We start from the raw sequence: 49,081 nt of genomic DNA, 5'->3' as shown, positions 1-49,081 counted from the left end.
GCGGCGGGCTCGGTCGCCAGATGCCGCCGCCTTCCCCCGTCGCTCTGGTCGCTGCGCTCCCGGCGCTCCTCCTCCAGACGACGGCGCTCCCTCGCGTGTTCATGGCCTCACGTCCGTGAGGCGGGCTCGGTCGCCAGATGCCGCCGCCTTCCCCCGTCGCTCTGGTCGCTGCGCTCCCGGCGCTCCTCCTCCAGACGACGGCGCTCCCTCGCGTTCGCTCTATGTCTATTTCGTCCCCCTAAGTGGGTAGATCATGCGTCTTGTGAGCTGTGCGCCCGGCGTACGCGCCTGACCAGGATGAATATGACGCTCAGGGACGCGATGGCGCCGACGGCCGCCGCGACGCCGACCGCCGCGTAGACCGTCAGGCGCCGGTCGTCCCTGACGACGACCTCGATCGGGCCGGCCCGCCCACCGGCCAGTGGCTTGGCGGGATCCTGGACCTCGGGGCCGATGGCGGTCTCGGTGTGCCCGGCCAGCCGGCTCGCCTCGGTCAGGGCCCGGGCGGCGTTCACGACGCCGAAGCCGGTGGCCATGTCGTAGCCGCCCGGCGGGCGGTCAGTGGCGCCGGCGGTGAGCGCCTGGGCGAGGAGCGGAGGCGACATGTCCGGATATTTCGCCTTAATAAGGGCGGCGACGCCGGACACCAGCGCGGTCGCCTGCGACGTGCCCCTGCCGACCCAGTACTCATCCCCGGGGCCCGCGCCCATGATGTCGACGCCGGGCGCGGCCACCTGGACGGAGGAGTTCCAGTTGGAGAACGTGGCCCGCCGCAGCCGCCGGTCCGTCGCCCCCACGGAGACGACCCCGGGGAACGCGGCTGGATAGGAATAGGGCGCGAAGTCGCCGTCGATCTTCCGGTCGCCGTCGTTGCCCGCGGCGGCCACGAGCACGACGCCCTTGGAGATCGCGTAGCGGATGGCCGCCCGCTCCTCCCTGGTCGCCAGCTCCTTGGAGATCGACATGTTGATCACGTCTGCCCCCTCGTCCACGGCGTACTTGATGCCTCTGGCCACCACGTTCTCGAAGCGCTCGGCGGAGTTGAACTCCCGGAAACCCGGCTCCTCGTCCTCAAGGATGACCCTTACTGACAGTACGTCCGCTTCGGGCGCGACGCCGATGATCCCGCGTTTTCCCTCTGGCCCGTGCCCGTGCCCGGCTATCAACGAGGCCATGTACGTGCCGTGCAACCTGCTCGGAGTCACGCCGGGCGGATTCGCACCCGCGGTGAAATCCTTGCCCACCCGTACCGAGCCCGCCAGGTCGCGATGGTACGGGTCGACGCCGGAGTCGAGCACCGCCACCGTGACCCCGGCACCCTTGCTGACCCGCCACGCCTGCGTGAGCTGCAGTGTCTTGATCACTTGCCGCTGCCCGCCGCGCACGTCGTCGGCCCGCGCGGGCGCGGCCGCGAACAGCAGCGCCCCGGCCGTCGCGACCGCCATCACGCGTCTCAGCACGCTTGCTGGAGTGCCCTGAGTCAGCACTGCCATTCCTCTGCGGCGCAATCGGGCATCTTCGGCGTGCTCAGGCCCGTCAGGACGTGCTCGGAGATCTCGGTGGCGAAGGCGAAAATGCTGGGTCGCGGCTCCCCCACCGCGTCCCCCGGCCGGCCGTCGACCTCACCGGCCGTGGTCAGCACGAGGTACGGCCCGGCCTGGCGTACCGACCCGGTCTGGCGGACGGCGGGGCTGAAGCGGTAGGCGATCGTGTCACGGAAGGCCAGCGGCCGCAGCCCGGGCGCGGGCTTGCCGCCGTCGGCGAACGCGGACTTGGCGCGCGCGGCACGCAGCTCGTCGGGCAGGGCAGCCACGCCGATGGTGACGAGCACGCCGCGCAGCGCGTCGATGTAGGTGGCCCGCAGCAGGCCCCGGCAACCTGCCTTGCGCAGGGCTTTGGCCGCCTTGGCGTCCACCGAGTCGCAGGAGGTCTGCGGCGAGATGCCGATTCTGCTGGCACGTTCCTGACCGCCCTGTTCGGCGGAGTACGGCAATGTGGCGGGGAAGATACGTCCCGCGGCCCAGGTGCGCCAGCGCTCGGCGACCTCCCGTTCGGCCGCCACCTTCAGCTCGGCGGCGCTCGGGCCGCGGGTGAGCTCCGTGCCCGCCGCGCTCCCGGCCACCCCGGCGGCCACCGCGCAGATCAGTGTCAGCGCGGAGGCCACCACCAGGGTCGGCCAGGGGCGGGCGGAGTTCACGCCATCGACCTTAACCGGGGTGTCCCGGTGAAAACCCCTTAATAGCTGGGCAAGCTGGGGTCGACGGTCTTGACCCAGCTCAGCACGCCGCCGCCGACGTGGACGGCGTCGGAGAACCCGGCGTTCTTGATGACGGCCAGGGCCTCCGCCGAGCGCGCGCCCGACTTGCAGTGCAGCACGATGCGCTTGTCCTGCGGCAACCTCTCCAGGGCCGAGCCGTTGAGGAACTCGCCCTTGGGGATCAGCGTGGCGCCGGGGATGGAGACGATCTCGTACTCGTTCGGCTCGCGGACGTCGACGAGGAAGATGTCGTCGCCGCGGTCCTGCATCTCCTTGAGCTCCGCCGCGGTGATCGTGGAGCCGCTGGCGGCCTCGGCGGCCTCGTCGGAGATCGCGCCGCAGAACGCCTCGTAGTCCTCGAGCAGCTCGGTGACCGTCGGGTTCTTGCCGCACAGGACGCACTCGGGGTCCTTGCGGACCTTGACGTCGCGGTACTTCATCTCCAGGGCGTCATAGATCATCAGCCGTCCGACCAGCGGGTCGCCGATGCCGGTCAGCAGCTTGATGGCCTCATTGACCTGGATGGAGCCGATCGACGCGCACAGCACGCCGAGCACACCGCCCTCGGCGCACGACGGCACCATGCCGGGAGGCGGGGGCTCCGGGTAGAGGCAGCGGTAGCACGGGCCGTGCTCGGCCCAGAAGACGCTCGCCTGGCCGTCGAAGCGGTAGATCGAGCCCCAGACGTACGGCTTGCCGAGCAGCACCGCGGCGTCGTTCACCATGTAACGCGTGGCGAAGTTGTCGGTGCCGTCGACGATGAGGTCGTAGCCGGAGAAGATCTCCATGACGTTCTCGGTGGTCAGCGCCGCGTTGTGGATCACGACGTTGACGTACGGGTTGATCTCGCGGACCGACGCCGCGGCGCTCTCGGCCTTGAGCCTGCCCACGTCGGACTGACCGTGGATGATCTGACGCTGCAGGTTGGACTCATCGACCACGTCGAAGTCGATGACGCCGAGGGTGCCGACGCCCGCCGCCGCGAGGTACATCAGCGCGGGCGAGCCCAGGCCCCCGGCGCCCACACACAGCACCTTGGCATTCTTCAGCCGCTTCTGCCCCGCCATGCCCACATCGGGAATGATCAGGTGGCGCGAGTAGCGGCGCACTTCGTCGACGGTCAGCTCTGTGGCCGGCTCGACCAGCGGTGGCAACGACACTTTCTACGCTCCCGTTTCAGGGGTCTTATCTCACTGTGAAACCTAGCGGGGCAGTGGGGCATTCCCCAATCGAGTCTCACCGATCAGACGGCGTGCCTCGACCGCCACGACCTGCGGGATCTCCATCTGCGCCACGTGACCGGCCGTGGGCAGCAACACGAGGCGGGCATTCCTGAACGTCCGCAACGCCTTCGCCGCCATGGCCGGGCGGACGAGGCGGTCGTGCCGGCCGTGCACGATCAGCGTCGGTGCCTGGACCTTGGCCGCCTGGCGCCAGAGGTTGTCCTCGCCGCGGCGGAAATACTCCGCCACGATGCCCCGGGCCGAGGCGACCATGGCCTCACCGGCGTACGGGAGGTCGTCGCGCCTGCGGAGCTCCTCGATGGCGTCGCGCAGGCGTACCGGGTGGACGCCGTTCACGTTGGCCCACACCATGGACAGGGAGGCGTTGACGCGCTGCTCGGCCGGGACCCAGCGCAGCCTGCTCGCCACCCAGTCGCCCAGCATGGGGACCGCGGCGGCGGCCACGCGGACGGGGCCGTACCTGGGGAGCAGGTCGGGCAGGGCAGGCGAGACGAGCATGAGCGAGCGGACCAGGTCGGGGCGCGTGGCGGCGACCCTGACAGAGATCGCGCCGCCCAGCGAGTTGCCGAACAAGTGGGCCGGGCCCGTGTGCTCCAGCAGGCCGATCACGGCTCTGGCGTGTCCGGCGACGGTGTAGTCGCCGTCGGCGGGCGCGGGAGAGAAACCGGCTCCCGGCAGGTCGATGGCGTGGCCCGTGACCGTGTCCTTGAGCTCGTCCATGAGGTCGGTCCAGTTCGTGGCCGACCCGGCCAGACCGTGAACGAACACCGCCTGCTCGGCGGGCCCTTCAGGGGTGGACCTGACGTGCACCTCGCCCAGGACGCGTCCTGGCCAGTGCGGGATTGGCTCTGCTGCCATGCCTCCTCCTTGTCGTTCACTCCCACGATATCCAAGCCACAACACCGTATAGCACCATATGGACCCATATCGGACATTTCTGACTTATTGTGACTTATCGGTACATCGAATGCATCGCACCTCCCCGACGGGGATCACGTGACGACGAGTCGGCCCCGTCCAGCTTCACGAGGAAAGCGGACAAATCGCCACAATTCAAATTCATAATGCTTAACAAGAGCAATGAGCGCGTTAGTGTATAGCAAAATCCCCCAATGTCCGTTTGTGACACCTTCGTCCCGGACATCAAAAGGGCGGATGACCATTTAGTCGTCATCCGCGACATCTCCGATCGTCATCGGAAGTGTCGAGAACCAGGGCAATCGATCCTTTTTTTGGGGGGGAACTCAATGCCCACGTTCAAGACCATGCTCGCAGGGCTGGCGATCACCACCGCAGCGACCGGTGGAGCCGTCGGCCTGGGCGCAATGACCACCACCTCGGCCGCCGGCGCGACGACCGCCTCCGCCACCACCGCGTCCGGCTTCCTCGCCCACTGCCGCAAGCACTGCGGCTGGGGCTGGGGCGGAGGAGGCGGCGGCTGGGGCTGGGGTCGCCACCGCAACCACCACAAGACGAAGGTGAAGATCCACATCCACAACAACAACCAGCAGAGCCAGAACCAGGCCCACAAGCAGAGCCAGGACCAGGATCAGGACCAGGACCAGAGCAAGTTCCCGTTCAACGTCCTCGACGACTGACGGCTCCAGGTAGTCCCCCTGGAGCGATCGGCAGGAGGGTCCTGAGCCACCGGAAGACAGCCATGCGAACGCATCCCGGTTGACAGCTCCAGGCAGACATCTACCGGATCACACGATATGCGCCCTCGGCAATTCGCCGCCGAGGGCGCATTCACATGTCCCCAGACTCGTGCAGTCGACAGCGACCACGACACCAAAAGGACAAATCACCTCAATTCAATTCATAAATGTTTAATAAGAGCAAGGAGGGCGCTAGCGTAGAGTAAAACATCACGAAGCCCGTTTGGTTCGATATTGGCGCCGGGAAGTAAAACGACACGGATGACGCATTAGCCAGCCATCCAGAACATTTTCCGATGGATTGGAAAATGTCAAGAACAGGGCAACCGAACCTTTGGGGGGATTCCAATGCCCAAGTTCAGGAGTGTCATCGCCGGCCTCGCTCTCAGCGCCGCCACGACCGGCGCCATCGTCAGCCTGGGCGCAATGACCACCGCCTCGACCGCCGGCGCCGCAGCCGCCTCCGCCACCACCGCGTCTGCGTCCGGCTACTTCGCCCGCTGCTCGGGCAAGCGCTGCGGATGGGGCGGGTGGGGCAAACACGGCCGCCACCGGCTGAAAATCCACATCCATATCCACAACACGAACCAGCAGAGCCAGGATCAGAAAGCCGACCAGGACGAAGACCAGGATCAGGACCAGCTCCAGTCCCGCACGGCGCTCGGCGCCCCTTAAGGGCGCGCCGAGCAGTCCAGGCGGGGGCCTGTGACCGCATCCTGAGCGACGTGAGAAACCCGGCCGAGTGCCTGTGTCCCGCAGCGACATCATCCCGCTCCGGCGAAGCGATGAGCGACACGGATTCACAGGCACTCTGCTTCACAACATGACCAGGGAGAGGGAAGGCGGCCCCACAGCCCCCCTCCAGTACTGCAGGGCCAGCTCTTCCCTCGAGAACCACCCTCACATACCACGCCGCTGAGCTGGAAGGATCGGTTATTCCTAGGAAAACTCTTCCCGGGAAATTTCTCCGTACCGATGACATGATCGGTTGGTATGGACAGCATTGAAGTCGCCTCCGCCAGGGGACCGCTGGCCGATTTCCTCACCGCCCGCCGCGCCGCCGTCACCGCGGCCGAGCATGGCCTGCCCGAGCCGCCCTACCCCAGACGTGTCCCGGGCCTGCGTCGGGAAGAGGTGGCCCAGCTGGCCGGGATCAGCACCGACTACTACACCCGCCTGGAGCAGGGCCGGGTGCGCACCGCCTCCAGATCGGTCCTGAACGCCATCGGCCGCGCGCTACTCCTGAACGACGATCAGCAACGGCACCTGTTCCAGCTGGCCTACCCCGAGGCGCTGGAGCAGCCCGGCGACGCCGACCAGCACGTCACGCCGCAGACGGCCCGGCTGCTGGCCAACCTCGTCGACACCCCTGCGCTGGTGCTCGGGCGCTACCTGGACATCCTGGCTTGGAACCGGCTCTGCGCCGCTCTGATGGGCGATCTGGCCGCCATGAATCCGGCTCACCGCAACTACGTGCGCATGATCTTCCTCGACGACCACGTCCGGTCCATGCAGGTCGATTGGCGTGCCCGCGCGCAAGAGATTGTCTCCACCTTGCGCATGGCCGCCGGAGCCTACCCCGACGTGCCCCGCCTGCAAGAACTCGTGGGCGAACTGTCCGTACGGGATGAGGACTTCCGCACCTGGTGGGCCGACCACCTGGTGACCCTGCAAACCTCCGGCCGCAGCCGCCTCCGCCATCCCGTCGTCGGAGAGTTCAGCCTCGACTGGCAGGCCTTGACCAGCTTCGAGGATCAGGAGCAAGCCATCGTGCTGCTCACCGCCCCACACGGCAGTCCCGATCACGACGCGATCAAACGGCTGGACGCCTGGGCCCGGAAGCAAGGACTCCAACCCCACCATCCCGAGGAGCCGCACATCCAGCCGTGAGCCGGCCGTTCAGTGTGAGGACGCCAGGCGTTGCCGTCGCACGGCCTGCTCCCACCCCGCCGCCCAGGGGTGAGCACCCGCAAAGTCGCGATCTTCCGCTACAACGAATGACTGGACGACGGCCCGGCCCGACCGCAGCAACCCCTGCTGCTGCATCACCCTGCACACCATGGACAGACAACTCTAACGATGGGCCGAAACCGGGCTCATCCCCAAGATCGGCTCCGGCCTTACACCGCCGCAACAGACTCCCCAACCCCTTGCCAAGGCCCCGAGAACCCTGACTATCCGGCCTTGAAGGCCCGCCGGGTCTTTGGCCGCGTGGTAGTCGAGGGCAAGGCCCAGCACCTGGCAGATCGGCTCGATGCCGAACCGGTCGCGATGAGCGTCAATGAAGGCGGCCATCCGGGCGGTCGGGGTCGAGTTCCCGGCGAAAGGCAGCCGCCGAATTCAGGACCTCATTGGCCCGGCGCAGCTCACGCGGCTCCCGCTCCAACTCGGCGATTCGTGAGCATCGGCAGTGGAGGTGCCGGGCCGGTGGCCGTCGTCGATCTCGGCCCGGCGGAGCCGGCCGCGCAGCGCCTCGTGCTGCACGCCGAGCCGCTGCGCGACCCGAGCGATCACACCGGGCGCGGTCCCGGGCTGCTCGCGAATCTCAAAGAGGATCCGCACCGCACGCCTCACGCAGTTCCTGCTGGTACTTCTTCGGGGCTGCACTGCGTGTGATTCTCCCTTCAGCCCGCACGATCATGCCGGCTTCAGGTCCTCCACAAGGCTGGAGCAGTTCAGCCGCCGGACGTAATGGTCACGGTCGGCCTCACGGTAACGGTCACGGTCGGCTCGGGCACGAAAATCTTCTCTGCCTTCTCGTGGTCCTTGGCATGGAGCTGGTCCTGATCCTGATCCTGATCCTGATCCTGCTTCTCGGCCTGGTTCTGGTGCTGCCTGTTGTTGTTGTGGATCCAGACACGGACCTTGTGCTTGTGGCGGTCGTGGCCGCAACCCCAACCGCCGCAGTTTCCGGCGGTGTAGCCGCTGCTCTCCGCGGCGTTGGCGCTCATGGAGGCGCCCAGCGCGACAACCGCGCCGGTCATGGCGGTGCTGGCTACGACAGCCGCGATGGCAGTCTTGAACTTGGGCATTGAAGTTCCCCCCAAAGGTTCGGTTGCCCCTGTTCTTGATATTTTCCGAACTGCATGGAAAATATTACGGATGGCGGCTAATGCACCATCCGCGCATTTTTATTTCCAGAGAGAGCGCCGGGTAAACGAACTTCGTGACGTTTTGCTCTACCCTAACGCTCCCATTGCTCTTATTAAGGATTTATGGAATGGATTGACATGATTTGTCCGCATTGCCCCTGATATAGCGAACCGATCCCCGTCGGGACGCATAAATGCGCTCTCGGCACTTTCGCCGCCGAGAGCGCATGTTGTTGGATCGCGCGATTCCTTCGATGTAGCGGCCTCGCCGGACGTCGGTTCGGTGGCGTTGTCGGCGGTGCGACCAGTGGCAGATGCGGCGCTCGTCCAGGGGCGGGCGGGGAGCTTCGCCACCAGGTCGAGGCCGGACAGGGGGCGTGCCCACCTGTGGTCACCCGCAAGGCGGCTGCCACCAGCGGCCACCGGGTACTCGCCGGCCGAGCGGCCGGCCATCGTGGTAATGGTCGTGACGATGCTGGAGTCCGACGACTCGCTGGCCGCCGCCGTACAGGCGGGCGCGCGTGGATATCTCCTCAAAGGGGCGGCCGGGCCGAGGTCCTGCAGGCGCTGGAGATCTGCCAGGACGGCGGCGCGTGCTTCGGCCCGAACGCCGTCCGAGCACTCGCCGGGCTCGTCTGGACCGAGACCCGGCGTACCGTCGCCGACCCGGTGCTGCCCGAGCTCACCGAGCGCGAGGTGGAGGTCCTCGACCTGATGGCGCGCGGGCTGCCCGACGCCGCCATCTCCTCCCGGCTCTACAAGACGGTCCGTGACTACGTCAGCGCCGTGTACGGCGAGCTCGGCGTCGGCGGGCCCGCACCGCGGCGGTGGCCGTCGGCGCCGGGGGCGGCGGAAGGGTCCCGTCAGGGCAGCGACGACAACATCAGGTTCGTACGCCAGGCACGGACTTTTGGAGGTCTCATCGGACCTCGTCGAGCCGGTCATGGGACGGGGCGATCACTATCCCGCTTCTGGTGGCCAACTGACATCGGCCCTCCATTGCCGACGCCGCGCGGAGCGATGTCTTGTCGCGGTCGTCGCGGGCGTTCTTCGCCAGGAACCGTGCCCGGGCGAGAAGTTGTGTGGCCAGCGCCAGCAGCGGGGGCGTCATCAGGTAGAAGGCCACCCACAGACCGTACAGCAGGTAGACGAACTGCCCGGTGGTGAGTTCCTGGGCATGAATGAGCGGGACCCATAGGGCACTGAACTCGGGTGTGTAGTAACACAGCGGGGCTTCGAAGAAGGGGCCAGTCGGCTCCAGGCAGACATCGCGGGCGGGGGCGTCGCCGAAGACGGCTCCGTTCAAGCCGACCCAGAGGGAGAGGCCGAGCGCCAGCACTGTGATCGTGTTCGCCAGGATCGACGTGTCCTGCCGGTGCAGGCGGACCGCAAGTACCAGGCATGCGGGCAACGAGGCGAACAGAAGGTAGCGGGGCCCGTAGAAGGTGGAGCCGCTCCACGACCAGTAGGTGGAGTAGAGCAGGATCAAACCCACCACGAACGTGATCCACATCCTGTAAAGCGCGTTCAGATCTACGCCGGCACGGCCGGGAAATGCCGCAAGCCTGCGACGTACGGGCAGGAAGAGCCCGGGTGCGAAGAACAGCAGGCCCTTACCGAACGACAGCGTCAGTGACAGGAGCCCGAAGAAGATCGGATAGCTGAGTCCTGGATGACCCGAAAACGGCATGATCGTTTCAGGCCCTCTGTCGTCGCCGTAGCCGGTCTCAAAAGGGCTGCCCCTTCGGACCCACGATTCGAGCAGGACGACCGCCGCGGCCGCGAAAAAGGCCAGCGCCAATCGGAGTCGCCGCATGGCCCAGATGCGTTCGGCGGTCAACAGCATCATGGCGGGCAGGGTGGCTGGGGTGTTGGCGACACCGAGCACGATCGCCGTCCATCCGCGGCGTTTGGCGATCAGGCAGACGGTGCCGGTGCCTACCATGACCGCCGTGAACACTTCGCCCCAGTAGAAAAGCAAGTGATTGGAGAACATCGAGGCGAAGGTCAGCAGCAGGAGGAATCGGCGAAGCAGGCTGCGCGGCACGTGATTGCGGAGCATCCAGTAGAAGATGAACAGCCCTGCCGCGAAAACCAGCGTATTGTACTTTTCGCACCACCATTCGGGTGACTGATACACCATGCCCAGCAGCCAGAGTGGGGTAGAGAACAAGGAGCCGATCAGCGAATACTTCTCCTCGCTGAGGTGCCCCGCGACCAGTAGCTCCCAGAGGTGCACGTAGCGGACCCCACCGTCACCCCAGAGCAGCTGATGGGGCAGCAGGAAGGTCATCCCGGCAAGGCCGCCGACGATCAGGCCGATCTCGAGCCGGGCGATCGCACGGGATTCGGGTCCGTCTGAATCGACGGAATGACCTGTTGTACTCGACATCCCGGCTCCTTTCATCCCCGTGGCCAGCAGGACCACACAGGATGCGACTGCTGACCACAAATCGAGGATGAATGACCGAAGCCGGTCACTTGCGGCGCAGTACGCAAAGTGTCGTCCAGTACTTCACCTGATCGGTAATAGGGAAGCTCAGGACAAATCGGGTTCAGGCCGCGCCGACGATCTGCTGGATACGTGACGACACCCCGAGGTAGGGCGGGGGCGTTGTCGGCGGACAGCCGGGGAAGCCAGGTGGAGTCCCGCTGGCGAGCGCCGGCGTGTGTCTGGCTCTACTTCGCCGGGTGGTCGGATGTCGAATCTGGCAAGCCAGCCCCTCGCGGAACTTTCGAAAAGGAACGACGTCCATGGCCAACGACCAGGACAAGGGCACGGTCATCCCTGCGACTGCGGGTCTGGACAGGCGCGGCGGCAAACCCCATCCTTCGCGGCCCACCGCCGCGTGATCGAAGCGTCCTGCTGCGAGGCATACATCCTGTGCTTCGACAACGGCCGATACGGCGAGGACTACTTCGTCTGCGCCGCGCCGGTGACGGGACGTTCGAGGAGACCGCCCGCCGCGCCATGGTCTCAGCCCAGGAGCGCCTCGGTCATACGGCAGGCGGCTCATCCACCGTCACCGCCCTCTCCCCGCCAGGCACGGGCACGGTCAATGTGATGGTGACCGGCCCCTTTGGCATCAGCACGCAGAACGTCCCCTTCACGTACGTGAACGCGCCGGCTCCGATCATCGCCACTCTGTCGCCGAACACGGGTCAGCAGGTAGGCGGAACCATCGTCACGATCGACGGATCCGGATTCAGCGACGCACCCCGGTGCGGTTCGGAGCACTGACGTCCACCTTCACCGTGATCTCCAACAACCGCTCACCGCCCCGGCCTCAGGCACGAGCCCCGTCCTCGCCACCCAGTCAAAGAGCGATAAGTACAGCTGCGCAGGAATACAAGGGATCGTGGGATCCAACAACGTGCGGTCTAGACGCGTTCGCCGTCGAGAGCGCAATCGCGCGCCTCGACCGCGATCAGCTCGCCACATCGAGGGCAATACGGACAAACTATGCCAATCTATTTCGTAAGTGCTTAATAAGAGCAATGATAGCGTTAGAGTAGAGCAAAGCACCACGAAGCCCGTTTACCCGACACTCACCCTGGAAACAAAAAAAGCACGGATGGCGCATTATCTGCTATCCACGATATTTTCCACGCAGTCCGGAAAATATTGAGAACAGGGGCAACCGAAACCTTTGGGGGGATCTTCAATGCCCAAGTTCAAGACTGCCATCGCGGCTCTGGCCGCCAGCACCGCCATGACGGGCGCCGTTGCCGCGCTGACCGCCTCCTCGTCCGCCAACGCCACTCCGAGCGGCAGCTACATCGCCGGACACTGCGGGGGCTGGAACTGTGGCCATGGCTGGGGTCACAGCAAGCATCGCCACAAGAACAAGGTCCGCATCTGGATCCACAACAACAACAACCAGCACCAGAACCAGGCCGAGAAGCAGGACCAGGACCAGGACCAGGATCAGGACCAGTTCGATCACGAGCAGGACGAGCACAAGGACGTCGTCAAGCTCCTGGAGGAGCCGGACGGCAACGGGGGCTCCGACTCCGTGGCTCCCTAATCACTAGGGGCGCGCTTGCTGGAGCACGCTGAACGGTCGAGCGGCGATCATACGACCTCATCCCGCTCGTCGTGAACCACGCCAGAGTGCCTGTGTCCCGCAGAGGCGTCACCCGCTTCACCGGAGCAACAAGCCGACGCGGAACCCAGGCACTCTGCTTCACTGGCGCCTATCGAGAGACGCTCGAGGGCGTTTCTCCACAGGACCGACGTCACCCAACATGCCCTCTCGACATTTCACTACCGAGGGTGCATTTATTCGCTTCCAGACCTTCGGTTCGCCGCCTATTTGCAGGCGATACGGACAAATCCTCTTATTTCGCGAAACGCTCAAGGATGGCGCCGGAATCGTCAGAGAAGTGCAAAACACCACGAAGCCCGTTTACGCCGTACTCCGCCCGGAAATAAAAACGCACGGATGGCGCATTAGCCACCATCCGCAATATTTTCCAGCTAGTCCGGAAAATATTGAGAACAGGGGCACCGTACCTTTGGGGGGATCTTCAATGCCCAAGTTCAAGACTGCCGTCGCGGCTCTCGCCGCCAGCACCGTCATGACCGGCGCCGTTGCCGCGCTCACCGCCTCCTCGTCCGCCAGCGCCACGCCGAGCGGCAGCTTCATCGCCGGACACTGCGGAGGCTGGAACTGTGGCAACGGCCACGGCAAGAGCCGCCACAAGAACAAGATCAAGGTCTGGCTCCACAACAACAACCACCAGCACCAGAACCAGGCCGAGAAGCAGGACCAGGACCAGGATCAGGACCAGGACCAGTTCGATCACGAGCAGGACGGGAAGGACGACGTCAAGGTCGTGAGGGACGGCAAGGACGATCTGGGAATCGACCCGGCCGTGCTGGCCTGCCTGCGCCTCCCGCCTGGGCAGATCAGGGTCTGCATTGACGACCTGATCCCGCCGATCACGTGATCCGTTGAGGTCCGGAAGCGCCATCGTCGGCACACCCATCGTGCGCTCGCCCACGACGCCGAGCCTGCGGGCTGGTCGCCAGGATGTGCGGGCCGGACGAGGAGCGCATTAGCGGCTCCACCATGGCGGCGCTCTCGTCCAGCAGATGCTCGCGGTTGCTCTGCTGGTCTCCATGAAGCGCTCCGCAGGAGCGCGCTGAACGGTCGAGCGGGCGGTTATGCGACCTCATCCCGCTCGTCGTGAACCGCACCCGGAGTGCCTGTGTCCCGTGGAGGCGTTCACTCGCTTCACCGAAGCGATGAGCCGACGCGGAACACAGGCACTCCGTTCACTGGCACCACCCAGAGAGGTGCCCGGCGACGTTTCTCCGTAGGATCCACGTCACCCAGAATGCGCTCTCGACATTTCACCGCTGAGGGCGCATTCATTCGTTTCCCGGTTCTTCACTTCACCACACACCGGGGGGCAATACGGATAAATCCCCAAATATCACTAACGCTCAAGGAAGGCGACGAAAGCGTCGAACTAGAGCAAAATGCCACGAAGCCCGTTTAGTCCAACTCGCCCTGGAAATAAAAATCCATGGATGGCGCATTAGTCACCATCCACAATATTTTCCACGCAGTCCGGAAGATATTGAGAACAGGGGCAACCGAAACCTTTGGGGGGAACTTCAATGCCCAAGTTCAAGACCATCGCGGCTCTCGCCGTCGTCACCGCCACGGCCGGCGCCATTGCCGCGCTGACCACCTCCTCGACCGCCAACGCCGCCACGGCCGGCGCGGTCACCTCGATGGCCAACGGCTTCGTGACGGGCCACGGCGGGAACCACCATGACCGCCACAAGAACAAGGTCCGTATCTGGATCCACAACAACAACCAGCAGAGCCAGAGGCAGCACACTAAGCAGGACCAGGACCAGGACCAGGATCAGGACCAGAGCAAGTCGCCGCTCGGCAACTTCTTCAACGATGAGGAAGAGGACGACGAGAAGTGATCCAGCATCGCTCCGCAGCAGCGTGCTGAACGCTTGAAAGACGGCTCATGCCACCGGATCCCGATAGGCGTGAACCGCGGCCGAGGTACCTGTGTCCCGCACAGGCGTCACCCGCCCGGCGAGGCGATGGGCCCACACGGAACACAGATACCTCGGCTTCACCAAGCGCCCGCCAGGTCAGGCACTGGGAAATCCAGCGCGACGCGATACGCGATGTGAAGAGACCGAGATCAGCCGCTGCAATGGACATCACATTACTGTCCGCCCAAAAGGTCGCAGCACGTAAGCGAATACTCACGAGAAATATGCAGAACCAGCCAATACATGAGCGCAATCAATCAGGGCGGACATCTTCCCGGTATCGTCGATATCGAGAACCGCCCGCCCTGATAATGACCTCATGGAGTGATAGCCTCCCACGGATCACAGTTGGTCAGGTCCCCGGTGGGCGGGAACGGCACTGCCGTGTCGGTTGGGATTCCCACAACATCCAGGACCTCCTGGACAGTGCAACGCGTCTCGTAGAGACCGGCAGCGGTCCGCGCTCTGATCAGCAGGTCCTGTACACCAGCGCCACCGAGGAGCCCCTCACTCGCGATACTGATGTTGGTTACGTAGCCACCCTGGCTGTTCTCTATCCTCCTGAGGCTTACCCATCGCTGCCCAGCTGCAGCGCGAGGATCGTAGACCCGCGGGTGGCCGCGGTCTGCCGTCACGAGGAAGACGTAGCCCTCGAGGATGCCGGGGGCGGTCGTGAGAGGCACGAACGCCGAGTCGAGCCCCGGCCCATCCAGCCGGTTTACCTGCTTGTGGGCAGTGCCCGCCGTCGATTCCGTGGCAGCGTGCGCGGACGCCGTTGCACCTGACATTCCCACGGCCCCACAGGCCATCGTCGCCGCGACGACCCACGTCAGCAGGCGACCGCTGACGCCCGCGTGTGAGGCCGAGCCGCTCATACGAGAAACCAATTGATTTCCCTCCATTGCGAGAATTGGTTTTCGGGACACCGCGTTGCCGTGCGATGCGCTGCGAAGATACCCGGCCCAATAAACGTGAACGCATGGACAAACGTGTAATGATGGCAAAACAAGCGGAATGGCGACACAAAAGATATCCCCTTAGTATCCATCTTTCCCGATTTGACAGCCCAAGCTCCTCCACATCTAGACACACAGATTCATATCACTCCAGCAGAGGGCTTCAAAGGCTGGAATTATGGCGGATTGGTGTCGAGCTCGTCTTGGCGATGAAGCTGCTGATCAACTGGGCACGGCAGTGCATTTCCCTCAGCTGGACGAGCTCGTTCAGCGTCTTCTCGACGAGGTTGGACCACTCCGCCCAGTGGCGGCGTGGATCGATCGCGACAGCGCCGCCAGCCATAGCCGATCCACCCGGCTCGTAACGCAACCCGCGCAACCTGTGCCACAACACCGCATTCTCGTGCCTGAGCACCAGCAACTCGGCGTCCGTGGACTTCTCACGACCGAGTTCGCCAAGGGCTTTGCCACTGGGGACCCCGCCCAGCCCATCCTCTCTGCCATGGCATGCGGCTGACATGCAGCATTGCCCGAGAAGCGCGCAAGCTCCTCATATTGCTGTGACTTAGCCGCATATGAGGCCTTCATGGGGTTTGGCTCTTCTTGACCAATGATTGACGCCATATGGTCGCATGCCGGACCGCATGTCATGTTAACGTCTTAGGGTTAGTGATCGACGCGAGGCGGGGCGATATGTCGTTCGCCATACAGCATTGGAATTTCAGGATATGAAGACACGACATTTGCGTGCCGGCCTGGTAGGAGCAATCGTGTTGGGGGCCGGGGTGATTTCCGTGCGGCCGGCCCACGCAGCCACCTGCGGCGAAGACGCTCCCTGCGTCACTTCGGTAACGTTTGACGTGACCACGAGCGTCCTGGAAATCACCGTGCCCGGCCCTCCTAACAGTTCGAGTCCGGACCTTACGACCGATGCGACACCAGATGGATACGCCTACGGAAACCTCGGGGCGGTTACCGTCACTGACGCACGCGCGGCAGCTGACGCCTCCTGGACGGTGACTGTCACCGGTACCGACTTCACCACCGGCACAGCACCATTCGAGGCTTTCGAGACCGTTCCCGTCGCCGACGTGTACTACTGCTCGGGCGACGCCACCGCCACCACCGGAAACGGAACCTTCACGCCGGGCCAGACGGGTTGCGCCCCGCCGCCCCCCGTGACCGGAGCATCGTTGAGCGCCGCGCGCACCGCCTTCACGCACACCGGGGGCACCGGCAACAACAGCGCGACCTGGAATCCGCTCCTCACTGTGGATACAGGCCTGGAAGACATCGGCGGCCAATACACCGGCACCGTCACTCACACGGTGACGTAGCCGTATGTCGCTGCGGTCACGGCTGTTCATGACGATCGGCGTGCTCGCTCTCACGCTCAACGGCGTTGCAGGCGCTCCCGTGTTCGCCGACGGCGACTCGGATGGTTCGCGCGCGGGCAGGGAGCGCGGCGGCATCGGCATCAGGCTGCTCGAAGCAACATTGGGCCGGAAAGCCGATCCGCGCGCCCATATCTACATCGTCGACCATGTCAGTCCCGGCACCCGTTTTTCGCGAAGACTCGAAATCAGGAACACCTCACGTGAGCCGCAGCACGTCAGGATCTCCACCGGTGCGGCGGAGATCCGCGACGGCACATTCGTGCCCTCGGTGAATCCGCATGCCAATGAGCTGAGCTCGTGGATTTCCGTCGACCGTCCGTCGATCGTCGTGCCGCCGAACAGCAGCGTGCCGTTCAAGGCGACGATCCGCGTCCCCGAATCCGCCACCAAGGGAGAACGGTACGGTGCCATCTGGGCCGAGGTGTCCTCCGGGACGCCCGGTGCCGGAGAGCCCGTCCGGCTGGTCCACCGGATCGGGGTCAGGGTGTATCTCGACATCGGTCCGGGTGGCGATCCCCCGTCCGACTTCGTCATCGAACAGTTGACGCCCGGCCGTACCGATGACGGCAAGCCCGTGGTCAAGGCATCGGTTCGCAACACCGGCGAACGCGCTCTCGACCTGAGCGGAAAGCTGCGGCTGTCCGAAGGGCCCGGTGGCCTCAACGCCGGACCGTTCCCCGCGCAGACGGGGACGACGGTCGCCATCAACGGCAGCGCGCCCGTCATGGTCGTGCTCGATGCCCGGCTGCCCGACGGCCCTTGGCAGGTCGAGCTCACGTTGCAGAGCGGCCTGATCCTGCGCACCGTCACGGGCACGCTCACCTTCCCTGCGAAAAGCGCGAGCTGGGGCTTGCCGGCGCTGCTGGACTCTCCCGTGTCGCTGATATTCATCACCGCATCGGCGATCGCCGTCGGGACCGGTGTGATCCTGCTCGTCGTCGTCATGCGTCAGGTACGCCGCCGCCGGCTCCACGCTCGCAAGGCTTCAGCTACCCCGTGACCGGACATCAGCCGCCCTGACATCGCTGTACGAAGCCGCAAAAGGCCGGCAGCCGCGCCCCATATCCATGCGGAACGCGGCTGCCGGCCGGATACGTCAAGGAATAACTCGGGCGAGCTGATCGACATAGTTCTCGGTCAGCCAGAGATTGTCGTCGGATCCGACGGTGATCTGGATGGGCCCCGGGATGTTGGTCGGGAGCGCATACTCATTGATCGTTCCCGATGTGGTGATACTGGCGACGTTTCCTGCCTCCTGCTCGACGAACCAGATGTCCGTGCCGTCCGGTCCGAGGGTCATGCCCCAGGGGAAGCCGTTGGGATCGGTCACCGGGTATTCGGTGAAGGAGCCCGAGGTCGTGGTCGTCCCGACCCTTCCGGCTGCGTCGGTGTACCACAGATTGTCATCCGGGCCCGTAATGATCCAGATAGGCAGCGCGTCCGAGGAGGCAGTCGGGAATTCCGTGATCACTCCGGACGTGGTGATCCGTCCGATGCGGTCGTCCGCCAGCGGTTGGGTGAACCACAGGGCGCCGTCCGGCCCGGTGGTGATGGACAACGGATACGCACCGGCGGTGGGCAGGGTGTATTCGGTGATGGTGCCGGATGTGGTGATCCGCCCGATCTTGTTGGCGTCCGACTCGACGAACCACAGGGCGCCGTCCGGCCCCGCGGTGATGCCCCACGGGAAGGCGTCGGCGGTGGGCAGGGTGTATTCGGTGATGGTGCCGGAAGTGGTGATCCGCCCGATCTTGTTGCCGGCCGATTCGGTGAACCACAGCGCGCCATCCGGACCGGTGGTGATGTGCCCCGGTTCGGATCCTGAGGTGGGCAGCGTGTACTCGGTGAAGACACCGTTCGTGGTCATGCGCCCGATCTTGTTGGCGTAGTTCTCGGCGAACCACAGGGCGCCGTCCGGCCCGCTGGTGATGCCCACGGGTGATGCCGGATTGGTGGGGATGGGCACTTCGGCGAAGCTCGGTGTCTGCCGGGCCTGCGCTGTCCGCAGGGCCGCCGTACGCTCGCGCCGGTCCGCGTGCGGGTCGCGACAGCGGAGGTCGCGGTGGCCCGGCATCCGCTTGAGTATGAGGCACATCTTCACCCATGGGCGCAGGTGGCCCGGGGGCGGTTTCGGGGCCGCGGAGGCTGACGTGGGTACGCCTGCCGTCAGGACCAAGGCCATGACCGCAGGCACAACGCCGAGAAGCCGTGAGCTGTGACGCATGGAATCCTTCCAGGACGAATAAGAGAATGCGGGCGGGCTGACGGACGTGAGTGCGCGGATATCGGGCCGCTGTATCGGCTGGCTGATTCACGGATCACCGATGGCCCCGTTACCGCCACGAACACGCTGAAAGCCCGGCTCGGGGCGGAATGATTTCTCCGGCCCGGCCATGGGTCGAATATCTCGCAATGCCGACGATCATGGTGGAGCGTCTATGTTCGTGGCTGGTCATGAGTCCGCCAATTTCGCGGCCGGGCAGAGGCGAACCGGGCGCGGTGAGGCGAGGCTCGTATCGGCTTCGCGAGGGCCCCGATGTTTCAGGTGACCGAATGCACGATGGTCCCGCTGTAGGTGCCCTGAGCGGTGGAGGCCGGGATGGTGATGACGAATGTCGGTCGCCAGCTGGTGGTCTGGGAGCCGATCACTGCCCTACGGCCGCTGAACGCGGTCACCGATCCCGACAGGGGCACTCGGTCCGCGGCGGTGAGTTGTCCCGGAGCTCGGCTGCCACCGCCCGCCTGGCTGGTGATGGGGCCTGACCAGTAGGAGATGTTGCTTCTCGCGATGGTCTCGGCTGGGGACCCGCCGCCCGTGGTGAAGTTCGTGGCCGACACGGTCGCGACCCACGTCGGCCTGATCGTCCGGGCGTCTATCACGGTCACTGTGCCGAGTTGGGCGTTGATCGAGCCGCCTGGGTCAGCACTGCCGAGATTGGCCGAGTTGGGCGTGATGATCTCCAAAGGGAATTGGCGCAGGGCCGTCGTCGCGTGCACCGCGGTCCCGAAATCAGCGGCCCACGCCGTCGGAGGGACGACGATCCTGAGAGCCAGGACGATCGAACCCAGCAGCGTGAAGGCCGTACGCACGCCCATCCCCTCATTCCGAGACACCGCTGGCAGCCTAGATCCCTCTAGAGGCCGGCCCAGTCGGTATTTCGCCGGTGGGTGGCAAACTCCACGTCAAGGAAAGCCCGGAACGGTCCGATAACGCCTCATATGCACAAGGAGAAGCCGATGGCCAAGACCAGGCGATAGCCATGACCAATTGGTGGAGGCGGGTGCGGCGCCGCATCTCGGCCGCGAACGTTGGCCGCTGATGCCCCCGGTCACCATCACTTAGGCGACGTCGGGCCGGGTCATCAGCGGCGACCGCAGATGCAACTCCAGTCTGGGGCCAGTCAGGGGCACGGTGCTCCACGTCGCCACCGCTGTCCCCGCGTCGGCGTCGAGCACCAGCCGGACCCGGTGCGGGGTGGTGATGACGTAGAGGTCGGCGACGAACGTGTCGCCCTGCCAGGCGCCGGCGGCGACGACCGGGCGGCCGAGCGGCGAGCTTTCCCGCCATTCGCCGTGGCCGACGGCGACCTTGAGGGACGACCCGAGTTGCAGGTGCCATCCGCCGTCCACCGGCTCGACGGCCACTGTGGTTCCGTCGGGCAGAGCCGAATCCTCGGCGGAGGCGTCGATCCTCGCCGCACCAGAACGGGAAGGGGCAGCCGAACCCGGTATCGGCGCGAGTGACAGCCGCCGCAGCCGATCGGCGAGGATCTCGTCGTCCCGGGCGCTTCCCGCGTCATCCAGGCCGGGCAGCAGGCAGTCCCAGATGACGCTGGGCAGTTCGTGTGTCTGCTCGACGGCGGCGGTCACGACGACCACGAGATCGTGGGACGGGACGACCACGCATTGCTGGCCGAAAGCGCCGTTGCCGTGGTAACCGTGACGCGACATCCAGAACTGGTAGCCGTACCCGCACAGAAAGTCGGGGTTAGGCGATTCGTCCTCGAGTTGCCGGGTCTCGATGTGCCGTCTGGTCGCGAGCTCCACCCATTCGCGCGGGACGAGCCGGCGGTCGCCCCAGACGCCTCCGCGCAGCAGCAACTCTCCGAAGGCGGCGACGGCCTCGGTCGTGAGGTGCAGCCCGTGGAATCCGAAGGCGGCACCGCTCGCCACCCGATCCCATTCGGCGTGGTCGACGCCCATCGGCTGGAACAGGCGGTCGTCGAGCAGCTCCGGCAGGCTGCGGCCGGTGACCCGTTCCACCATCCGGGCCAGGACGAAAGTGGTCGCATTGTCGTAGGTGTGCCGGGTTCCCGCAGGCTCGGAGAACGGTACGCGCAGGAAGCCCTTCACCAGGTCGTCCGGTTCCAGCTGCCAGGCCTCGGCGAGGCTGTCCGTGCTGTGCCCGGCCGTCATGGACAGCAGGTGGTGCACGGTGATGCGGCGTCCCTGCTCGGAGATGTCGGCCGGAACGTGGTCGGGTAACACGTCCACCACCCGGTCGTCCAGCGAGAGCCGCCCGTCGGCGATCGCGAGCCCCACCGCGACCGAGGTGAACGACTTGGTCAGCGAATAGAGCAGATGCGGGCGCCCGGCCGAGTACGGCGCCCACCAGCCTTCGGCCACGACGTGACCGTGGCGTACGACCATGATGGAGTGGAGCTCGATGGATTGTGCTTCGAGCCGGTCCAGCAACGCGGCGATCGAACGGGACGAGACCCCCGAAGCCGCCGGTGTCGAGCGCGGTAGCAAGGCCGGCTGAGAACGCATGCGGGCACCGTAACAAGGTGGACTGCCCGATTCCACGGAATTTCCTGCGCGACGAGACGACCGCCGTCGAGGCGGGCTATGAGCCTGAGGTGACGCCAGTGCGCTGCTCAGATCTCCTCGAATGGTGACGCTGAGCTTGGGGAATGCGTGGTACAGATGCGATCCGACGGTCCGGGGCGCCAGGAACGGTTTCCCGGCGATCTGGCGGTTGAACAAGCCTTCGGCGGCCAGACGGGCCACTCTGCGCTCTCCCAGGTCGTCGGCGAAACAGCCGCGAACTGTTGTCCCGGCCGACTACGGGGCAGCCATGACGATGGAGGGCCAGGTCTCCGGGTTGTGGCCGGGCTCGTCGGCGCAGAACCGGGAGGAAGACTGTCCTTCGCCCCGGGTGGTATGGATGGGGAGGATTCGCTGGTGGATGCGCCTGTGAAGTACGACATGACGGCGACGAACCTGGTGTTCCGCCGCAGCGAGGACACCGGTGATTGGGTCACCGGTGTGGCATATCACGTCCGACTCGGTGGGTTCCTCCCGGCGGGTGGGCACTGGGAGGACGGGGAATCGCTGGCTGAGACGGCGCTGCGGGAGACCGTGGAAGAACTCGGCTGCCGCACGTTGATCATCCCTGGGCCGTCGTCGATGCTCGCCCCGGCCGGCTACCCGCACCCCGTCTGCCCTGTCCCCTGGTGGATCATCGACTGCAGGGCCTCCGCCGACAGCCACACTCCCGGGCCCCACCGGGAAGGATCAAATCCGGCACGACCTCCAGGAACTCAGCAGCCTCTGCTATCTCCGGCTCGATCCCCGAACTGGCGAAGAGAACATCGACCAGGACGTCCACGGCGTCAACAGTGCATTTGAGTCGAACCGTGGCCAACCGCCCGTTGTCGTGCTCGGCTGAGGCGAAGAAGGTGTAACCCTCCCCCAGCAGGCGACGTACCAGCTCTTCTGCTCCGACGTCATTCGCAACCGCAACGGCATATCAATATCGCGAGTAAATCGCGGCGTGGCCCGCGCAGAGATCGCGAGCCCCCCTGCAAGCGCCCACAGGTGACCATGCCGACTCAGATCTCCTGCTGCCTGACGCAGCACGGATTCAAGGCGATTCATGAGAACCTGCGCGACTGTCGGCCGGGAGCATCGCCTAGAGAAGCGCCGGGACGGTCAAGCAGCCACCGCTGGATAGCGTCGTCGATTTCCTTGTCGGTGGCCGTGGGACGAATCCGACGCAGGCGAGCACGTTGCATGCGCTCGCCGAACTCAAACATCTCCAGCGCGAGACTAAGACGCTGGCCAGCCGTCTCCTCTCCACGGACCCACTCTATGGTCTACAGCCCGCCTCTGACACCAGAGAGGCCCCATATCACCGACAAGGCTTTCGATCTTCTTTTCAGCTGATAGGCGCCGTGCCTCCAGCGAAATCCCTACATCTCATGAGAGCTTCGACTGCAGTGGAGGAGACGTCGGGGGGCTCCTCCTGACCTGCCGGAGAACGATCTCAGTGAGACACGATCATGACGGGCAGCGGGTCAGCCGCCGGCGGTTGATCACCAACATCGGCATCAGCTCGCTCGGCCTCGGCGGTCTCCTGGCCGCCCGCAGCGCCGGCGCCACGGCGGTCACGGACCTTGAGGACCTGTTCGCCGAGGCCCGCACCTGCACGCTCACGCCTGCCGCGACCAAAGGACCCTTCTACTTCGACGCAGACCAGATCCGCAGCGACATCCGCGACAACAAGCCGGGTGTACTCCTGCGCCTGGCCATCAAGGTGCAAGACAGCGCTACGTGCCGGCCGCTGCCAGGCGCGGTGGTGGACATCTGGCAGTGCGACGCCTCCGGGCTTTACTCGGGAGGCGAGCGGGAATCCATGATCCAGCACGTCGAGACGCGCGAGATCACCCACGACAGGCCCTGGCCCGACATGACGCCCACCGACGGCAAGCGTTACCTGCGCGGCGCGCAGGTAACGGACGGCGACGGCGTTGTGGAGTTCACGACGATATGGCCGGGATGGTATCCGGGGCGCACGGTGCACATCCATGCCATGGTGCACCTCGGCGGCTCGCGCGTGCTGACCACGCAGCTCCTGTTCGAGGAGGAGCTCAACTGGAAGGTTCTGTCCCAGCCGCCGTACGCCCAGCACAGGGGGCGGGACACGTACAACACCCATGATCCGTATTTCGATGCCGGGCTGCTGCTGACACTCGTCGAAGACGGCGACGGCTACTGGGGGGCCATCGTCCTGTCCGTCGACTCCGACAGGGACGACGGCTCGGCCCGCCGTACGACCTGAAACGGGCGCGCCGGGCCTCGAACGCGCGGCTGCCGCCTGACGTTGTGTACCGAACCGGCGAATGACCGCTCACCGGCGAGGAACTGGATCGCACCGACCTAAATTGCTACGAAAAGAAGCATTATCATTACAGAGAGGAAGTATGGTGCGTCAATTCAGGCCAATACTCGCCGCTGCCGCCATCGGGGCCACGACGCTGTTCGCCGCTCCTGCGCTCGCGGAGACGACCACTGTCCAGCACAAGGACGTGGCAGTCTCCAACGACGACATCTGGCACCCCTGGTACGTCCTCCACTGGGCGCTGCGCCAATGGGATGCCTGGGACAGTGACGACGACACGGACCCGTTTCCGGACCCGGAGCCCGGCTCGGACCCGGAGCCCGACCCACTACCGGAGCCCGACCCGGACCCGGAGCCGGACCCGGACCCGGAGCCGGCCACACTCCCGGACGTCGCCCCTGACGTCGCCCCGGACGTCGCTCCGAACGAGGTCCCGGCCGACACCAGGGGCGATATGACGGGAATGGCACCGTGAACGACTGACTCGCATCCGACACTCACTACCAATGCCAGGCGCCGCACCGCCTGGCATTTATCTATTGCTGAGCAGACTTCCCCATAGATGCTCCAAGAGGGCGCCTCTCCCCAACCTTCGTGGAGTTTCATGCTTTGTCGCCCCCGCCCTCCTGGCGATGAGCTGCACACCTCCTCACCACCACCCTGATACCCAGGCGACGGTCGTGGACGTCACGTTCGGCCCGGTCTCGACCGGCGACCACCGCCACGCCAAGGTCAGCTCGCACTCGTGGATCGCGTACCTGGCCCGCGAGCACCTCGCGGCGGACGTCGCCATGGCCGCCCTGCTCGGCACTGCCGGCTCCCTTGTCTGCCGCGTGATCCGCTGACCGGACGCGTACATCGTCGGCCGCCCGGCCCGGACGAGCCCTGAGCCCGGCAGCTTGACGGCTACTGATTGCCGGGTACGAGCCGACGTGGGAACACAGGTACTTCGCTTCGTTGGCGCCCAGCCTCGGGAGATGCGCATAAGTACGTTTCTCCATAGCATCTGTCAACTCATATGTGCTCTCGATCTTGCAAGGCAGCGGGAACATGAGATTGCTCTCGAGAGCCCTCGCTTCGCCCGCACGTCGGGGAACAAAACGGACGAAGCTGTCCATTTCAATTATAAACCTCTGAGAAGCGGCTATAAAAGCGCTAGAGTAGAGCAAATTACCACAAAGCCTGTTTACCTGACACTCGCTCCGGTAACGAGTCGCATGGATGGCGCCTTAGCCATCATCTGCGATGTTTTCCAACCAGTCCGGAAAATATCGAGAACTGGAGCAACCGAATCCTCGGGGGAATTTCAATGCCCACGTTCAAGAGTGTCACCGCGGGCCTCGCGCTCGGCACCGCCATGAGCGGCGCCATCGTCGGCATGGGCACGCTGACCACCACCGCCGACGCCACCACGGCCGCCACAGTCACCGCTGTCATGGGCCACGGCGGGGACAACTACAACCGCCACAAGAACAAGATCCGCATCAGGATCTACAACAACAACCAGCAGAGTCAGCGGCAGCACGCGAAGCAGGACCAAGACCAGGACCAGGACCAGTGCCAGGACCAGTTCGAGGTTCCGAACCAGGTTGTGGACGAGGTCGCGAACCTGGTCCCGGGCCAGTTCGCGAACGTGGTCCCGAACCAGGTCCCGCAGGACCAGGTGGTGGACCAGAACCAGGAGGGCATCACGCAAATCAACAACGCCCTGCAGATCTGTGAGCAGACCCTAAGAAGGGGTAAGGCCAGCGGAGAAGAGGAGTGATCCCGCTACGCCCTACAGCAGCGTCCTGAACGGCCGAAAGGCGGGCCGTACCGCCGCATACCATCGGTGCGAACCGTGTCGGGCGTCCGCGTCCACAGCGGCATCACCCGCTCCGGCAAGGCGATGAACCGGACATGGAACACAGGCACCCGGCTTCACCGAAGCTACATACTATGCGCCCTCGGCGGTCTCTTGCCGAGGGCGTATCCACGCGGGCTTCACTGTAGGCCGGGGAACAAATCAGACTAAGTCACCCAATTTCAATGGCAAACTCCTGAAAAGCGGCGGCAAAAGCGTTAGAGTAGAACAAATTGCCACCAAAGCCTGTTTATGTGACACTCGCTCCGGTAACGAGTCGCATAGATGGCGCATTTAGCCATCATCTGCGACGTCTTCCAACCAGTCCGGAAAATATCGAGAACTGGACCAACCCAACCTTTGGGGGAATTTCAATGCCCACGTTCAAGAGTGTCACTACGGGCCTCGCGCTCGGCACCGCCATGAGCGGCGCCATCGTCGGCATGGGCACGCTGGCCACCACCTCTACCGCCAACGCCAACGCCACCACGGCTGCCACGGTGCAGAGTCAGCGGCAGCTCGAACAGCAGGACCAGGATCAGCACGAGTGCCAATTCCAGAGCCGTTCCTCGTTCCAGAGCCAGAACCAGGTCCCGCCGTTCGCGACCCAGGAACTGGAGCACGAACGGTCCAACATCTGTGCGGAAACCGGGACCGAGGACGAAGAGAAGACCGAAGACGAGGAGGAGGAGTGATCCTGCCGCGTTCTACAGCAGCGTGCTGAACGGTCGAAAGGCGGGCCGTGCCGCCGCATCCCGATCGGTGCGAACCGCGGCCGGGCGCCTGTGTCCACAGCGACATCATCCGCTCCGGCAAGGCGACTAACCGGACATGGAACACAGGCACCCGGCTTCACCGGAGCCACATGCTGTGATCTCGGCAGCCTCTTGCCGAGGGCGTGCCCACGCGGTCTTCGCCGCACACCGGGGAACAAATTCAGCAAAGTCGCCCATTTCAATTATAAACCTCTGATAAGCGGCGATAAAAGCGTTAGAGTAGAGCAAATTACCACCAAAGCCTGTTTGCGTGACACTCGCTCCGGTAACGAGTCGCATGGATGGTGCATTTAGCCATCATCTGCGATGTTTTCCAACCAGTCCGGAAAATATCGAGAACTGGAGCAACCGAATCCTCGGGGGAAATTCCATGCCCAAGTTCAAGAGTGTCACCGCGGGCCTCGCGCTCGGCACTGCCATGAGCGGCGCCATCGTCGGCATGGGCACGCTGACCACCACCGCCGACGCCACCACGGCCGCCACGGTCACCGCCATCATGGGCCACGGCGGGGACAACTACAACCGCCACAAGAACAAGATCCGCATAAGGATCTACAACAACAACGACCAGAGTCAGCGGCAGTTCGAGAAGCAGGACCAGGACCAGGACCAGGATCAGTGCCAGGACCGTTCCTCGTCTCAGCTCTCGTCCCGGATCCCGTTCCAGGTCGCGGACGAGGTCGCGGGCCAGTTCGCGAACGTGGCCCCGAACGAGGTCCAGCCCCAGGTCCAGCCCCAGGTCCAGGCCGATTTCGTGATCCAGGAAGTGGAGCACGAACCGTCCAATAACTGTGCGATCGCCGGGTCCGCAGCCAGCCAAGAAGACGAGGCCGCAGAAGCCGAGAGCGGAGACGCCGGCAGCGGAGAGGAGTGACCCTGCTACGTCCTGCAGTAGCGTGCTGAACGGTCGAAAGACGGGGTCGTGCCGCGCATCCCGATCCGTGCGAACCACGGCCGGGCGCCCGAGTCCACAGCGACATCATCCGCTCCGGCAAGGCGATGAACCGGACATGGAACACAGGCACCCGGCTCTACCGGAGCCACATGCCGTGCGCCCTCGGCGGTCTCTTGCCGAGGGCGTATCCACACAGTCTTCGCTTTGCCGAGGCAGGCCGGTGACGCAATGGTCGCCAGGCCCTATGGAGAAATGGTCGCTGTCAGGTGGGGATGGTCAAGCCACGCGACGCCTGCGGACGAATTGGCCGAGCGCAATCCGGCTCACGACCGGGGGCTGTGGTCGGAGGAGGCCAGCCCGGTTAAGCGGATTTGCGGGCCTTGCGCTTGGCGGGGGCCTTCTCTTCTTCCTTCTCCTTGGACTTGCCGGACGCCGCCTTCCTGGGCTTGGCCGGCGTGCCTTCGCGTTCGCGTTTCGCCGCCTCGACGCTGGCTCGCAGCGCCGCCATGAGATCCACGGCCGGGCCCGCCTCCTCCTCCATCGGCGGCGTGATGACCTCCTTGCCCGCCACCTTCGCCTCGATCACCGACTGCAGCGCCTCGCGGTACGTGTCGTGGTACTCGCTCGGGTCGAAGTCCGCCTCCATCGTGGTGATCAGGGACTCGGCCATCTTCAGCTCCTGGGCCCGTACCTCGATGTCCTCCTCCAGGAACTCGAAGTCGGGCGTCCGGATCTCGTCCGGCCACAACATCGTCTCCAGGACGAAGACCCCGTCGCGGACCCGCAACGTGGCCAGTGACTCGCGCTGGCGCAGGGCCACCTTGACCACCGCCACCTGGCCCGAGGACTCCAGGGCGTTGCGCAGCAGCACGTACGACTTGGCTCCTTGCGCGTCGGGCTCCAGGTAGTACGACTTGGCGAAGTAAATGGGGTCGATCTGCTCGGCGGGGGTGAACTGGAGGACGTCGATCCTGCGGGACGTGCTCAGCGGCAGGTCCTCGAAGTCCTCGTCGGTGAGCACGACCATCTCGCCCGTGGCCAGTTCGTAGCCCTTGGCGATGTCGGAGTAGGGGATCTCCTCGCCGTCGAGCGTGCACACGCGCTTGTAGCGGATCCGGCCGCCGTCCCCGCGGTGCACCTGGTGGAACGACACGTCCTTCTGCTCGGTGGCGGAGTAGAGCTTGACCGGGATCGTGACCAGGCCAAAGGAGATCGCACCTTTCCAGATGCTGCGCATGGTCGCTCCTCCGCTCTCAACGGCTCGCCAATGGGCACATACCCGGCATGGGGCAACCAATGCCATACCCGATCGAACCAATGCTGGCCGTACCTGGGGAACTACCCTCCGATCCCGAGCGGTATGGACTGGAGGTGAAGTGGGACGGCATCCGCGCCATCGTGCACCTCGACGGCGGGCTGAGGCTGACCGGGCGGCACGGGGTGGAGTACACGCGGCGGTACCCGGAGATATCGGGGTTCGGGATCAAGAACGCGATCATCGACGGCGAGATCGTGGCGCTCGACCGGCGCGGGCGGCCCAGCTTCGTACGGCTGCAGCACCGCATGCACCTGACCGACCCCGAGCCGGTGATGCTGGAGTTGTACCCGGTCACGTACATGCCGTTCGACCTGCTCCACCTCGACGGGATCCCGCTGTTCGACCTGCCCTACCGGGATCGGCGCGCGCTGCTCGACGAGCTGGACATCGGCGCCCCGCCCTACTTTCCCGGCGACTCCACCCTGCTCACCGCCACGTACGAGCAGGGGCTGGAGGGGGTGATCGCCAAGCGGCTCGACTCGCCCTACCGGCCGGGCACACGCTCGCCGTGGTGGATCAAGGTGAAGAATCTGAGCACCAGGGAGATCGTGATCGGCGGCTGGAAGCCGGGCAAGGGGCGCCGGGCCGGCGGGATCGGGTCGCTGATCATGGGGGTGTTCACGGACACGGGGCTGACGTACGTGGGCCACGTCGGCACCGGCTTCACCGACGCCGTGCTCGACGACCTCTACCAGGTGCTGCAGCCTCTGGAGATTCCGCGCAGCCCGTTCTGCAACGACGTCCCGTGGCGCAATCGGTGGGTTAGGCCAGATCTGGTCGGGGAGGTGGCCTACACGATGTGGACCGACGAGCAGCGGCTGCGGCACCCCGTCTGGCGCGGGTTGCGCCCCGACAAGATCCCCGCGGAGGTGACCCGATGAAGGTCCCGGTCAAGGTCGACGGGCGCGAGCTGACGCTGAGCAACCTGGACAAGGTGCTCTATCCGGACTACGGCTTCACCAAGGCCGAGGTCATCGACTACTACAGCCGCGTCGCCCCTGTCCTGCTGCCGCACCTCGAAGGACGGCCCCTGACCGTCAAGCGGTACCCGAACGGCGTCACCGGCCAGTTCTTCTTCGAGAAGAACGCCCCCGACCACACCCCGGGCTGGGTCAGGCGCGTCAACCTGCCCGTCCCCGGCAGCACCAAGAACCGCGAGAGCATCGACTTCGCCGTGATCGAGGACCTGCCGACGCTCGTCTACTACGCGAACCTCGCCGCCCTGGAGCTCCACGTACCCCAGTGGCGCGTCGGCGCGGACGGCGAGGCGCTGCCGCCCGACCTGCTCGTGTTCGACCTGGACCCGGGGGCGCCGGCGACGATCGTCGAGTGCTGCGAGGTGGCGCTCATGCTGCGCGACGTGCTCAAGGCCGAAGGGCTCACGGCCAGGCCGAAGACCAGCGGGAACAAGGGCATGCAGCTGTACGCGGACTGGGACTGCCGTGAGGAGCCCTCCGCGTACGCCAAGAGGCTGGCCCAGTTCCTCGAGAAGGAGCGGCCCAGGCAGGTCGTCAGCGTCATGGCCAGGAAGGCCAGGCCGGGCAAGGTCTTCATCGACTGGAGCCAGAACAACCCGGCCAAGACCACCGTGGCGGCGTACTCACTGCGGGCCAGGGAGCAGCCGACCGTCTCGACGCCGCTGACCTGGAAGGAGGTCGAGGATTGCGAACGGCCGGAGGATCTGGTGTTCACGGCACCGGACGTACTCGCCAGGGTGGAGAAACGTGGCGACCTTTTCGGCCGGGCGTAGGCTTGTTGCGTCCGTACCAAGAGGGGGGACCAGAAAGATGTCGGAGATGGACATTCGCGGGGACGAGGGCCCCTACGACGAGGAAGAGACGGAGGTGTCGATCGAGACACCCGAGGCCGACGCCGTCGAGCAGCAACGCGAGATGCGCCAGAACGTCGGCACGCTGCGCCGTGAGCTGCCGATCGACGTCGACCCCGGCGACGCGGCCGAGCAGGACCGCGTGGTGGATCTCGACGACGACGAATACCGGTGACGAACTGTCGGTGCGGCCTGCTATTGGTGTGACGGGTGTCCGCGTGCGGCCGCCGCACAGCGGGCAAATGCCCCATGCTGACGACTGCCACTGCGGCTGAGCCTCGCGCACGTAGGATGTCCGCACGACCCGCTGAGAGACCAATGGAGACCCGCGTGACCGCAACCCCGGACGCCAAGCCCCGGGGCACCCGGCTGCCCCGACTCGCCCGCCGCCGGCAGCTGTTGAGCGCCGCGCAGGAAGTGTTCGTGGAGAACGGCTATCACGCGGCCGCCATGGACGAGATCGCCGACCGGGCCGGGGTCAGCAAACCCGTGCTCTACCAGCACTTTCCCGGCAAGCTCGAACTCTACTTGGCGCTGCTCGACCTGCACGTCGACGACATGGTCAACCGCGTCAGGGACGCGCTGGCCTCCACCCACGAAAACAAGCTGCGTGTGCAGGCCACGTTCCAGGCGTTCTTCGACTTCGTCTCCACCCAGGGCGAGGCCTTCCGCCTGGTCTTCGAGTCCGACCTTCGCAACGTCGCGCCGGTGCGGCAGCGGGTGGAGCGGTCGCTGCAGGAGTGCGCCGAGATGGTCAGCGCCATCATCCAGCAGGACACCGGATGCACCAGCGACGAGGCGCACCTGCTCGGGGTCGGCCTGGTCGGCATGGCCGAGGTGAGCGCCCGCTACTGGGTCACCACGCACGGCTCCATCCCGAAGGACGCGGCCGAGCAACTCATGGCCAGGCTCGCCTGGCGCGGCATCAGCGGATTTCCGCGTACGGCATAACCCGTTCGCTCGGCGCGATCATTCACGTTTTCCACGGGGCGAGCGGCCACGATGGTGGTGAGCAGCCCCGTCGACTAGGGAGCCACGATGGAAATCAAGATCGGCGTACGTTCGATACACCGCGAACTCATTGTCGAGACCGATCTCACCGCCGAGCAGATCGAAGAGGAGATCAGGAACGCGCTGTCCGTTGATCGTGGCGTCTTCGCCATCACCGACACGAAGGGCAGGCGCGTCGTCGTGCCGGTGGCCGCGCTCGGGTTCGTCGAGATCGGCGAGGACGAGTCCAGGCCGGTCGGCTTCGGCGGCACGCTCTAACGGCTCAGGACGGGGGGTACGGCAGCGGGTGCCGTACCCCTTCGCGGGCGTGCACGCCCCGACGGGGCGTCCGGTTCCGGCCCGGCTCCTGTTGAAACTGCTCTCAGCCCTTGTGGAGGATGCGGCCGCGCGGCTTCCCGATGAGACAACCCCGAGGGGGACGGCGGCGATGTACGTCGTCCCGCCTCTGCTCGGTGGCGGGACAGTCCGCGCTCCCCCTCCGCAGCACGGCGCGGGAAAGCCAGCGGTTCGGACCACATCTTGTCAAGGAACTGCCGTAGCGGCGCGAGGCCCTCATGCCTGGCACGGTACAACCCCTGGGATGGATCCGCAGCGAAGCGAGGACATCCATTCCAGGCCTCCGAGCGGAGCCCGGCCGAAAGCCCGCGCGCCGCTCAACACGCTGATGAGCGCTCAGATGCCCATCGCGGCCATGCGCTTGCCGTGTTCCTCCGTCAATCTCGCGAAAAGTCGGGAAATGTCAGCCTGGCCGCCCTCCGCTGCCAGCACCAGCAACGCCAGCTCCGGCCGCGCCGTCGCCACCTGCTGGGCCTGGCTGAGCGCCTCGCCCACGAGCCGCCGCGCCCACAGCGCCAGCCGCGCCCCCGCCGTCGGATCGGCCTGGATCCCGGCCCTGACCCGCTCGACCGCGAACTGCGACCGCCCCTCGTCCACCAGCACCTCGTCCACCAGCTTGGCGATCGAGGGATCGAGGTGCCTGGCCGCCTCGCGATAGAAGTCGAGCGCGATGCCGTCCCCCACGTACGTCTTGACCAGCGCCTGCAGCCAGTCGGCCGGCCGGGTCTGGGCGTGCCAGGCGTCCAGGGCCGCCACGAACGGCGTCATCGCCTCAGCGGGATCGGCGCCGAGTTCGGACAGCCGGTCGCGCAGCAGACGGAAATGGTCGTACTCGGTGACGGCCAGCTCGCTCAGTGCCGCACGATCGGCCAGCGAGGGCGCCAGCGTGGTGGCGTCCTCGGTCATCCTGGCGTAGGCGCTGAGCTCCGCGTACGCCAGCACACCGAGCAGGTCGACGACTCCTGGAGACTCCTTCATGACTGGCAGCGTACTTCGCGGATTCTTCGGGAACATACGTAAGCTCGGCCAGCGTTGTGCTATCGAGTACACTGCTCTGTGAAGGTGCGACCGCACTGTGTAAATTCGGGGGTTTCTCCCGGATACCTCCACTTCCCGGAGGCGCGGTCGCTGATGAAGCGAGAGGGCTGGCTCTACCGCGAGGACCCACGAAACGGGGGCGTTTCCGCCCATCGGTCCCGGCAGGCCCGCCTTCATAGAAGATTGAGGCAGGCCAAGCTGACGACTTTCCGAGACCTCGGAGTCACTCCAGAGATCGCCGATGCCCTCGAGACCGAGGGCATCGTCACACCGTTCCCCATTCAAGAGATGGCGCTCCCGCTCGCGCTGAGCGGACAGGACCTGATCGGTCAGGCGCGCACGGGCACGGGCAAGACCTACGCGTTCGGCATCGCCATGCTGCAGAGCATCGGCAAGCCGCGCAAGAACCGCAAGAAGCCCCGCGGGCTGGTCGTCGTACCGACCCGTGAACTCGCCGTGCAGGTCAGCGAAGACCTCGTCACCGCCGCGGGCAAGCTCGGCTCCCGGGTCCTGACCGTGTACGGCGGCCGCGCGTACGAGCCGCAGATCGAGGCGCTCAAGGCGGGCGTCGACGTCATCGTCGGCACCCCCGGCCGTCTGCTCGACCTGGTCAAGCAGAAGCACCTCGACCTGAGCCAGGTCAACTCGCTCGTCCTGGACGAGGCCGACCGCATGCTCGACCTGGGCTTCCTGCCCGACATCGAGCGCATCTTCAAGCTGATCCCCGCGGAGCGGCAGACGATGTTGTTCTCGGCGACGATGCCGGGCGAGATCGTCGGGCTGTCGCGGAAATACCTCAACCGGCCGACGCACGTACGCGCCGAGCACGAAGGCGGCGAGGGCGAGGCCACGCCGCTGACGCGCCAGATCGTGTGGCGCGTCCACCGGATGGACAAGATCGAGATCGTCGGCCGGCTGCTGCAGGCCGAGGGCCGCGGGCTCACCATGGTCTTCTGCGAGACCAAGCGGGCCTGCGACATGGTCGCCGAGCAGCTCGACACCCGCGGCTTCGCGGTCGCGGCCGTCCACGGCGACCTCGGCCAGGGCCAGCGAGAGCAGGCTCTGCGCGCCTTCCGCAACGGCAAGATCGACGTGCTCGTGGCCACCGACGTGGCGGCCCGCGGCATCGACATCGACGACGTCACCCACGTGGTCAACTACGACTGCCCCACGGACGACAAGGCGTACGTGCACCGCATCGGCCGCACCGGCCGGGCCGGGCGCACGGGCATCGCGGTCACGTTCGTGGAGTGGGAGGAGCTGACGCGCTGGAAGATGATCAACCAGATGCTCGGGCTCGACTTCGCCGAGCCCGAGGAGAGCTACTCCACCTCGCCGCACGTCTACGCCGAGCTCAACATCCCCGAGGGCACCAAGGGCGTCCTGCCGCACGCGAGCCGCTCGCGTGTGGGACTGTCCGCGGAGCGCATCGAGGACCTCGGCGAGACCGGCAGGCCTCGCGGGCGTGGCGGCAAGCGCCGCGACGAACGCGAGGAGCGTCCTGCCCGCACGCCGCGCCAGCGCCGCCGCACCCGCGGCGGCAGGGAACTGGCGGAGACCGCACCCGTCGAGACCTCGGAGGTCGAGCTCGTGGATGCCAAGGCGGAGGAGACCCCCGCGATCTTCTCACCGGACGAGATCCAGGCCGCGGCGACCGGCCGCACGCGTACACGGAGGGGGGCGGCCACGTCGGCCATCGAGCAGGCGCTCGCCGAAGCTCCAGAGGCTCCTGTGAAGAGCACGCGCTCGCGCAAGGCCGCGGACGACACGGCGGAGGCGCCGGCGAAGGCCACCCGCTCTCGCAGGGCGGCGACCCACGCGCCGGCCGAAGGCACTCAGCCGGCGGACGTGCCGGCCGAGGGCACCCGCTCGCGGCGGGCCGCCGCCAAGACCGCCGCGCCGGCGGTCGAGGAGGCTCCGCCCGTGGTCGAGCGGCAGGAGGCTCCGCCCGTGGTGGAGCCGCAGAAGGCTCCGCCCGTGGTGGAGCGACAGAAGGCTCCACCCGTGGTGGAGCGGCAGAAGGCTCCCGTGGTGGAGCGGCAGGAGGTTGCGTCAGTGGTGGAGCGGCAGGAGACCGAACCGAGCTTTCTCGCCACGCCGCCGCCCCCGGTGCGCGAGCCGGAGCGGATCATTCCGGCCAGCCCGTTCTCGGTGATCTTCCAGTCACCGGACCTGGCGACGGACGACGACGACATCGCCCCGTCCGCCGCCAGCGAGCGCAAGCAGCAGCGGCGTCAGCCCCGTGGCGGGGGTAACACCCGCCGCCATGTGGGCTGAGGTTTCTGAGGTAAGGAGGCGCGCACCCGATCAGGGGTGCGCGCCTTTCGCGTTCCCGAGCGTGGTGAAGGTGCGGGCGGAGCAGCCGTACGTGCTCCTCAGGCGGCGCCACAGCGCACCATCCCCCCGGCGGCCCCGTCGGGGTACGCCAGCACCCCAGGCACCCGCCCAGAGCCCTCCACGAGGCCCCTGGGGACGCGCACGGCGGTGGTCGACGTCACGCATTGGTCACATCTCCTCCGAACTCGCACCAGCGTAATGGCCATGCCGGTGTCGAGGCGCTGACCTCTGGGTATTGTTGCCCCACGTGAGTACGCCGCGATTCCTCGACCTGCCTCCTGGCGTCGCACCACAGAAGATCGAGACGTCACAGGGCACGTTCGCGGCCTTGGAGGCGGTTCCGGTCAGTGGTGTGATCGAGCGCTGGCCCGCGCTCCTGGCACCCGGCCTGACGGGCAGCAAGGAGGACTTCATCGCGGTCCTGATGACCCTCGCCCAGTCCGGCCGCCGGGTGGTGGCCGTGGACCTGCGCGGCCAGTACGAAACCCCGGGCCCCGACGACCCCGAGGCCTACACCTGCGCCGCGCTCGGTGCGGACCTCGACGCCCTCGCCCAGGTGATCGGCTCCGGCGACCCCGTGCACCTGGTGGGGCATTCCTTCGGCGGCCTGGTGGCCCGCGAGGCGGCGATCGACGGCCGGACGAAGTTCGCCTCCCTCACGCTGATGGGCTCGGGCCCCGCGGCGATCGAGGGCAAGCGGGCGAGCCACGGCAGGAAGCTCGTGGAGGAGGTGCCCACCCTGGGGCTCGAGCACGTGTGGCACCACAGGTTCGAGCCGGAGGCGCTGGCCAACGACGTGCCCGACGACATCGTGGCGTTTTTGCACAGGCGCCTGCTGGCCAACTCCCCCACGGCCCTGGCCCGCATGGCCGAGCAGGTGCTGACCATGCACGACCGCACCGACGATCTGCGCCAGATCGAGGTGCCCACGCTGGTGCTGTACGGCGAGCACGACGACGGCTGGCCGCCCGAGACGCAGTCCGAGATGGCCGCCGGCATCGGGGCCGAGTGCGTGGTCGTGCCGGGCGCCGCTCACTCCCCCGCCGTCGAGGCGCCCGAGACGACCGCGGCGGCGCTGGTCAGGTTCTGGAACGCGGCCGAAAAACACTTCTTGGACACAAGGTCCAATGCCATGTAATTATGCACTTACTATGGCGAGCATCGAAGAAATGGTCGTCCAGCCGCCGCACAGTGCGACCTGGCAGGTGCACATCGACCGCTCGATGTGGGTGGGCGGCGTACGCGGCCTCATGCTGCAGGCGCTGCACCCGCTGGCCATGTGGGGTGTCTGGCAGAACTCCAATTTCCAGGAGGACCCGTTCGGGCGGCTGCGGCGGACCGCGGACTTCGTGGGGCGGGTGACGTTCGGCAGCCCGGAGGAGGCTGACGAGATCGGGCGGCGGGTGCGCGGCATCCACAAGGCGCTGCGCGTCCACGACCCCGATACCGGGCGGACGCACCGGGTGGACGATCCCGAGCTGCTGCTGTGGGTGCACTGCGCGGAGGTGTCGTCGTACCTGGAGGTGGCCAGGCGCGGCGGGCTGGGGCTCACCGAGCGGCAGGCCGACCGCTACCTGTCCGAGCAGCGCAAGAGCGCCGCGTACGTCGGCCTGCACCCCGACGACGTGCCGGGCACGTGCGCGGAGATGGAGGCGTACTTCAAGCAGGTGCGCCCCAGCCTGCGCGTGACGCCCGAGGCGGCCTCGACCGTCAGGTTCCTGCTGTGGCCGCGGCTGCCGCGTGAGCTCAGGCTGCTGTCCGCGGGCAAGCCGGCCTACTTCCCCTTCGGCGCGCTGTGCTACTACACGCTGCCGGACTGGGCCAGGCGGATGTACGGCGCGCTGCCCGAGGTGCCGGCGGCGACGGTCACGGCGGCGCTGCGCGCGTTCCGGCTGGGGCTGAACTCGCTGCCGGAGCCCGTGCACGACCACGCGTTCATGCCGGGCACACGAGAGATGTTGCGGGCCTCCAGGGAGCGGCTGGGCGCGGCGGGCTATGACGTGAGCAAGGGGCTCAAGGGCCTGACCGATCCCCGCCGCCGGCCGACGGCGCCGCCCGCCTGACGGGCAGGACCAGGCCGCCCGCCAGCACGACCGCGGACACGCCGATCATGGTCCACGCGCTCCCGCCCATGCCGGCCCGCTCGAACATCACGCCGAGCAGGGAGGACGCGGTGGCGGCGCCGACGTACCTGGAGGCCTGGAACAACCCCACCGCGACTCCCGTGTCGCGCCCGCCGGCGTGGACGAACACCAGCGAGTTGAGCCCGAACTGGCTGAAGGCCGAGGCCACGCCGAGCAGCGACGCGGCCACCAGGACCATCGCGACGGGCCCGACGGCCAACATCGCGAGGGATCCGCTGAGCAGCAGCGCCGCGCTCAGCACCAGCACGGTCCGCATGCCGGCCCGAGCGGCCAGCGCCACCGCGACGGGCGTCATGACGATCGCCAGCGCGGCCATCGGCAGCACCAGCAGCCCCGCGACGTGCGCGGGCACGCCCGCCGTGCGCTGCGCCCACAGCGGCACCAGGAAGAACGCCGAGTAGAACACCACGTTGACCATCGAGAACTGGCCGCAGGTGGCCAGCAGCCGCAGGTTGGGCCGGGGCAGCAGGGCCCGGCGGGTGCCGTCCACGCGTACCTTGGGCAGCCAGCGCAGCGCGGCGGTGAGAGCGACCGCCGCGAGCGGCACGTTCACCAGGAAGATCGCCCGCCACCCCCACAGGGAGATCAGGAACCCGCTGAGCACGGGCCCGGCGGCGGCGCTGGCGGTCAGGACCATGGAGATCATCGCGATCACGCGCGGCGGCGGCCTGCCGTCCTCGCCCGCCATCGCCGCCTGCACGATCGCCATCCCCGCCGGCATGGTGGCGCAGCTCCCGAACGCCTGCAGCAGCCGCACCGCCACCAGCAGCGGGTACGTCGGCGCCAGGGCGGCCAGCACGCCCGTCACCGCCATCGTCACCAGCCCGGCGCAGAACACCCGCCGCGGCCCGAGCCGGTCCGCCAGCGTGCCCATCACGGGCGGGACGAGGATGCCGGTCAGGTAGAACCCCGCGGCCAGCCAGGTCACGGCGGCGATCCCGACATGGAACTCGGCCTCGATGTCGGGCAGCGCGACGGCGATCATGGAGGAGTTGAGCGGGTTGAACAGGGCACCCAGCGCCACCGCCGCCGGCAACCGCCCCACGCGTGTCACACAAGGTGCATAGCCATTGTTTCACCGGGGAAACGGATCAACTTGACGAAGTACCGACATCTCCGTCTTCTGAGGGTGACCTCGACCCGGGCGAGCAGATCAGCGGGTGATCGTACTGGAGACCAGGGCCAAGGCCGTCCAGGACGCGCTGCGGGAGTGGTGGCCCACCTGAACGTCACTCCGCGAGGCCGTCCCAGGGGTTGCGGTCGGGAGCGGCCGCCTGGCCCTCGGGGCAGTGGCGGCGGAAGTCGCACCAGGAGCAGATCGGGCCGGGGCTGGGCGCGAACAGCTGGTCGATCTCGGCGGGCACCGGCGCGGGCCCGACGACCTGCCGCTCGCCCGGCGCCGCCGGCCACTCGCCGCCCGCCGCAGTCCCGGATCGAGCGCGCGCCGTCGTGGCGGCCGACCGGCCGCCCGCCGCGCGGCTTTTGGCGGGCGCGCCGACCACCTCGCGGTAGCGCTCGTCCGCCTCCGCCGCCTCCGTGGCCAGGTCCTCCGCGCGCAGCAGGTGGCGGGCCAGGGACTCGTCGGTGTGCCGCCACTCGACGATCTCGCCCGTCGGCAGGTGGTGGAGCTCGACGCTGCGGCACGGCGTGCGCATCATCGTGGACGCGGCGACCGCGTACACGGCGAGGGCGAGCGACGAGCGGGCGTCGTCCTGGGTGAGCGGGCGGCGCCCGGTCTTGTAGTCGACCACGACCAGCTCGTCCCCGCGCCGGTCGAGCCGGTCGATACGGCCGGACACGGCGATGACCTTGGTGCGGGTGGCGACGGTGCGCTCGACGCCGACCGGATCATCGGACGGATCTAAAGTCGCGACATATCCGGACACGAGGTCGCGGGCGCGCTCCAGCCAGCGCCCCGACTGCTCGGCGTCCCTGAACCCCTCGCCGATCCACCCGTTCGTGAGCAGGATGGCGGCCGTCAGCGGGGTGCGGCGTTCGTACGGCTCCCGCCACCAGCCCGCCAGTGCGTTGTGCACGCTCGCCCCGACGCTGTTGTGCGCCCAGGCGGGCCCCTTGGACGGCTGGGGCCGGTCCAGGTAGGTGAACCGGTAGCGGCGGCGGCAGTCAAGCCAGGTGTTCAACCGCGACGGCGTGCAGGCATAGAGCCGCCGCGGCATTCCCTCCAGCGGAAGCTGGCCCTCCACTGTGCTCATGGCCTCACTCCCTGAGGCGGGCTCCGTCGCCACATGCCGCCGCGCTCACTCACCTACTTGTCGCCTGGGGTGAGCTTGATGCCGGAGACCTTGGTGCCGTCGGGCAGCGGGCCCTCGTCCTCGTCCTCGCCGCCGGCGTCGACGCGGGTCAGGGAGCCGGAGACCCAGTCGTCGAAGTGCGGCTCCAGGTCGCCGATCGACACCTCGTCACCGTGGACGGCCAGCACCCGGGTGTCGAGGGGCAGCGTGAATAGCCGCCCTCCGATCGAGGTCAGCTGGTCGGCCAGGGCGGGGTATTCGCCGCCCAGCTTGCCGGGACCGTCGGCCTGCAGGGCCTTGCCGGTGAAGACGGCCGAGAGCGCCTCGCAGTAGAGCGACACGCCGCCGGGCGTGACGCCCGGCGTCTCCATGACGTCGAGCTGGACGTCGGCCACCTCGAAGATGCCGTCGTCCTCCATGTCGATGTCGGGCCAGGTCTCCGTCCAGGTCTCCCGCCACAGGGGCTTGTCCTTGGGGTGGAGGGCGACGATGGCCTCGTCCCTGCTGGCCACCTCGATGGCCGCGCCGACGTGGTCGGGCAGGCCCGCCGTGCAGATGACGGCCAGCACCTCCCGCTCGCCCACCTTCTCCATGATCTTCTCGGCGTCGCGGGACGGATCGACGATGATCACCTCTTCGTCGTCGCCCACGATCCACGTGTTGTTCTCGACCTTGTGTTCGGTGCCGTCGATGTCGACGACGCCCTCGGTCACCACTCGCTCGATACGCGCTGTCACGCCTCCGAACTCTAGTCGGTCTGCCTGACAGCGCGACTCGCTAATCCTCCAGTCGGGGGGAGAACGCCCCGAAGGGTACGTCCAGCTCGTGGTCTCGCGCGTCGATCAGCGACAGCTCGGCGAGCGCGATCATGCAGCCGGCGTCGGCCGGCCAGCAGATCGTCCACAGCCAGTTGCCCAGGGCCTCGCCGGCGTAGACGGCGCGGTCGTCCTCCCCGTCCACGCACCACAGCGGGGTGGGATGCCCGAGCACCTCTATCTTGGCGTTCGGCGGGCCGGCGTCGAACCCCTCGCCGGGATCCGGACCTCCCAGCCCCGCGAACGCCGCACCCAGCCCGATGCCCGGTTCCTCGGCGATGACCAGCATGTCGGCCGGCCCTTCCATCAACGACGGCCCGGTCAGCGCCACAATGCTGGCCCGGGCCCCGGTGCGCTGGTCGCCCACCTCCCCGAAACCGGTCACCAGCCAGCCGGCCGGCAACGGCCACGGCAGCCATACGGGCACGACGGAACTCTTGCGCATCGCCTCGAGCGCCGTGCTGGTCGGCGGCCACGGAGGCTGATAGGGCAGGACGTCACCGTGCGTGTCACATCGAAACGCACTAGACCAAGCGCTCGGCCCGTGAAGCGGGCCAAAACACCGTGGGCAGGTTGGAGCCGCTCTCACAACTACCCACGGTGCTTTCTCTGGCACGGCTACGTCAAGGCCGCATCTCGTTATCCCGTCGTAATCTTGGTCATGTGCGCGTAAATTGTGTCGGCGCGATCATCTTCGACGCCTCCGGCCGGATCCTCCTGATCAAGCGGGGACACCCGCCCGGCGAGGGCCTGTGGTCGATCCCGGGCGGCCGCCTGGAGCCCGGTGAGAGCGACGACGCGGGGCTGCGGCGCGAGGTCATGGAGGAGACCGGCCTGCATGTCGAGGTGGGCCGCCTGGCCGGCACGGTTGACCGCCCCGGCCCCGGCGGCGTCACGTACGTCATCCGCGACTACCTGGCCACCGTGGCCGGCGGTGTGCCCGTGGCCGGGGACGACGCCGCCGAGGTGCGCTGGTGCTCGGCGGACGAGCTGGCCCGGCTGCCGCTCTCGGCGGATCTGCTGGAGACCCTGACCGGCTGGGGCGTCCTACCTGCCTCCTGAGGAGGTGAGGCTGGAACTCCACAGGATGAGGTGGTCGGCGTTGTACGTCGTGGACCGCCCGAGCGCCACCACCTCGGCCCCCGACACGGCCACCGCCGTCAGCCACTGCATCCCCTGCCCGGCCAACCGGTCCTTGGTGAGCGCCATGCGGTTCCACGTCAGGCCGTCCTGCGAGGTCCAGGCCGCGCTGTCGCCCTCGCCGGGCACGCCGTGCCAGCCGACCGCCACCAGTCCCTCCTCGGTCGCGGCCAGGTCGTGCACCGCGGCCGCCTGGTCCGCGGGCAGCCAGGCCGTCTGCCACGTCGCGCCGTCGTCCTCGGAGACGGCGGCGAAGGCCCGCCGCGAGCCGCCTGTCAGCGCGGTGCCGATGGCCACCAGCTTGTCCTGGTAGAAGGTGATCTGGCGGAGCCCGGCCGACGTGGCGTCCTGCGGGGCCGCACGCGTGCGCGAGTTCCAGTTGACGCCGTCCTCCGAGTACCAGACCACGCTGCTCTCCTGGTCGGCCGAGCCGGAGCCGCCCACCGCCACGAACCCGTCCGCGGTGGCCACCGCGTCGTGGATCCGCACGCCGGAGCCGCCCTGCGGCAGCTTCTTCGACCGGGTGTACTTGCGCAGGTCGGAGGTGAACCAGATGGCCGCGCTCGCCGTGCCCGCCTGGTCCCGGTCCTCGCCGGCCAGCACGTATCCCTTTGCGCCCGCGGTCACCACGTGCGTCCCCAGGTACGGGTGGTCGGGCGGGCGGGCCAGGTCGCCGGAGGCGTTCACCTTCTTCCAGCTCTCGCCGTCGCCGGAGGTGACGAGCAGCGGGTCGGTGAGCGCCACGTTGGCCTCCGTGCCGCCGACGGCCAGCCAGCCGCGGCTGCCGTGCGCCACGTCCTCCAGCCGCTGCCTGCCGGGGCCGCCGAGGCTCATGGACTTCCAGCTCCGCCAGTCCTTGATCGTCCACAGGCCGGCGTCGCCGGAGGCCGAGCCGACGGCCACGTACCGGCCGGCGAAGGTGGCGATGCCGGTGGTCTCGCGCGCGATGCGGGTGAGGCCCTCGACGTCGCCGAGCTGCACCCGCGAGGCCTGTCCGCGCGGCGGCGAGGCCATGAGCACGAGCTGGTTGTCCACGTCCGAGGCGGCCTGGTCGCCGCCGGCGAGCAGGGTGCCGCCGGCGGCGATCGTGAACCCGCGCAGCGTCGCGCCCGGCAGGTTGCCGAGGTCGGCCCGCTTGGTCCAGTCGCGCCCGTCGGTGGTGGTCAGCACGGAGTAGCGGCCGAGGCTGGCCTGCGTGACCGCGCCGACGCCCGACGGGGAGGAGATCAGCGACTCCACGCCGACGCTCTCGCCGCTCAGGCCGCCGATTGTGCCGCACTGTGACCACTGCGTCCCGGTCGGGGAGCAGTAGACGCGTACGTCGCCCGTGACCGTGCGCTGCCGCGTCGGCACGAGCACGAACCGCTTGGGCAGCACCGCCAGCGTCCCGGCACGCGGCATGGCCTCGGGCAGCTGGAAGCCGGTGACCTGCCAGGTACGCCCGCCGTCGGCCGACCGGACAACCCGCGAACCCTCGCCTTCCGCGGGGTGCCCGATCGCCACGACGGTGTCGCCCTTGGCGACCACGGCCTTGATCTCGCGTACTTCCAGACCCGTGGTCTCGATCCGCTCCCAGGCACGGCCGTCGGTGGAGTGCCAGGCCGCGGGGCCTGAGGCGCCGTCGTCTCCGGTCGTGCGCCCGACCGCCACGAAGCCCGACGCCGTCCTGGCGATGTCGTGGATCTGGTCGCCGGGCCGGAACGCGGCCATCCCCGACGCCTCCACGGCCTCCCAGCTGCGCCCGTCGGTGCTGGTCCACAGGCCGCGCTCGCCCGACTGGCCGTCGCCGCCGCTGGCCAGCCAGCGGCCGTCGCCGCCGACCACCCGCTGCACCGTGGGCGTGGAGGCGCCGCTCACCTGGCCGAGCTGCCAGTTCTTGCCGCCGTCCGGCGAGAACAGGAACAGCGGGCGCGGGGTCGGGCCGGTGGTGTCGCTGCCGACCGCCACCACGGCGCGGCCGACCGAGGTCATGTCGTTGAGCTTCTGGTTGGTGCCGTCGCCCGCGGCGGGGACGGTGAACAACTCGTCTCCCGAGCGGCCGGTGCCCGCCTCCAGGCGCAGGCCGGGGGCCACGTCGCCGGTCCACTGCCACACGAGCACGCCGGTGGCCACGAGCACGGCCGCGGCCACGCTCAGCACGATGGGGGCGGCCTTGCCACCCCGGCGAGCGGGGCCGGCCCTGCGTACGGCGGCGGGGGCCGGGCCTCGGTGGTGCCGCCCGCCGGCCCCCTGGGGGCGCGGCTGTCCGGTGGCGACCAGGAGATCGGGCCGCGCGGGCCGCCCGGCCGGCGGCCGCCCGACACGCCGCACCTCGGGCTCGCCGGACTCTTCTTCCGGCCGCTCAGGCAGCTCGATCCGCTGGCTCCACGGCTCGCTCTGCTCCTCCGGCAGGTCGATCTGCTGAGTCCACTCAGGCTCGTGCTCCGGCCGTTCGGGCAGGTCGATCTGCTGAGTCCACTCGGGCTCGCCCTCCGGCCGTTCGGGCAGCTCGATGTGCCGGCTCCAGGGCTCGGCGGGCGCGTCGTGGGCGTGTGCGGGGGCCTCGGCGACGGGCTCCTCGGCGGGCACCACGAGGCGGTACGGGGCCGTACGCGGATCCCGCCGGGGCGGGGCCGCCGGCTGCTCGGCGGTGGGCTCCTGAGCCTCGGGTGCGGGCGGCCGTTCCTGGGACGGGGTCCTGGGCGGGCCGCCGGCCACGAGCTTGTCCGGCCGGTTGACGATGCGGCGGGGACGGCGGCGCGGCTCTGCCTCTGGCTCCGCCGTCGGCGAGCTGTACGGCCTGCGTCCCTTGGGCGCCTCCTGCGGCTCCTCGCCCGGGATGGGCGCGGAGAAGGGCGGCATGCCCCACGGGGAGGTCAGAGGTAAGCCCCTGGCCCGATCGTCGGTGGGACCCGGCGGGGAATGGCTGATCCTGGGCTCTGGGGAAGATTGCGGTTCCGACGTGTCCTCGGAACGCGGGTCGTCGTCACCCGGCGGTCGCCGTGGCGGTTCGCTGGGGCCGGAGGCCACGCGCCGTACCTCCTAGTCGAACGAGTCGTACGGAACGGCCATCCTCAGGGACCGTTCCACGAAGTTTGTCCGTTCTTATGCGCTTGTTCCGAACTCTGCTGCCCTCACCCGACGAAGTATCACACGGCCGAAACGATCACCTCCGGGAGACCCTAGCCGTCCACAGGATCCAGAGCAGCATGAATGAGCCGGAATAGCGAGACCTCTCTAGCGAGATTCCCCGAACCTTCGGTCTCATTTATCCCGAAATAGTGCCTATTGACCGCTTTTTGGCCAGATACAAAACACCGAACACGTACAGACCGAGCTGCGCCACCACTCCGACCTGCGCCTGCCAGGGCACCTCCACCCTGCTCTGGATCAAGGCGTCCCTGAGGTCTCCGGAGGCCGCGCTCAGCCCGAACGCCAGCATGTTGTTCATGACGTGCAGCGCGATCGCCGCCTCCAGTCCCCCGGTCCGCACCGCCAGCCATCCCATGACGGCCCCGAAGACGAACACCTCGGCCAGCCCGGCCCACGAGTAGCCGTGCAACGACGCGAACAGCGCGGAGCCGATGAGGATGGCCCAGACCGGATTGCGTACGTGGGCCCCGACGGCCTGCAGGAACCAGCCGCGGAAAATGTACTCCTCCGCGGCGGCCTGAAACGGTACCAGCAGCACGATCACGATGAGCGCGGGCAGGAAGCGGGCCCACCCGACCCAGCCGAACATGCCGGCGTACTCCTCGCCGGACAACGCCAGCGCGAGAACCTGCACGACCTGCCCGACCACCAGCGCCAGCACCGCCAGCCCGACGCAGCCCGACAGCCACGTCCAGCGCAGCCGCCCGGCCACGGACGAGAGCGTGCCGGGCCGGCGCCGCTGGACGAGCGCCGCCGCGCCGAACACGAACGGCAACACGGCCGCGATCGACAGCAGCGTCACGGCCAGCCCGAACACCGGATCGCCGAAGAGCTCACGCTCGACGTCGAGCGGCGCCGAGACGCCGAGGAACATCGCCACCACCGCGCCGGCGTAGATCACCACCGCCGCGACGACGAAGAACAGGGCCGCGAGCGCGAGCGTGCCGACGATCGCCCGCCAGGGACGGGCGGCGTCGTTCCTGGCCAGGTGGTCGAAGCGGGCCCCGCCGGGCGCCGGCAGGAACCAGGACCGTGACGGGGGCACGGGTGGATAGGAATACTGCGCGCCGTACGGAAGCTGCGGCCCCGGGTTCTCCTGCATCTCTCCATTCTGTCCATCTGATGCGCATTAGTTCACAGACGCGGCACCGGTTTTGGCGGATGCTCTCTGTCATAAGCGTTTCGACCCTGGGAGCAGTCCATGTCAAGGCTGGGACCTGTCATCACCCTCGCGGCAGGAGCAGTGCTCGCCGCGGGGCTCGGTGTCGCCAGCATCACCGCGACACCGGCGGCGGACACGACCGCCGCCGCCGACAACAACGACAACAACGCCGCGGAGGCACCCGCGGTGGAGGAGAACTCCGCGCAGCCGGAGCCCTCGCCCACGAAGGCGGAGGAGAAGCGGATCGAGAAGGCCGACTACGCCGGCCGCGTCAAGGGCAACGGCGCCCTCATCGCCGTCTCGATCAGGGACGGCAAGGCCATCGGCTACTTCTGCGACGGCCGGACCGAGGCCTGGTTCAAGGGCAGCCAGTCCGCCGACCAGGTGAACCTGAAGGGGATCGCGGCCGGCAAGATCACCGCCGCGCTGGGCGGCGGCCAGGCCAAGGGCTGGGTGTCGCTCGGCGGCAAGAAGTGGAGCTTCGTCGCCCCCACGGTGAAGAAGCCGTCCGGTCTCTACCGGGCCACGGCGATCGTCAGAGGCGCCACCTTCAAGGCCGGATGGATCAGGGTGGAGAACCCGAACGGCGGCTACTACACGGTCGGCGCCGGCACCCAGGCAGGCAAGCCGGTGGAGATCCCCGAGCTGAACGGCGACCAGCCGACCGCACCCCTGACGGTCGACGGCGCCACGGTCTACCCGAAGGGCGTCGACGACTTCATCGAGGAGATGCAATGACCGCCATCCATCACCGCCCCTCGCGCGGCCTGACCGTCTTACTGGTGCCGCTGCTGGTCGGCGGCCTGGTGGTGCTCGCGCTCGGCATCTACGGCCGGGTGCACACGCCCACCGGGTTCGCGGTCGGCGTGGCGGGCTTCTCCGCGGCGCTGCCGATGAAGGTGTGGCTGACGACGGGCGCGTTCGTGCTGGCGATCGTGCAGGTCGTCTCGGCCCTGTCGATGTGGGGCAAGCTCGGGATCAACATCCCGCCCGCCGTGCACCGCTGGTCGGGGCGGCTGGCGTTCGTGCTCACGATCCCGGTCGCCTTCCACTGCCTGTACGCCCTCGGCCTGCAGTACGACGTGCCCCGGGTGCTCGCGCACTCGCTGCTCGGCTGCTTCTTCTACGGCGTGTTCACGGCGAAGATGCTGGCCCTGCCCAAGCGGGACGCGCCCGGCTGGACGCTGCCCGTGCTCGGCGGGCTGGCGTTCACCGCGCTGATCGGGCTCTGGCTGACCTCGTCGTTCTGGTTCTTCACCGCCATCGGCTTCAAGGTGTGAAGGTCTTCGTCCGCGTCAGCCCGGCCGCCCGACCCTTGGCGGCCACGACGAGCGCCATCTTCCGTGACGCCTCGTCGATCATCTCGTCGCCCAGCATGACCGCGCCGCGCTTCTCGACCGTGGTGTAGTACTCGTACGCCTCCAAGATGAGCTCGGCGTGGTCGTAGTCCTCCTGCGCCGGCGAGAACACCTCGTTGGCCGCGTCCACCTGGGAGGGATGCAGCACCCACTTGCCGTCGAACCCGAGCGCCGCCGACCTCCTGGCGACCCGCCGGAAGCCCTCGACGTCCTTGATCTGCAGGTACGGCCCGTCGATCACCTGGAGGTCGTGCATCCTGGCCGCCATGAGCAGCCGCATGAGGATGTAGTGGTAGGCGTCGCCCTCGTCGTAGCCGGGCGGCTGCTCTCCGACGACGAGCGTGCGCATGTTGATCGACGCCATGAAGTCCGCGGGCCCGAACACCAGCGTCTCCAGGCGCTTCGACGATCCGGCGATGGCGTCGGCGTTCACCAGGCCGCGGGCGTTCTCGATCTGCGCCTCGATGCCGATGCGGCCGACGGCGTATCCCATGGTCTTCTCGATCTGGGTGAGCAGCGTGTCCAGCCAGACGACCTGGGTGGGGTCCTGCACCTTGGGCAGCAGCACGCAGTCGAGGAACTCCCCCGCCCCCTCGACGACCTCGATCACGTCCCGGTACGTCCACTGCGTCGTGAGGTCGTTGACCCTGACCACGCGCGTCTTGCCGGACCAGTCGCCCTCGCGCAGCGCGGCCACGACATTCCTGCGCGCCTCGTCCTTGGCCGCCGGCGCCACGGCGTCCTCCAGGTCGAGGAAGACCTCGTCGACGGGAAGGGTCTGGGCCTTCTCGAGGAAACGGGGGTTGCTGCCGGGCACGGCGAGAACCGAACGACGTGAGCGCATGCGCACACCGTACTAGTCGCCGGTGAAGCCCTTGGCGCGGAGTCGGTCGATGAGGCCGTCGATGCCGCACGGCTGGTTCCAGCCCGGCGAGGAGAACATCTCCACTCGCCCGCCGACCGCCTTCCCGCCGGGATCCTCGATCACCTCGTGCAGGACCACGCCCTGCGGAGGCGTGGAGTGGGCCGGCGGCAGGCCTTGCGGCGCCTCGACGACGGTGCCCGCCGGTTGGGGCCGGTTCAGGAACAGCAGCACGCGCGTGCCCGCGGGGACGGCGCGCTCGAAGTCGCCCTGGCTCTGGATGGGCGTGCCCCGGTCGTCGATCGCCGGTCCCTGGTAGAAGGGCACGTGGACGACGTCGTCAGAGGCCCCCTTGAGCCTCCGCTCGACCTGCGTACGCATGAGGATGTAGTGGGTGCGGTCGCCCGGTATGTGCTCCTCGACGACGAGCCCCGGCACCCAGCCCGTCACCCGGCCCGTGACGACCGCTTCCGCGCCCTCGGCGGCGAGCGCCTCCGGCGTCGCGTACGGCCGATAGTCCAGGTGGACCTGATACAGGACCCCGGTGTTCAGCCGGCCCGTGGGAGCTCCGGCCGCGCACGCGATCGCCGTGGGCGTGGTGGCGGTGCCGCAGCCGGTCGCAAGGGTGAGAGCCAGGGCCATGACGGGCAAGGATCGCATGCCCCTACAACGGAGATCTCCGCGCGACCGGTTCACCTCCGGGGAACTCCTCCCCGGAGGTCGGCCCGGAGGCTTCAGCGGCGGGGCGCCAGGCCCAGTTGGAGGCCCTTCAGGCTGGAGGCGCGCCTGCTCAGGCCGGAGGCGATCTTGATGAGCTCGGCCGCCGCAGGCGAGTCGGGGTCGGTCAGGACCAGCGGCTTGCCCTCGTCACCGCCCTCACGCAGGCGCAGGTCGATCGGGACCTGGCCGAGCAGCGGCACGCGGGCCCCCAGCGTGCGGGTCAGCGCGTCGGCGACGATCTGGCCGCCGCCCTCGCCGAACACCGCGATGCGCTCGTCGCAGTGCGGGCAGGGCAGCCACGCCATGTTCTCGATGACGCCGGCGATCTGCTGGTGGGTCTGGGCCGCGATGGACCC

General features: G+C 67.5%; 52 protein-coding genes and 1 pseudogene (1 of these 53 only partly in view). 28 read left to right on the top strand and 25 right to left on the bottom strand.

The window, feature by feature from the left end; all coding sequences use genetic code 11:
- Positions 1-251: 251 nt before the first annotated feature.
- The 4 genes from ACIBX3_RS49580 to ACIBX3_RS49565 are packed head-to-tail and all read right to left on the bottom strand — an operon-like array spanning position 252 to position 4,359.
- Positions 252-1,460 (bottom strand): S8 family serine peptidase, encoded by a 1,209-nt coding sequence (locus ACIBX3_RS49580; RefSeq protein WP_397127705.1) that lies wholly within the window; start codon positions 1,458-1,460, stop codon positions 252-254.
- A gap of 20 nt (positions 1,461-1,480) precedes the next feature.
- Positions 1,481-2,197 carry a hypothetical protein gene (locus tag ACIBX3_RS49575; RefSeq protein ID WP_397127704.1) on the bottom strand — a complete coding sequence of 239 codons (717 nt, stop codon included), beginning with the start codon at positions 2,195-2,197 and terminating at the stop codon, positions 1,481-1,483.
- Positions 2,198-2,235: 38 nt separating this feature from the next.
- The gene (gene moeZ, locus ACIBX3_RS49570; RefSeq protein WP_397127703.1) at positions 2,236-3,417 is read right to left on the bottom strand and encodes an adenylyltransferase/sulfurtransferase MoeZ; all 1,182 of its coding nucleotides are present in this window, start codon (positions 3,415-3,417) and stop codon (positions 2,236-2,238) included.
- Between the two features lie 42 nt (positions 3,418-3,459).
- Positions 3,460-4,359, bottom strand: coding sequence for an alpha/beta fold hydrolase (locus ACIBX3_RS49565; protein ID WP_397127702.1), 900 nt, complete (start codon positions 4,357-4,359; stop codon positions 3,460-3,462).
- Positions 4,360-4,748: 389 nt separating this feature from the next.
- On the opposite strand from ACIBX3_RS49565, the gene ACIBX3_RS49560 reads away from it, so the two are divergent.
- From ACIBX3_RS49560 to ACIBX3_RS49545, 4 genes are all read left to right on the top strand, one after another.
- Positions 4,749-5,099, top strand: coding sequence for a hypothetical protein (locus ACIBX3_RS49560; protein ID WP_397127701.1), 351 nt, complete (start codon positions 4,749-4,751; stop codon positions 5,097-5,099).
- A gap of 408 nt (positions 5,100-5,507) precedes the next feature.
- Positions 5,508-5,834: a hypothetical protein gene (locus ACIBX3_RS49555; RefSeq protein ID WP_397127700.1), complete on the top strand. Its 327-nt coding sequence runs from the start codon at positions 5,508-5,510 to the stop codon at positions 5,832-5,834.
- Positions 5,835-6,152: 318 nt separating this feature from the next.
- A complete protein-coding gene (locus tag ACIBX3_RS49550; RefSeq protein WP_397127699.1) occupies positions 6,153-7,049 on the top strand; it encodes a helix-turn-helix transcriptional regulator in 897 nt (298 codons plus the stop codon).
- 507 nt (positions 7,050-7,556) lie between these two features.
- Positions 7,557-7,775: a hypothetical protein gene (locus ACIBX3_RS49545; RefSeq protein ID WP_397127698.1), complete on the top strand. Its 219-nt coding sequence runs from the start codon at positions 7,557-7,559 to the stop codon at positions 7,773-7,775.
- Positions 7,776-7,834: 59 nt separating this feature from the next.
- On the opposite strand, the gene ACIBX3_RS49540 is transcribed toward ACIBX3_RS49545, so the two are convergent.
- Both ACIBX3_RS49540 and ACIBX3_RS49535 read right to left on the bottom strand, forming a co-directional pair.
- Positions 7,835-8,191, bottom strand: coding sequence for a hypothetical protein (locus ACIBX3_RS49540; protein ID WP_397127697.1), 357 nt, complete (start codon positions 8,189-8,191; stop codon positions 7,835-7,837).
- A 979-nt stretch (positions 8,192-9,170) separates the two neighbouring features.
- The gene (locus ACIBX3_RS49535) at positions 9,171-10,643 is read right to left on the bottom strand and encodes a hypothetical protein (RefSeq protein ID WP_397127696.1); all 1,473 of its coding nucleotides are present in this window, start codon (positions 10,641-10,643) and stop codon (positions 9,171-9,173) included.
- Positions 10,644-11,315: 672 nt separating this feature from the next.
- Here ACIBX3_RS49535 and ACIBX3_RS49530 point away from each other — a divergent pair.
- From ACIBX3_RS49530 to ACIBX3_RS49515, 4 genes are all read left to right on the top strand, one after another.
- Positions 11,316-11,492, top strand: a complete 177-nt coding sequence (locus tag ACIBX3_RS49530) for an IPT/TIG domain-containing protein (RefSeq protein WP_397127694.1) — start codon at positions 11,316-11,318, stop codon at positions 11,490-11,492.
- Positions 11,493-11,916: 424 nt separating this feature from the next.
- Positions 11,917-12,279, top strand: coding sequence for a hypothetical protein (locus ACIBX3_RS49525; RefSeq protein ID WP_397127693.1), 363 nt, complete (start codon positions 11,917-11,919; stop codon positions 12,277-12,279).
- Positions 12,280-12,784: 505 nt separating this feature from the next.
- Entirely contained in the window at positions 12,785-13,204 is a 420-nt protein-coding gene (locus ACIBX3_RS49520; protein WP_397127692.1) for a hypothetical protein, read from the top strand.
- 676 nt (positions 13,205-13,880) lie between these two features.
- On the top strand, positions 13,881-14,201 hold the full coding sequence (locus tag ACIBX3_RS49515; protein WP_397127691.1) for a hypothetical protein: 321 nt from the start codon (positions 13,881-13,883) through the stop codon (positions 14,199-14,201).
- Positions 14,202-14,599: 398 nt separating this feature from the next.
- Here the strand turns inward: ACIBX3_RS49515 and ACIBX3_RS49510 are convergent, their stop codons facing one another.
- Both ACIBX3_RS49510 and ACIBX3_RS49505 read right to left on the bottom strand, forming a co-directional pair.
- Positions 14,600-15,157 (bottom strand): hypothetical protein, encoded by a 558-nt coding sequence (locus ACIBX3_RS49510; protein WP_397127690.1) that lies wholly within the window; start codon positions 15,155-15,157, stop codon positions 14,600-14,602.
- Positions 15,158-15,401: 244 nt separating this feature from the next.
- Positions 15,402-15,659, bottom strand: coding sequence for a hypothetical protein (locus ACIBX3_RS49505; RefSeq protein WP_397127688.1), 258 nt, complete (start codon positions 15,657-15,659; stop codon positions 15,402-15,404).
- Between the two features lie 439 nt (positions 15,660-16,098).
- Between ACIBX3_RS49505 and ACIBX3_RS49500 the strand changes: the two genes are divergently transcribed.
- Positions 16,099-16,575, top strand: coding sequence for a hypothetical protein (locus tag ACIBX3_RS49500; RefSeq protein ID WP_397127687.1), 477 nt, complete (start codon positions 16,099-16,101; stop codon positions 16,573-16,575).
- Between the two features lie 4 nt (positions 16,576-16,579).
- A complete protein-coding gene (locus tag ACIBX3_RS49495; protein ID WP_397127686.1) occupies positions 16,580-17,635 on the top strand; it encodes a hypothetical protein in 1,056 nt (351 codons plus the stop codon).
- Positions 17,636-17,731: 96 nt separating this feature from the next.
- On the opposite strand, the gene ACIBX3_RS49490 is transcribed toward ACIBX3_RS49495, so the two are convergent.
- The 4 genes and pseudogenes from ACIBX3_RS49490 to ACIBX3_RS49475 form a co-directional block, all read right to left on the bottom strand.
- On the bottom strand, positions 17,732-18,571 hold the full coding sequence (locus ACIBX3_RS49490; RefSeq protein ID WP_397127685.1) for a virginiamycin B lyase: 840 nt from the start codon (positions 18,569-18,571) through the stop codon (positions 17,732-17,734).
- Between the two features lie 605 nt (positions 18,572-19,176).
- Complete coding sequence (locus ACIBX3_RS49485) at positions 19,177-19,749, bottom strand: hypothetical protein (protein ID WP_397127684.1); 573 nt, start codon at positions 19,747-19,749, stop codon at positions 19,177-19,179.
- 225 nt (positions 19,750-19,974) lie between these two features.
- The gene (locus ACIBX3_RS49480) at positions 19,975-21,405 is read right to left on the bottom strand and encodes a serine hydrolase domain-containing protein (RefSeq protein ID WP_397127749.1); all 1,431 of its coding nucleotides are present in this window, start codon (positions 21,403-21,405) and stop codon (positions 19,975-19,977) included.
- Between the two features lie 126 nt (positions 21,406-21,531).
- Positions 21,532-21,645, bottom strand: a pseudogene (locus ACIBX3_RS49475) (LuxR C-terminal-related transcriptional regulator); the annotation flags it as partial.
- Between the two features lie 153 nt (positions 21,646-21,798).
- Here ACIBX3_RS49475 and ACIBX3_RS49470 point away from each other — a divergent pair.
- Positions 21,799-22,266, top strand: coding sequence for an NUDIX domain-containing protein (locus ACIBX3_RS49470; RefSeq protein WP_397127748.1), 468 nt, complete (start codon positions 21,799-21,801; stop codon positions 22,264-22,266).
- A 245-nt stretch (positions 22,267-22,511) separates the two neighbouring features.
- On the opposite strand, the gene ACIBX3_RS49465 is transcribed toward ACIBX3_RS49470, so the two are convergent.
- Positions 22,512-22,730 (bottom strand): hypothetical protein, encoded by a 219-nt coding sequence (locus ACIBX3_RS49465; protein ID WP_397127747.1) that lies wholly within the window; start codon positions 22,728-22,730, stop codon positions 22,512-22,514.
- A 176-nt stretch (positions 22,731-22,906) separates the two neighbouring features.
- Between ACIBX3_RS49465 and ACIBX3_RS49460 the strand changes: the two genes are divergently transcribed.
- From ACIBX3_RS49460 to ACIBX3_RS49435, 6 genes are all read left to right on the top strand, one after another.
- The gene (locus ACIBX3_RS49460; protein ID WP_397127683.1) at positions 22,907-23,698 is read left to right on the top strand and encodes an intradiol ring-cleavage dioxygenase; all 792 of its coding nucleotides are present in this window, start codon (positions 22,907-22,909) and stop codon (positions 23,696-23,698) included.
- 142 nt (positions 23,699-23,840) lie between these two features.
- Positions 23,841-24,233: a hypothetical protein gene (locus ACIBX3_RS49455; protein ID WP_397127682.1), complete on the top strand. Its 393-nt coding sequence runs from the start codon at positions 23,841-23,843 to the stop codon at positions 24,231-24,233.
- 205 nt (positions 24,234-24,438) lie between these two features.
- Positions 24,439-24,603, top strand: a complete 165-nt coding sequence (locus ACIBX3_RS49450) for a hypothetical protein (RefSeq protein ID WP_397127681.1) — start codon at positions 24,439-24,441, stop codon at positions 24,601-24,603.
- Between the two features lie 464 nt (positions 24,604-25,067).
- A complete protein-coding gene (locus tag ACIBX3_RS49445) occupies positions 25,068-25,523 on the top strand; it encodes a hypothetical protein (RefSeq protein ID WP_397127680.1) in 456 nt (151 codons plus the stop codon).
- Positions 25,524-25,975: 452 nt separating this feature from the next.
- Positions 25,976-26,296 carry a hypothetical protein gene (locus tag ACIBX3_RS49440; RefSeq protein WP_397127679.1) on the top strand — a complete coding sequence of 107 codons (321 nt, stop codon included), beginning with the start codon at positions 25,976-25,978 and terminating at the stop codon, positions 26,294-26,296.
- A 358-nt stretch (positions 26,297-26,654) separates the two neighbouring features.
- Complete coding sequence (locus tag ACIBX3_RS49435) at positions 26,655-27,251, top strand: hypothetical protein (RefSeq protein ID WP_397127678.1); 597 nt, start codon at positions 26,655-26,657, stop codon at positions 27,249-27,251.
- A gap of 382 nt (positions 27,252-27,633) precedes the next feature.
- Here ACIBX3_RS49435 and ACIBX3_RS49430 read toward each other — a convergent pair whose 3' ends face one another.
- On the bottom strand, positions 27,634-28,509 hold the full coding sequence (locus tag ACIBX3_RS49430; protein ID WP_397127677.1) for a Ku protein: 876 nt from the start codon (positions 28,507-28,509) through the stop codon (positions 27,634-27,636).
- Positions 28,510-28,589: 80 nt separating this feature from the next.
- Between ACIBX3_RS49430 and ligD (ACIBX3_RS49425) the strand changes: the two genes are divergently transcribed.
- From ligD (ACIBX3_RS49425) to ACIBX3_RS49405, 5 genes are all read left to right on the top strand, one after another.
- Positions 28,590-29,471, top strand: a complete 882-nt coding sequence (gene ligD / locus ACIBX3_RS49425; protein WP_397127676.1) for a non-homologous end-joining DNA ligase — start codon at positions 28,590-28,592, stop codon at positions 29,469-29,471.
- The gene (gene ligD, locus ACIBX3_RS49420) at positions 29,468-30,340 is read left to right on the top strand and encodes a non-homologous end-joining DNA ligase (RefSeq protein WP_397127675.1); all 873 of its coding nucleotides are present in this window, start codon (positions 29,468-29,470) and stop codon (positions 30,338-30,340) included. Before ligD (ACIBX3_RS49425) ends, ligD (ACIBX3_RS49420) begins: the two co-directional genes overlap by 4 nt.
- Positions 30,341-30,386: 46 nt before the next feature.
- A complete protein-coding gene (locus ACIBX3_RS49415; RefSeq protein WP_397127674.1) occupies positions 30,387-30,593 on the top strand; it encodes a hypothetical protein in 207 nt (68 codons plus the stop codon).
- A 155-nt stretch (positions 30,594-30,748) separates the two neighbouring features.
- Positions 30,749-31,369 carry a TetR/AcrR family transcriptional regulator gene (locus ACIBX3_RS49410; RefSeq protein ID WP_397127673.1) on the top strand — a complete coding sequence of 207 codons (621 nt, stop codon included), beginning with the start codon at positions 30,749-30,751 and terminating at the stop codon, positions 31,367-31,369.
- Positions 31,370-31,456: 87 nt separating this feature from the next.
- A complete protein-coding gene (locus ACIBX3_RS49405) occupies positions 31,457-31,687 on the top strand; it encodes a DUF3107 domain-containing protein (RefSeq protein ID WP_397127672.1) in 231 nt (76 codons plus the stop codon).
- Positions 31,688-32,101: 414 nt separating this feature from the next.
- Here the strand turns inward: ACIBX3_RS49405 and ACIBX3_RS49400 are convergent, their stop codons facing one another.
- Positions 32,102-32,743 carry a ferritin-like fold-containing protein gene (locus ACIBX3_RS49400; protein ID WP_397127671.1) on the bottom strand — a complete coding sequence of 214 codons (642 nt, stop codon included), beginning with the start codon at positions 32,741-32,743 and terminating at the stop codon, positions 32,102-32,104.
- A 348-nt stretch (positions 32,744-33,091) separates the two neighbouring features.
- Between ACIBX3_RS49400 and ACIBX3_RS49395 the strand changes: the two genes are divergently transcribed.
- Positions 33,092-35,080, top strand: coding sequence for a DEAD/DEAH box helicase (locus ACIBX3_RS49395; protein WP_397127670.1), 1,989 nt, complete (start codon positions 33,092-33,094; stop codon positions 35,078-35,080).
- Between the two features lie 98 nt (positions 35,081-35,178).
- Here ACIBX3_RS49395 and ACIBX3_RS49390 read toward each other — a convergent pair whose 3' ends face one another.
- The gene (locus tag ACIBX3_RS49390) at positions 35,179-35,301 is read right to left on the bottom strand and encodes a hypothetical protein (RefSeq protein WP_397127669.1); all 123 of its coding nucleotides are present in this window, start codon (positions 35,299-35,301) and stop codon (positions 35,179-35,181) included.
- 86 nt (positions 35,302-35,387) lie between these two features.
- On the opposite strand from ACIBX3_RS49390, the gene ACIBX3_RS49385 reads away from it, so the two are divergent.
- Together ACIBX3_RS49385 and ACIBX3_RS49380 are read left to right on the top strand one after the other, a co-directional pair.
- Positions 35,388-36,278, top strand: coding sequence for an alpha/beta fold hydrolase (locus ACIBX3_RS49385; protein ID WP_397127668.1), 891 nt, complete (start codon positions 35,388-35,390; stop codon positions 36,276-36,278).
- Between the two features lie 13 nt (positions 36,279-36,291).
- A complete protein-coding gene (locus ACIBX3_RS49380) occupies positions 36,292-37,203 on the top strand; it encodes an oxygenase MpaB family protein (protein WP_397127667.1) in 912 nt (303 codons plus the stop codon).
- Here the strand turns inward: ACIBX3_RS49380 and ACIBX3_RS49375 are convergent.
- The 4 genes from ACIBX3_RS49375 to ACIBX3_RS49360 all read right to left on the bottom strand — a co-directional run bounded on the left by ACIBX3_RS49375 (position 37,154) and on the right by ACIBX3_RS49360 (position 40,940).
- The gene (locus ACIBX3_RS49375; protein WP_397127666.1) at positions 37,154-38,338 is read right to left on the bottom strand and encodes an MFS transporter; all 1,185 of its coding nucleotides are present in this window, start codon (positions 38,336-38,338) and stop codon (positions 37,154-37,156) included. The two genes, ACIBX3_RS49380 and ACIBX3_RS49375, sit on opposite strands and share 50 nt — an antisense overlap.
- 175 nt (positions 38,339-38,513) lie before the next feature.
- Positions 38,514-39,497 (bottom strand): RecB family exonuclease, encoded by a 984-nt coding sequence (locus ACIBX3_RS49370; RefSeq protein WP_397127665.1) that lies wholly within the window; start codon positions 39,495-39,497, stop codon positions 38,514-38,516.
- Positions 39,498-39,550: 53 nt separating this feature from the next.
- Positions 39,551-40,273, bottom strand: a complete 723-nt coding sequence (locus tag ACIBX3_RS49365; protein WP_397127664.1) for an MBL fold metallo-hydrolase — start codon at positions 40,271-40,273, stop codon at positions 39,551-39,553.
- A gap of 40 nt (positions 40,274-40,313) precedes the next feature.
- Positions 40,314-40,940: a DUF6758 family protein gene (locus tag ACIBX3_RS49360; RefSeq protein ID WP_397127663.1), complete on the bottom strand. Its 627-nt coding sequence runs from the start codon at positions 40,938-40,940 to the stop codon at positions 40,314-40,316.
- A gap of 74 nt (positions 40,941-41,014) precedes the next feature.
- On the opposite strand from ACIBX3_RS49360, the gene ACIBX3_RS49355 reads away from it, so the two are divergent.
- Complete coding sequence (locus ACIBX3_RS49355; protein ID WP_397127662.1) at positions 41,015-41,413, top strand: NUDIX hydrolase; 399 nt, start codon at positions 41,015-41,017, stop codon at positions 41,411-41,413.
- Here the strand turns inward: ACIBX3_RS49355 and ACIBX3_RS49350 are convergent.
- Complete coding sequence (locus ACIBX3_RS49350; RefSeq protein WP_397127661.1) at positions 41,399-44,332, bottom strand: hypothetical protein; 2,934 nt, start codon at positions 44,330-44,332, stop codon at positions 41,399-41,401. The two genes, ACIBX3_RS49355 and ACIBX3_RS49350, sit on opposite strands and share 15 nt — an antisense overlap.
- Positions 44,333-44,738: 406 nt before the next feature.
- Positions 44,739-45,725, bottom strand: a complete 987-nt coding sequence (locus tag ACIBX3_RS49345) for a lysostaphin resistance A-like protein (protein WP_397127660.1) — start codon at positions 45,723-45,725, stop codon at positions 44,739-44,741.
- A 99-nt stretch (positions 45,726-45,824) separates the two neighbouring features.
- Here ACIBX3_RS49345 and ACIBX3_RS49340 point away from each other — a divergent pair, with 99 nt between their 5' ends.
- Both ACIBX3_RS49340 and ACIBX3_RS49335 read left to right on the top strand, forming a co-directional pair.
- On the top strand, positions 45,825-46,523 hold the full coding sequence (locus ACIBX3_RS49340) for a hypothetical protein (protein ID WP_397127659.1): 699 nt from the start codon (positions 45,825-45,827) through the stop codon (positions 46,521-46,523).
- Positions 46,520-47,065 (top strand): DUF6529 family protein, encoded by a 546-nt coding sequence (locus tag ACIBX3_RS49335; protein WP_397127658.1) that lies wholly within the window; start codon positions 46,520-46,522, stop codon positions 47,063-47,065. The genes ACIBX3_RS49340 and ACIBX3_RS49335 overlap by 4 nt, the downstream gene beginning before the upstream one ends.
- Here the strand turns inward: ACIBX3_RS49335 and ACIBX3_RS49330 are convergent.
- The 3 genes from ACIBX3_RS49330 to ACIBX3_RS49320 form a co-directional block, all read right to left on the bottom strand.
- On the bottom strand, positions 47,055-47,987 hold the full coding sequence (locus ACIBX3_RS49330) for an HpcH/HpaI aldolase/citrate lyase family protein (RefSeq protein ID WP_397127657.1): 933 nt from the start codon (positions 47,985-47,987) through the stop codon (positions 47,055-47,057). The two genes, ACIBX3_RS49335 and ACIBX3_RS49330, sit on opposite strands and share 11 nt — an antisense overlap.
- A 12-nt stretch (positions 47,988-47,999) precedes the next feature.
- Positions 48,000-48,647, bottom strand: coding sequence for a hypothetical protein (locus ACIBX3_RS49325; RefSeq protein ID WP_397127656.1), 648 nt, complete (start codon positions 48,645-48,647; stop codon positions 48,000-48,002).
- 92 nt (positions 48,648-48,739) lie between these two features.
- Positions 48,740-49,081, bottom strand: the end of a protein-coding gene (locus ACIBX3_RS49320) for an Mrp/NBP35 family ATP-binding protein (RefSeq protein ID WP_397127655.1). The gene runs 798 nt beyond the window's last position; 342 of the gene's 1,140 nt are visible here — the last part of the coding sequence; the start codon falls outside the window, past its right edge; its stop codon occupies positions 48,740-48,742.

This window comes from Nonomuraea sp. NPDC049480 (genome assembly GCF_044465905.1).
GTDB lineage: Bacteria > Actinomycetota > Actinomycetes > Streptosporangiales > Streptosporangiaceae > Nonomuraea.
Note: the sequence above shows the minus strand (reverse complement) of the source record. Positions and strands in the feature narration are given on the sequence as shown.

What these genes read in the sequence shown, in the direction of transcription:
- ACIBX3_RS49565 (WP_397127702.1), bottom strand. Translation starts at nt 4,359, where the DNA reads ATGGCAGCAGAGCCAATCCCGCACTGGCCAGGACGCGTCCTGGGCGAG.
- ACIBX3_RS49405 (WP_397127672.1), top strand. Translation starts at nt 31,457, where the DNA reads ATGGAAATCAAGATCGGCGTACGTTCGATACACCGCGAACTCATTGTC.
- ACIBX3_RS49510 (WP_397127690.1), bottom strand. Translation starts at nt 15,157, where the DNA reads ATGAGCGGCTCGGCCTCACACGCGGGCGTCAGCGGTCGCCTGCTGACG.
- ACIBX3_RS49435 (WP_397127678.1), top strand. Translation starts at nt 26,655, where the DNA reads ATGGATGGTGCATTTAGCCATCATCTGCGATGTTTTCCAACCAGTCCG.
- ACIBX3_RS49430 (WP_397127677.1), bottom strand. Translation starts at nt 28,509, where the DNA reads ATGCGCAGCATCTGGAAAGGTGCGATCTCCTTTGGCCTGGTCACGATC.
- ACIBX3_RS49540 (WP_397127697.1), bottom strand. Translation starts at nt 8,191, where the DNA reads ATGCCCAAGTTCAAGACTGCCATCGCGGCTGTCGTAGCCAGCACCGCC.
- ACIBX3_RS49445 (WP_397127680.1), top strand. Translation starts at nt 25,068, where the DNA reads ATGCCCACGTTCAAGAGTGTCACCGCGGGCCTCGCGCTCGGCACCGCC.
- ACIBX3_RS49495 (WP_397127686.1), top strand. Translation starts at nt 16,580, where the DNA reads ATGTCGCTGCGGTCACGGCTGTTCATGACGATCGGCGTGCTCGCTCTC.
- ACIBX3_RS49325 (WP_397127656.1), bottom strand. Translation starts at nt 48,647, where the DNA reads ATGGCCCTGGCTCTCACCCTTGCGACCGGCTGCGGCACCGCCACCACG.
- ACIBX3_RS49560 (WP_397127701.1), top strand. Translation starts at nt 4,749, where the DNA reads ATGCCCACGTTCAAGACCATGCTCGCAGGGCTGGCGATCACCACCGCA.
- ACIBX3_RS49480 (WP_397127749.1), bottom strand. Translation starts at nt 21,405, where the DNA reads ATGCGTTCTCAGCCGGCCTTGCTACCGCGCTCGACACCGGCGGCTTCG.
- ACIBX3_RS49415 (WP_397127674.1), top strand. Translation starts at nt 30,387, where the DNA reads ATGGACATTCGCGGGGACGAGGGCCCCTACGACGAGGAAGAGACGGAG.
- ACIBX3_RS49380 (WP_397127667.1), top strand. Translation starts at nt 36,292, where the DNA reads ATGGCGAGCATCGAAGAAATGGTCGTCCAGCCGCCGCACAGTGCGACC.
- ACIBX3_RS49345 (WP_397127660.1), bottom strand. Translation starts at nt 45,725, where the DNA reads ATGCAGGAGAACCCGGGGCCGCAGCTTCCGTACGGCGCGCAGTATTCC.
- ACIBX3_RS49530 (WP_397127694.1), top strand. Translation starts at nt 11,316, where the DNA reads ATGGTGACCGGCCCCTTTGGCATCAGCACGCAGAACGTCCCCTTCACG.
- ACIBX3_RS49335 (WP_397127658.1), top strand. Translation starts at nt 46,520, where the DNA reads ATGACCGCCATCCATCACCGCCCCTCGCGCGGCCTGACCGTCTTACTG.
- ACIBX3_RS49535 (WP_397127696.1), bottom strand. Translation starts at nt 10,643, where the DNA reads ATGTCGAGTACAACAGGTCATTCCGTCGATTCAGACGGACCCGAATCC.
- ACIBX3_RS49515 (WP_397127691.1), top strand. Translation starts at nt 13,881, where the DNA reads ATGCCCAAGTTCAAGACCATCGCGGCTCTCGCCGTCGTCACCGCCACG.
- ACIBX3_RS49350 (WP_397127661.1), bottom strand. Translation starts at nt 44,332, where the DNA reads ATGCCGCCCTTCTCCGCGCCCATCCCGGGCGAGGAGCCGCAGGAGGCG.
- ACIBX3_RS49330 (WP_397127657.1), bottom strand. Translation starts at nt 47,987, where the DNA reads ATGCGCTCACGTCGTTCGGTTCTCGCCGTGCCCGGCAGCAACCCCCGT.
- ligD (WP_397127676.1), top strand. Translation starts at nt 28,590, where the DNA reads ATGCTGGCCGTACCTGGGGAACTACCCTCCGATCCCGAGCGGTATGGA.
- ACIBX3_RS49455 (WP_397127682.1), top strand. Translation starts at nt 23,841, where the DNA reads ATGGTGCGTCAATTCAGGCCAATACTCGCCGCTGCCGCCATCGGGGCC.
- ACIBX3_RS49470 (WP_397127748.1), top strand. Translation starts at nt 21,799, where the DNA reads ATGGATGGGGAGGATTCGCTGGTGGATGCGCCTGTGAAGTACGACATG.
- ACIBX3_RS49340 (WP_397127659.1), top strand. Translation starts at nt 45,825, where the DNA reads ATGTCAAGGCTGGGACCTGTCATCACCCTCGCGGCAGGAGCAGTGCTC.
- ACIBX3_RS49370 (WP_397127665.1), bottom strand. Translation starts at nt 39,497, where the DNA reads ATGAGCACAGTGGAGGGCCAGCTTCCGCTGGAGGGAATGCCGCGGCGG.
- ACIBX3_RS49555 (WP_397127700.1), top strand. Translation starts at nt 5,508, where the DNA reads ATGCCCAAGTTCAGGAGTGTCATCGCCGGCCTCGCTCTCAGCGCCGCC.
- ACIBX3_RS49550 (WP_397127699.1), top strand. Translation starts at nt 6,153, where the DNA reads ATGGACAGCATTGAAGTCGCCTCCGCCAGGGGACCGCTGGCCGATTTC.
- ACIBX3_RS49395 (WP_397127670.1), top strand. Translation starts at nt 33,092, where the DNA reads ATGGCGCTCCCGCTCGCGCTGAGCGGACAGGACCTGATCGGTCAGGCG.
- ACIBX3_RS49525 (WP_397127693.1), top strand. Translation starts at nt 11,917, where the DNA reads ATGCCCAAGTTCAAGACTGCCATCGCGGCTCTGGCCGCCAGCACCGCC.
- ACIBX3_RS49520 (WP_397127692.1), top strand. Translation starts at nt 12,785, where the DNA reads ATGCCCAAGTTCAAGACTGCCGTCGCGGCTCTCGCCGCCAGCACCGTC.
- ligD (WP_397127675.1), top strand. Translation starts at nt 29,468, where the DNA reads ATGAAGGTCCCGGTCAAGGTCGACGGGCGCGAGCTGACGCTGAGCAAC.
- ACIBX3_RS49440 (WP_397127679.1), top strand. Translation starts at nt 25,976, where the DNA reads ATGCCCACGTTCAAGAGTGTCACTACGGGCCTCGCGCTCGGCACCGCC.
- ACIBX3_RS49400 (WP_397127671.1), bottom strand. Translation starts at nt 32,743, where the DNA reads ATGAAGGAGTCTCCAGGAGTCGTCGACCTGCTCGGTGTGCTGGCGTAC.